58 protein-coding genes (1 of these 58 running past the window's edge) are annotated in these 57,671 nt (G+C 44.6%); 14 read left to right on the plus strand and 44 right to left on the minus strand.

What is annotated here, in order from left to right; genetic code table 11:
* The 13 genes from spoVE to SFC25_RS12575 form a co-directional block, all read right to left on the minus strand.
* On the minus strand, positions 1-1,097 hold a 1,097-nt coding region (spoVE, locus tag SFC25_RS12515; RefSeq protein WP_411215602.1), incomplete at its 3' end, for a stage V sporulation protein E.
* 71 nt (positions 1,098-1,168) lie between these two features.
* On the minus strand, positions 1,169-2,521 hold the full coding sequence (gene murD / locus SFC25_RS12520; protein WP_411215603.1) for a UDP-N-acetylmuramoyl-L-alanine--D-glutamate ligase: 1,353 nt from the start codon (positions 2,519-2,521) through the stop codon (positions 1,169-1,171).
* Positions 2,521-3,501 (minus strand): phospho-N-acetylmuramoyl-pentapeptide-transferase, encoded by a 981-nt coding sequence (gene mraY / locus SFC25_RS12525; RefSeq protein WP_411215604.1) that lies wholly within the window; start codon positions 3,499-3,501, stop codon positions 2,521-2,523. Before mraY ends, murD begins: the two co-directional genes overlap by 1 nt.
* A gap of 79 nt (positions 3,502-3,580) precedes the next feature.
* Entirely contained in the window at positions 3,581-4,939 is a 1,359-nt protein-coding gene (locus SFC25_RS12530) for a UDP-N-acetylmuramoyl-tripeptide--D-alanyl-D-alanine ligase (protein WP_411215605.1), read from the minus strand.
* A complete protein-coding gene (locus tag SFC25_RS12535) occupies positions 4,936-6,411 on the minus strand; it encodes a UDP-N-acetylmuramoyl-L-alanyl-D-glutamate--2,6-diaminopimelate ligase (RefSeq protein WP_411215606.1) in 1,476 nt (491 codons plus the stop codon). The genes SFC25_RS12530 and SFC25_RS12535 overlap by 4 nt, the downstream gene beginning before the upstream one ends.
* 121 nt (positions 6,412-6,532) lie before the next feature.
* Positions 6,533-8,467, minus strand: a complete 1,935-nt coding sequence (locus SFC25_RS12540; protein WP_411215607.1) for a stage V sporulation protein D — start codon at positions 8,465-8,467, stop codon at positions 6,533-6,535.
* A gap of 83 nt (positions 8,468-8,550) precedes the next feature.
* Entirely contained in the window at positions 8,551-10,686 is a 2,136-nt protein-coding gene (locus SFC25_RS12545) for a penicillin-binding protein (RefSeq protein WP_411215608.1), read from the minus strand.
* A gap of 16 nt (positions 10,687-10,702) precedes the next feature.
* Positions 10,703-11,083 carry a cell division protein FtsL gene (gene ftsL, locus SFC25_RS12550; RefSeq protein WP_411215609.1) on the minus strand — a complete coding sequence of 127 codons (381 nt, stop codon included), beginning with the start codon at positions 11,081-11,083 and terminating at the stop codon, positions 10,703-10,705.
* An 18-nt stretch (positions 11,084-11,101) separates the two neighbouring features.
* Positions 11,102-12,061: a 16S rRNA (cytosine(1402)-N(4))-methyltransferase RsmH gene (gene rsmH / locus SFC25_RS12555; RefSeq protein ID WP_411215610.1), complete on the minus strand. Its 960-nt coding sequence runs from the start codon at positions 12,059-12,061 to the stop codon at positions 11,102-11,104.
* Between the two features lie 23 nt (positions 12,062-12,084).
* The gene (gene mraZ, locus SFC25_RS12560; protein WP_038559932.1) at positions 12,085-12,516 is read right to left on the minus strand and encodes a division/cell wall cluster transcriptional repressor MraZ; all 432 of its coding nucleotides are present in this window, start codon (positions 12,514-12,516) and stop codon (positions 12,085-12,087) included.
* Between the two features lie 166 nt (positions 12,517-12,682).
* Positions 12,683-14,308, minus strand: coding sequence for a bacillithiol biosynthesis cysteine-adding enzyme BshC (gene bshC, locus SFC25_RS12565; RefSeq protein WP_411215611.1), 1,626 nt, complete (start codon positions 14,306-14,308; stop codon positions 12,683-12,685).
* A 33-nt stretch (positions 14,309-14,341) separates the two neighbouring features.
* Positions 14,342-14,725, minus strand: a complete 384-nt coding sequence (locus SFC25_RS12570; RefSeq protein WP_411215612.1) for a DUF3397 domain-containing protein — start codon at positions 14,723-14,725, stop codon at positions 14,342-14,344.
* A complete protein-coding gene (locus SFC25_RS12575) occupies positions 14,722-15,603 on the minus strand; it encodes a 2-dehydropantoate 2-reductase (RefSeq protein ID WP_411215613.1) in 882 nt (293 codons plus the stop codon). Before SFC25_RS12575 ends, SFC25_RS12570 begins: the two co-directional genes overlap by 4 nt.
* Positions 15,604-15,763: 160 nt before the next feature.
* Here SFC25_RS12575 and SFC25_RS12580 point away from each other — a divergent pair, with 160 nt between their 5' ends.
* Positions 15,764-16,213, plus strand: a complete 450-nt coding sequence (locus tag SFC25_RS12580; RefSeq protein ID WP_411215614.1) for a GNAT family N-acetyltransferase — start codon at positions 15,764-15,766, stop codon at positions 16,211-16,213.
* A gap of 22 nt (positions 16,214-16,235) precedes the next feature.
* Here SFC25_RS12580 and SFC25_RS12585 read toward each other — a convergent pair whose 3' ends face one another.
* From SFC25_RS12585 to SFC25_RS12595, 3 genes are all read right to left on the minus strand, one after another.
* Complete coding sequence (locus SFC25_RS12585) at positions 16,236-16,712, minus strand: RsfA family transcriptional regulator (protein WP_411215615.1); 477 nt, start codon at positions 16,710-16,712, stop codon at positions 16,236-16,238.
* 128 nt (positions 16,713-16,840) lie between these two features.
* Positions 16,841-17,014, minus strand: coding sequence for a 50S ribosomal protein L32 (rpmF, locus tag SFC25_RS12590; RefSeq protein ID WP_077309792.1), 174 nt, complete (start codon positions 17,012-17,014; stop codon positions 16,841-16,843).
* 31 nt (positions 17,015-17,045) lie between these two features.
* Positions 17,046-17,561 carry a YceD family protein gene (locus SFC25_RS12595; RefSeq protein ID WP_411215616.1) on the minus strand — a complete coding sequence of 172 codons (516 nt, stop codon included), beginning with the start codon at positions 17,559-17,561 and terminating at the stop codon, positions 17,046-17,048.
* Positions 17,562-18,024: 463 nt separating this feature from the next.
* Between SFC25_RS12595 and SFC25_RS12600 the strand changes: the two genes are divergently transcribed.
* Entirely contained in the window at positions 18,025-19,209 is a 1,185-nt protein-coding gene (locus tag SFC25_RS12600; RefSeq protein WP_411215617.1) for a nucleotidyltransferase, read from the plus strand.
* A 33-nt stretch (positions 19,210-19,242) separates the two neighbouring features.
* Here SFC25_RS12600 and SFC25_RS12605 read toward each other — a convergent pair whose 3' ends face one another.
* Entirely contained in the window at positions 19,243-20,265 is a 1,023-nt protein-coding gene (locus SFC25_RS12605; protein WP_411215618.1) for a SepM family pheromone-processing serine protease, read from the minus strand.
* 175 nt (positions 20,266-20,440) lie between these two features.
* Here SFC25_RS12605 and ylbJ point away from each other — a divergent pair, with 175 nt between their 5' ends.
* Complete coding sequence (ylbJ, locus tag SFC25_RS12610) at positions 20,441-21,625, plus strand: sporulation integral membrane protein YlbJ (RefSeq protein WP_411215864.1); 1,185 nt, start codon at positions 20,441-20,443, stop codon at positions 21,623-21,625.
* Here ylbJ and coaD read toward each other — a convergent pair.
* The 9 genes from coaD to cyoE all read right to left on the minus strand — a co-directional run bounded on the left by coaD (position 21,622) and on the right by cyoE (position 27,180).
* Entirely contained in the window at positions 21,622-22,098 is a 477-nt protein-coding gene (gene coaD, locus SFC25_RS12615; RefSeq protein ID WP_411215619.1) for a pantetheine-phosphate adenylyltransferase, read from the minus strand. The genes ylbJ and coaD overlap by 4 nt on opposite strands.
* Complete coding sequence (gene rsmD / locus SFC25_RS12620) at positions 22,095-22,679, minus strand: 16S rRNA (guanine(966)-N(2))-methyltransferase RsmD (RefSeq protein ID WP_411215620.1); 585 nt, start codon at positions 22,677-22,679, stop codon at positions 22,095-22,097. Before rsmD ends, coaD begins: the two co-directional genes overlap by 4 nt.
* Before the next feature lie 196 nt (positions 22,680-22,875).
* Positions 22,876-23,151, minus strand: coding sequence for a YlbG family protein (locus tag SFC25_RS12625; protein WP_411215621.1), 276 nt, complete (start codon positions 23,149-23,151; stop codon positions 22,876-22,878).
* 102 nt (positions 23,152-23,253) lie between these two features.
* Complete coding sequence (locus SFC25_RS12630) at positions 23,254-23,691, minus strand: YlbF/YmcA family competence regulator (protein WP_411215622.1); 438 nt, start codon at positions 23,689-23,691, stop codon at positions 23,254-23,256.
* A gap of 50 nt (positions 23,692-23,741) precedes the next feature.
* A complete protein-coding gene (locus SFC25_RS12635) occupies positions 23,742-23,975 on the minus strand; it encodes a YlbE-like family protein (protein WP_411215623.1) in 234 nt (77 codons plus the stop codon).
* A gap of 15 nt (positions 23,976-23,990) precedes the next feature.
* Positions 23,991-24,416: a YlbD family protein gene (ylbD, locus tag SFC25_RS12640; RefSeq protein ID WP_411215624.1), complete on the minus strand. Its 426-nt coding sequence runs from the start codon at positions 24,414-24,416 to the stop codon at positions 23,991-23,993.
* 99 nt (positions 24,417-24,515) lie between these two features.
* Positions 24,516-25,541: a CAP domain-containing protein gene (locus SFC25_RS12645; protein WP_411215625.1), complete on the minus strand. Its 1,026-nt coding sequence runs from the start codon at positions 25,539-25,541 to the stop codon at positions 24,516-24,518.
* An 80-nt stretch (positions 25,542-25,621) separates the two neighbouring features.
* Complete coding sequence (locus SFC25_RS12650; RefSeq protein ID WP_411215626.1) at positions 25,622-26,143, minus strand: GNAT family N-acetyltransferase; 522 nt, start codon at positions 26,141-26,143, stop codon at positions 25,622-25,624.
* A gap of 101 nt (positions 26,144-26,244) precedes the next feature.
* Positions 26,245-27,180, minus strand: coding sequence for a heme o synthase (cyoE, locus tag SFC25_RS12655; RefSeq protein WP_411215627.1), 936 nt, complete (start codon positions 27,178-27,180; stop codon positions 26,245-26,247).
* 265 nt (positions 27,181-27,445) lie between these two features.
* Here cyoE and SFC25_RS12660 point away from each other — a divergent pair, with 265 nt between their 5' ends.
* Positions 27,446-28,354, plus strand: a complete 909-nt coding sequence (locus tag SFC25_RS12660; protein ID WP_411215628.1) for a COX15/CtaA family protein — start codon at positions 27,446-27,448, stop codon at positions 28,352-28,354.
* A 38-nt stretch (positions 28,355-28,392) separates the two neighbouring features.
* Here the strand turns inward: SFC25_RS12660 and pyc are convergent, their stop codons facing one another.
* The 3 genes from pyc to SFC25_RS12675 form a co-directional block, all read right to left on the minus strand.
* Positions 28,393-31,836, minus strand: coding sequence for a pyruvate carboxylase (gene pyc / locus SFC25_RS12665; RefSeq protein WP_411215629.1), 3,444 nt, complete (start codon positions 31,834-31,836; stop codon positions 28,393-28,395).
* Positions 31,824-33,068: a putative lipid II flippase FtsW gene (gene ftsW, locus SFC25_RS12670; RefSeq protein WP_411215630.1), complete on the minus strand. Its 1,245-nt coding sequence runs from the start codon at positions 33,066-33,068 to the stop codon at positions 31,824-31,826. The genes pyc and ftsW overlap by 13 nt, the downstream gene beginning before the upstream one ends.
* Before the next feature lie 147 nt (positions 33,069-33,215).
* Positions 33,216-33,506, minus strand: coding sequence for an Fpa/YlaN family protein (locus tag SFC25_RS12675; RefSeq protein ID WP_038559874.1), 291 nt, complete (start codon positions 33,504-33,506; stop codon positions 33,216-33,218).
* 163 nt (positions 33,507-33,669) lie between these two features.
* Between SFC25_RS12675 and SFC25_RS12680 the strand changes: the two genes are divergently transcribed.
* The 3 genes from SFC25_RS12680 (at position 33,670) to SFC25_RS12690 (ending at position 34,637) form a co-directional block, all read left to right on the plus strand.
* Positions 33,670-34,134, plus strand: coding sequence for a hypothetical protein (locus SFC25_RS12680; RefSeq protein ID WP_411215631.1), 465 nt, complete (start codon positions 33,670-33,672; stop codon positions 34,132-34,134).
* A 118-nt stretch (positions 34,135-34,252) separates the two neighbouring features.
* Complete coding sequence (locus SFC25_RS12685; RefSeq protein WP_411215632.1) at positions 34,253-34,456, plus strand: YlaI family protein; 204 nt, start codon at positions 34,253-34,255, stop codon at positions 34,454-34,456.
* 16 nt (positions 34,457-34,472) lie between these two features.
* The gene (locus tag SFC25_RS12690) at positions 34,473-34,637 is read left to right on the plus strand and encodes a DUF5325 family protein (RefSeq protein WP_164072046.1); all 165 of its coding nucleotides are present in this window, start codon (positions 34,473-34,475) and stop codon (positions 34,635-34,637) included.
* Positions 34,638-34,662: 25 nt separating this feature from the next.
* Here the strand turns inward: SFC25_RS12690 and SFC25_RS12695 are convergent, their stop codons facing one another.
* Positions 34,663-35,466 carry an inositol monophosphatase family protein gene (locus SFC25_RS12695; protein WP_411215633.1) on the minus strand — a complete coding sequence of 268 codons (804 nt, stop codon included), beginning with the start codon at positions 35,464-35,466 and terminating at the stop codon, positions 34,663-34,665.
* Between the two features lie 39 nt (positions 35,467-35,505).
* Positions 35,506-35,694 (minus strand): hypothetical protein, encoded by a 189-nt coding sequence (locus SFC25_RS12700; RefSeq protein WP_411215634.1) that lies wholly within the window; start codon positions 35,692-35,694, stop codon positions 35,506-35,508.
* Between the two features lie 142 nt (positions 35,695-35,836).
* Between SFC25_RS12700 and SFC25_RS12705 the strand changes: the two genes are divergently transcribed.
* Positions 35,837-36,460 (plus strand): YktB family protein, encoded by a 624-nt coding sequence (locus SFC25_RS12705; RefSeq protein ID WP_411215635.1) that lies wholly within the window; start codon positions 35,837-35,839, stop codon positions 36,458-36,460.
* 38 nt (positions 36,461-36,498) lie between these two features.
* On the opposite strand, the gene SFC25_RS12710 is transcribed toward SFC25_RS12705, so the two are convergent.
* A complete protein-coding gene (locus SFC25_RS12710; RefSeq protein WP_411215636.1) occupies positions 36,499-36,768 on the minus strand; it encodes a UPF0223 family protein in 270 nt (89 codons plus the stop codon).
* Positions 36,769-36,893: 125 nt separating this feature from the next.
* Between SFC25_RS12710 and SFC25_RS12715 the strand changes: the two genes are divergently transcribed.
* Positions 36,894-38,366, plus strand: coding sequence for an aminotransferase class I/II-fold pyridoxal phosphate-dependent enzyme (locus SFC25_RS12715; RefSeq protein WP_411215637.1), 1,473 nt, complete (start codon positions 36,894-36,896; stop codon positions 38,364-38,366).
* A 26-nt stretch (positions 38,367-38,392) separates the two neighbouring features.
* Here SFC25_RS12715 and SFC25_RS12720 read toward each other — a convergent pair whose 3' ends face one another.
* Positions 38,393-39,220 (minus strand): polysaccharide deacetylase family protein, encoded by an 828-nt coding sequence (locus tag SFC25_RS12720; RefSeq protein WP_411215638.1) that lies wholly within the window; start codon positions 39,218-39,220, stop codon positions 38,393-38,395.
* A gap of 208 nt (positions 39,221-39,428) precedes the next feature.
* Here SFC25_RS12720 and SFC25_RS12725 point away from each other — a divergent pair, with 208 nt between their 5' ends.
* A complete protein-coding gene (locus tag SFC25_RS12725) occupies positions 39,429-40,997 on the plus strand; it encodes a glycine betaine uptake BCCT transporter (RefSeq protein ID WP_411215639.1) in 1,569 nt (522 codons plus the stop codon).
* A 75-nt stretch (positions 40,998-41,072) separates the two neighbouring features.
* Positions 41,073-42,104, plus strand: coding sequence for a C45 family autoproteolytic acyltransferase/hydrolase (locus SFC25_RS12730; RefSeq protein WP_411215640.1), 1,032 nt, complete (start codon positions 41,073-41,075; stop codon positions 42,102-42,104).
* Positions 42,105-42,115: 11 nt separating this feature from the next.
* On the opposite strand, the gene lpdA is transcribed toward SFC25_RS12730, so the two are convergent.
* The 5 genes from lpdA to SFC25_RS12755 form a co-directional block, all read right to left on the minus strand.
* Positions 42,116-43,525 carry a dihydrolipoyl dehydrogenase gene (gene lpdA, locus SFC25_RS12735; RefSeq protein ID WP_374075694.1) on the minus strand — a complete coding sequence of 470 codons (1,410 nt, stop codon included), beginning with the start codon at positions 43,523-43,525 and terminating at the stop codon, positions 42,116-42,118.
* A 3-nt stretch (positions 43,526-43,528) separates the two neighbouring features.
* Entirely contained in the window at positions 43,529-44,833 is a 1,305-nt protein-coding gene (locus SFC25_RS12740; RefSeq protein WP_095222985.1) for a dihydrolipoamide acetyltransferase family protein, read from the minus strand.
* Between the two features lie 24 nt (positions 44,834-44,857).
* Positions 44,858-45,835 (minus strand): alpha-ketoacid dehydrogenase subunit beta, encoded by a 978-nt coding sequence (locus SFC25_RS12745; protein ID WP_095222984.1) that lies wholly within the window; start codon positions 45,833-45,835, stop codon positions 44,858-44,860.
* Positions 45,836-45,838: 3 nt separating this feature from the next.
* Positions 45,839-46,882, minus strand: coding sequence for a pyruvate dehydrogenase (acetyl-transferring) E1 component subunit alpha (gene pdhA / locus SFC25_RS12750; protein WP_411215865.1), 1,044 nt, complete (start codon positions 46,880-46,882; stop codon positions 45,839-45,841).
* Between the two features lie 403 nt (positions 46,883-47,285).
* Positions 47,286-47,939: a YkyA family protein gene (locus tag SFC25_RS12755; RefSeq protein WP_411215641.1), complete on the minus strand. Its 654-nt coding sequence runs from the start codon at positions 47,937-47,939 to the stop codon at positions 47,286-47,288.
* A gap of 179 nt (positions 47,940-48,118) precedes the next feature.
* On the opposite strand from SFC25_RS12755, the gene def reads away from it, so the two are divergent.
* Positions 48,119-48,673 carry a peptide deformylase gene (def, locus tag SFC25_RS12760; RefSeq protein WP_411215642.1) on the plus strand — a complete coding sequence of 185 codons (555 nt, stop codon included), beginning with the start codon at positions 48,119-48,121 and terminating at the stop codon, positions 48,671-48,673.
* Between the two features lie 34 nt (positions 48,674-48,707).
* On the opposite strand, the gene SFC25_RS12765 is transcribed toward def, so the two are convergent.
* Entirely contained in the window at positions 48,708-49,481 is a 774-nt protein-coding gene (locus tag SFC25_RS12765) for a Cof-type HAD-IIB family hydrolase (RefSeq protein WP_411215643.1), read from the minus strand.
* Between the two features lie 461 nt (positions 49,482-49,942).
* Here SFC25_RS12765 and SFC25_RS12770 point away from each other — a divergent pair, with 461 nt between their 5' ends.
* Together SFC25_RS12770 and rnjA are read left to right on the plus strand one after the other, a co-directional pair.
* Positions 49,943-50,155 carry a DNA-dependent RNA polymerase subunit epsilon gene (locus SFC25_RS12770; RefSeq protein WP_367543185.1) on the plus strand — a complete coding sequence of 71 codons (213 nt, stop codon included), beginning with the start codon at positions 49,943-49,945 and terminating at the stop codon, positions 50,153-50,155.
* Positions 50,152-51,819, plus strand: coding sequence for a ribonuclease J1 (gene rnjA, locus SFC25_RS12775; protein ID WP_411215644.1), 1,668 nt, complete (start codon positions 50,152-50,154; stop codon positions 51,817-51,819). The genes SFC25_RS12770 and rnjA overlap by 4 nt, the downstream gene beginning before the upstream one ends.
* A 32-nt stretch (positions 51,820-51,851) precedes the next feature.
* Here the strand turns inward: rnjA and SFC25_RS12780 are convergent, their stop codons facing one another.
* The 5 genes from SFC25_RS12780 to SFC25_RS12800 form a co-directional block, all read right to left on the minus strand.
* Complete coding sequence (locus tag SFC25_RS12780) at positions 51,852-53,576, minus strand: pyruvate oxidase (RefSeq protein ID WP_411215645.1); 1,725 nt, start codon at positions 53,574-53,576, stop codon at positions 51,852-51,854.
* A gap of 95 nt (positions 53,577-53,671) precedes the next feature.
* Positions 53,672-54,334: a potassium channel family protein gene (locus SFC25_RS12785; RefSeq protein ID WP_411215646.1), complete on the minus strand. Its 663-nt coding sequence runs from the start codon at positions 54,332-54,334 to the stop codon at positions 53,672-53,674.
* 60 nt (positions 54,335-54,394) lie between these two features.
* On the minus strand, positions 54,395-55,408 hold the full coding sequence (locus SFC25_RS12790) for a cytochrome d ubiquinol oxidase subunit II (protein WP_411215647.1): 1,014 nt from the start codon (positions 55,406-55,408) through the stop codon (positions 54,395-54,397).
* Positions 55,405-56,760 carry a cytochrome ubiquinol oxidase subunit I gene (locus tag SFC25_RS12795; RefSeq protein WP_411215648.1) on the minus strand — a complete coding sequence of 452 codons (1,356 nt, stop codon included), beginning with the start codon at positions 56,758-56,760 and terminating at the stop codon, positions 55,405-55,407. Before SFC25_RS12795 ends, SFC25_RS12790 begins: the two co-directional genes overlap by 4 nt.
* A gap of 107 nt (positions 56,761-56,867) precedes the next feature.
* Positions 56,868-57,671: the 3' portion of an ABC transporter ATP-binding protein gene (locus tag SFC25_RS12800; RefSeq protein ID WP_411215649.1), read on the minus strand. It continues 1,014 nt past the right edge of the window; the window shows 804 of its 1,818 coding nt (coding positions 1,015-1,818); its start codon lies off the right edge, out of view; its stop codon occupies positions 56,868-56,870.

Below are 57,671 nucleotides of genomic sequence, written 5' to 3' on the forward strand. Positions count from 1 at the left end.
TTGCTATATCTGCTCACATTCAAGAGGATACCGACAGAGCTCAGCGTTAGTGTAAGTGAAGATCCACCATAGCTGAGAAAAGGCAGCGTAATACCCGTAACTGGAATCAAGCCAATTACAACACTGATATTGATCATACATTGAATAGCAATCATGCCTGTGATACCCAATGCCAGCAGACTGCTGAAGCCATCAGGGGCTCGAAGTGCAACTTGTATGCCTCGCCATAAAAACAGCAAGAAAAGAAGCATGACACCGGCACCGCCTATAAAACCGAGCTCCTCTGAAAGAATGGCAAAGATGAAATCTGTCTGCGGCTCTGGCAAATAAAAGAATTTTTGCAGACTGTTTCCCAAACCCAATCCCATTAATCCACCAGGGCCGATGGCATAAAGAGATTGAATGATCTGGAACCCTTCCCCTAACGGATCCTCCCATGGATCCAAAAAAGCAGTGATGCGCTGTATACGATATGGCGCTGACAGGATAAGCGCTGCGAAAGCACCTAATCCTAAAATGCCGAGACCGACGAAATGAGAGATTCTGGCTCCGCTTACCAAAATCATCACCATACATGTGAGTACAAGCACCACACCTGTACCAAGATCCGGCTGGAGCATGATCATACCGAATGCGGTAAAAACAAGTAAGAGCGAAGGCAGGAACCCTTGCTTCAAGGAGGTTATATATTTTTGCTTGGCCGAGAGATAGACAGCTAAATATATAATCAAACCCAGCTTCGTGAATTCAGAAGGCTGGATACTGAACGCCCCTACCCCGATCCAGCTCCTCGCACCACCGCGGACCAAACCGACACCGGGGATCAAGACGGCAATGAGCAGGATAAAACAAATCAACAGTAAAACCTTCGCATATTTCCGCCAAATCTCATAATGCAGCCTGGAAATGACCAGCATAGCTCCTAAGCCAACACCGGCGAACAATAGCTGCCGCTTGGCAAAAAAGAAGCTATCATCAAATTTATATTCCGCCCACACTGCAGAAGCACTATACACCATGATGATACCGATTGTCAGCAGGCCTCCGATGGAAAAGAGCAATAGCCAGTCCGTCTTCGGAAGATTAGATTTACGCAAAGAAAAACCCCATTTCCTTGTATTGGAATTGGGGGTCCGCATGCAGCGAAGCGGCTGAGCAGGACAAGCCCCTACTCTAATGTATGCACCGCTTCAACAAACATGTCTCCTCTTTCTTCAAATGTCCGGTACTGATCCCAGCTTGCACATGCTGGAGACAGAAGAATCACATCGCCGCTTTCAGAGATGCGATGTGCGATTTCAGCTGCCTCTTTGACATCCTTCGCATGTTCGATAAGTTCGATTCCAGCCATATAGGCAGTCTCCCGCAATTTTTCAGCTGTTTCACCGAACACGATCAATGCTTTCACATGTTCCATGAATGGGACAAGCGTTTCAAACGTATTACCGCGATCCAACCCTCCTGCAAGCAGGATAGTCGGCTGATCAAACGATGATAATGCTTTGGACGTTGCCAATATATTGGTAGCCTTTGAATCGTTATAGAATGCACGGCCATTGATATGCTTAATATACTGCAATCGATGTTCAACACCTGAGAAAGTCTTCAATACTTGCTGAATGCCTTCATTAGTCGCTCCAGCTAGTTTAGCGGCTGCTAATGCTGCGAGAATATTCTCCAGCTGGTGGCCTCCGACAAGCAGGATATCTTTCATTGCAGCTATCGGTTCATCCTTGAAGTATACATGTGTATCATCGTACCACGCACCATTTTCCAGTTTTCTAGAACCAGAAAAAGGAACAAGCGTTGCTTTTGCAGCTTTGACGATTTCACGCAGCCGCTCATCTTCTGCATTGTAAACAAGATAATCAGTTGCATCTTGATTACGGAAAATATTGGCTTTTGCTTGTTCATAGTTCTCTAGAGAATGATGATAATCCAAATGGGCCTCGAAAATATTCAGCATAACGCTGATATTCGGACGGAACTGATCTATCCCTTGGAGCTGGAAAGATGAAAGCTCCAAAACAAGCCGGTCATCTTCTGTTGTCCTGTCGGCAACTTCCGATGCGGCTGTACCGATATTACCTGCTACGTACGTACTGACCTCGCTTTCTTTCAACATCTCATAAGCAAGTGTTGTCGTCGTCGTTTTACCGTTCGAGCCAGTTATGCCAATCAAAGTACCCTTATGAAGCAAACCAGCAAGTTCTACTTCCGTCAGAACCGGAATCTTTCTTTCCATTGCTGTTTGTACGATCACATTTTCATATCGAATCCCTGGGTTCTTGATCAAAACATCGATATCTTCCAGTAGTTCTACTTCTTGTACGCCAAGCTTCACTTGAGCACCTTTTTGCTCCAGAATTTGAACCAACTCTTCTTGATTGGCTGCGTTCAAGTCACTTACCCGCACATTGCGTCCATGGGCGAGCAATGTGCTGGCAGCAGCAAATCCACTCTTGGCCAAGCCTAGCACAAGCACGTTCTGATATGGGAATTTGGTTTCAAAATCACTCATCATAATCCCACCTTCATGTAAACACCGATGACAGCGAATAATAGTCCTACTGCCCAGAATGTCGTTACCACACGCCATTCCGACCAACCGGAAAGTTCATAGTGATGGTGAAGCGGGCTCATCTTGAATACCCGTTTACCAGTCGTTTTGAAGGAAATAACCTGGATCATTACAGAAAGTGTCTCAATAACGAACACACCGCCGATAACAATAAGCAGAATCTCCATTTTCGTCAGGATGGCAACAGCTGCGATAGCACCGCCAAGTCCCAGTGATCCAGTGTCTCCCATAAATACCTTCGCTGGATGCGCATTGAATACTAGGAATCCCAGCAATGCTCCAACTACAGCCAAAGCGAATACAGTGATTTGTGTTTGTTGGACATCATAGTAAGCCACCACGGCAAAAGCTCCGAATGCGATCGCAGCAGTACCTGCCAAAAGACCGTCCAGCCCGTCAGTCAAGTTGACAGCATTGGATGCGCCGACAAGCATGACAAGAATCAAGAAGAAATAACCCCATCCGAGGTCCCACTGAATCGATGTTCCCGGAATCTGTATGTACGTACCGAAATCATTGTATCGAAGCAGTGCATAAAAAATGATTGCAATAACGATCTGGCCAATCATTTTCTGCTTGGATGTTAATCCAAGATTCCGTTTCATTGCCACTTTGATGTAATCATCCAGGAATCCGAGCAAGCCGTATCCGATCAATACGAATAATAGCAGCCACGTTTCCAGGCTAAAATGGATGTTGCCTATTGCATGCATGATCCATGTTGATACGACAATGCTGATCATGATCATCACGCCGCCCATCGTCGGTGTACCCGACTTTTTCATATGGGATTTTGGTCCTTCCTCACGAATACTCTGACCGAATTTCAACCTTCGCAGAAATGGTATGATTATTGGAGAAATAAGGACGGTGACGATGAATGCTACTGCAATTGTCACAAGTAATAGTGCCACGTTCATTGATGTTTTCCTCCTTTAAAAAAGCACCCGTCCAGTGTATTACTGGCGCCAGTGGCGCCACGTTTCGGTTTACCAGCTATTAATTTTCTTCCATAACAGCGATTGTGTCAAGTATGGATTCCAGCTTCATACCGCGTGATGCTTTCAGAAGGACGATTGTATCCTGCTCTAGCAATGGCAGCAGTGCTTCTGCCAAGGAATCCTTGTCGCGGAAGTGGATGGCTGTGATTGGTGTATCTTTCAGTGCATCTGTAATTTCATCCGAATCATTACCAACGGTAAACACATGCGTCGTATCCGTAGTGATAACCTCTGCAATCTCTCGATGATAGCGTTTGGAGTCGGCCCCAATTTCATAAATGTCGCCAAGTACAAGGATGCGTTTGGCAAACGGCAGCCCCTGTACTGTCCCAATGGCTGCTTTCATTGAAGTTGGAGAAGCGTTATATGCATCATTGATGATCTTACTCCCATTCTTACCAGCAACCTGTTCCATACGCATTCCAGTCATTGACGGAGCATCCAATGCATGCTGGATAAGCTGCTGACTGACACCAAGCTCTTTTCCTAGCACGATTGCATATCCTGCATTCCGTACATTATGCGCACCAAGCAAAGAAAATGTATAATTTTCACCGTTCACAGAAAAAGCAGTTGCCGCATCAAGTGCCTGCTCGATTTTGAGCAGCTGCTTATTATGCCCTTCAAAGCCGCATGTGATCGTAGTTTCTTTTTCATGTTGGAATGTAAGCAGAGGCTCATCCCCATCAATAATCAGTACGCCATCTTCAGCAAGGCCAGCTGTAATCTCACTCTTTGCCTTGGCAATGCCTTCTCTTGAACCAAGGAATTCGATATGGGATTCCCCAATATTCGTGATGATGGCATAATCAGGCTGCGCAATATGCGACAACAGTTCGATTTCACCGAAATTGCTCATGCCCATCTCTAAAACAAGTACTTCACAGGAAGGCTGCATAGATAGCACAGTGAGGGGCAATCCAATATGGTTATTAAGATTCCCTTTGGTTGCCAGCACCTCATATTTCTCTTTCAAAACACTAGTAACTATATCTTTCGTAGTTGTTTTACCGTTTGAACCGGTGATACCGACAACAATCGGATCAACCGCATCGCGATGTGCTTTAGCAAGCTTCTGTAGTGCTTCCAGCGTATCATCCACCAGAAACAGCACAATACTAGAAGCAGCTTCGGGAATCGGTAATGATTTATCCCACAAAGAAGCAACCGCCCCCAGTGAAACTGCCTGTTCTATAAAAGCATGTGCATCGAACCGTTCTCCCCTAATTGGGACAAACAAACTATTTGGCGCTTCTTTTCTGCTATCGGTATTCACTTCTACAATGGCGAATTCCTGCTGTTTTGTTGCATCAGGGAATACATCATATAGGAAATCACTTGAAAATAGCATGGTCATTCTCCTAATCCTGCTCTTTGGATGGCTTGCGCTGCAACAAGACGATCATCAAAATCAAGCACCTGATTTCCTACGATCTGATACGTCTCATGCCCTTTACCCGCGATCAAGACAATATCATCATTTCCGGAAAGCTCAATGGCACGCTGAATTGCTTCTGCCCGGTCTGGAACGACAACATACTGGTCGGATTCCAATCCTCTTACCATATCCTCCAGGATAGCATTCGGATCCTCTGAACGCGGATTATCCGCAGTGAAAATGGATGTATCGGAATATTGGACAGCTTTTCCTGCCATAAGCGGTCGTTTTGTCTTGTCGCGGTCGCCACCGCAGCCTACTACAGTTATTATATTGCCCTTCACGAACGATTTTATCGTTGTCAGGACATTCTCCAATGAATCCGGTGTATGTGCATAGTCCACAATTACGCCAAACGGCTGTCCAGCCATGACAGGTTCGAACCGGCCAGCTACACCGGTCGTCTTTTGCAATGTGCTGCAGATCGTTTCAAAAGGGATACCGCTGCAAATAGCTGCTCCCACAGCCGCAAGCATATTATAAACATTGAATTTACCCATCAGCTTGCTTGTGATTTTTGCTTCGCCCTTCGGTGTTTGAAGCACAAAAGTCGTACCATTGGACGCAAGCTGTATATCCTTGGCCATGATGTCAGCTTCGTTATCGATCCCATACGTGCAAATTGGCTGTGCAGTCGATCTAATCAATGCATCTGCGTAACGATCATCTGTATTGATAACCGCGTACTTCGGATGCTCTGGATCAAAAGTATTACCTAGCTGCGAAAATAAAAGACTTTTTGCATGGAAATAATCTTCAAAGCTTTCATGATAATCAAGATGATCCTGTGAGAGATTCGTAAATACAGCAATATCAAAATCAGTGCCGTGCGCTCTTCCCCTGTCCAATGCATGGGAAGATACCTCGATGACAGCCGTATCGACTCCTTCATCTACCATCTTCCGGAAACCTTTTTGCAGGAACAGTGCATCCGGTGTCGTGTTTTTCACCGGGAATGTCTCATCTTTGATTTTCATTTGGATTGTACCAATCACACCAGTAGCTTCCTTGTTGGAACGGAAAATACTTTCCAGCAAATACGTCATGCTCGTCTTGCCGTTGGTACCAGTAATTCCGATTACCCGCATCTCTTTTGATGGGTGATCGTAGAAAGTATTGGCTAATGGAGCCAAAGCGCGAAGTGTGTCTTTTACCAGAATGACTGGAATGGATACATCAACCGGGCGTTCGGCTAAAATAGCCGCCGCTCCTTGCTCCTCAGCCTGTCTGGCAAACGTATGTCCGTCGACTACTGCTCCATCTATACAAATGAATAGATTGCCAGATTTAATTTCCCGGGAATCGATTGTCAATCCGGTAATGTCGATTTGTTCATGGGCCGCCTGCTGTTCATAAAAAGGCAGTGCGGATAAAAGTACTGCTAGTTTCAAAGCTGCCACGTCCTTCATTTATCCTTACAAAATGCAAAGTAATATTATTTTAATTAATTGAGGCGTAAAAACCTTTCCCCATTATACCAGAATTTATGTCTGCAGGAATGGTTCATCCGATTTATTCAGGAGGGTTTTCGGATAAATACAGGCGGACAGTGGATCCTGCTTCCATCTTTGTTCCAGCTTTTGGTTCTTGATCGATGATATACTCACCTTTTCCGCTCAATTCCAGGTTCAGTGTCGTGTAGTATTCTGTCAGTTCCCGTTTTTTCATACCGACAAAATCAGGTGCTTCTGCCGGCGGCTCTTCGGGCCAGCTGTATGATTTTTCCAGTCCGTCCGTCTGTGGTTCTACTCCCATTGAACGAAGACTGTCCTCCAGGATGGTACCTACAATCGGCGCAGCTACTTTACCACCGAATTGGATGGTATTCTTCGGATTATCTATGGCAAGGTAAACGACGATCTCCGGATCATTGGCAGGTGCGAACCCGATGAAGGAAAGAATATAGTTGTTTTCCATATAGGTTCCGTTTGCTCCCACTTTCTGGGCTGTTCCTGTTTTACCGCCAATCCGAAATCCTTCGCGGTAAGCTCCTCGACCTGTTCCTTTAGCTACAACGTTTTCTAAGGCGTTACGCACCTGTTCTGATGTATCCTCCGACACTACCCGTCGTTTCATGACTGTCTCTGTGGCTGTCTCTGTGTCTCCGGTAACTGGATCCTTCCACGACTTGGCTATATGCGGCTGATATAAGTACCCTCCGTTGATAGCAGCTGATACACCCATTACTTGCTGGATTGGCGTTACAGAAACACCTTGTCCGAAAGCAGTGGTGGCTGTCTCCACTTGCCCGATTTTCGTCGGATCAAATAAAATACCTTTACCTTCCCCCTGCAAATCGATACCAGTTTTCTCACCGAATCCGAAATCCTTAATATAAGAGAATAGACGATCTGTTCCGAGTTTCTGTCCAAGTGAAACAAACCCTGGGTTACAAGAATTCTGCACTACTTCTAAATATGTCTGGTCCCCATGGCCCCCGCGCTTCCAGCAATGCAGTGTGGCGCCATCCACTTTTATCGCACCGCTATCATGGAAATGATCGTTTTCCAGGTCTACCACCTTTTCCTCCAATGCAGCAGCGAGTGTAATGATCTTGAATGTACTACCTGGCTCATAGGAACTCCAGATCGGCAGATTTCTGTTGTACGTATCTGGGTCGGCTTCGTTGTAATTTTCCGGCTCGAAAGACGGTCTCGACGACATTCCGAGGATTTCACCTGTATCAGGATCTACAGCTAATGCTATCGCTCCATCCGGATTGTATTTTGCTTCTGCATTATCCAGTTCCCGCTCTATGATCGTTTGGATATCAGAATCAATGGTCAGCTGAAGGTCCATTCCATCCGTTGGCGGTGTATAGACATCCGCCATATCTTCCAAACGATGCCCTTTTGCATCAGAGAAAAACGACAGACTTCCCGACTCTCCGCTCAGTTCTTCGTCATAGTAAGCCTCCAGCCCCATTAAGCCCTGATTGTCAATTCCGCTGAAGCCGAGTACATGGGACAGATAGTCCCCGTTTGGATAGTGCCGTTTCGAATCTTTGGCAATATAAACACCTTCCATGTTCAATGCCTGAATGGCTTCTGCTTGCTCTTCTGAAATTTTTCGTCCTTCTGGGTGAATTCTTTCAATGGACGCTTTCTTCGTCACATGCTGCAAGGCCTTGTCCTTTTCCATTCCAAGGATCTCAGCGAGCTTTTCTGCTGTTTTGTCAGGATCCTTGATTTGTCGCGGTACGACCATCACAGTTGGTGCAGAGACATTCTCTGCCAGCACCTCACCATTACGGTCGAGTATCTTTCCTCTTTCCGGCTCGAATGTGATATTCCTGCTCCAGGAATCCTCAGCCTTGTCCACCAAGTCCTTGCCTAGGACGAACTGGACATATGCCAATCGGATTCCGATAACCAGGAACACGATAAACGCCAAAATAAAAACAGTGACCAACCGCTTGCGCATCGTAACATTGGATACTCTCTTCACACAAATCTCTCCCTCGTATACAAAGGTAGGCTTGTATCCATGTTATGACCGTTGGCAAGCGGATAGACCACTGTCCGGTTTTCTTATGTCGAGAATTCGACAGCAAGATAGTCGTTCTTATTCAATTTCGTTCCCTTTTTGATGCTTTGTGTCTTGACGTAGCCGCTGTTGAGTGTTTCAACATCCAGCTGGAGCAGTTCTCCCAATTCAAGCACTTCACGCATGGACCATCCTTTTATATCAGGCATCGTTGGTTCATCTGTAACAACGATTGCTCGTTCGCCTTCCAGAACGGATTGGCCGCTTTCCACACTCGTTTTGGCGACGTTATCTCCCTCACCGATAACAACTACATCCATGCCGGTATCTTCCAAGGCGTTCTTTGTTGCACGAGTAGACATACCTTCAATATCTGGTACTCGTTTTTCGGATACTTCATTTTTATCGTCGGCTTGATCCGGACTGATGTCCATATAATGCAGCGCATTTTCCATCACATTTTTGAAGATGAAAGCAGATGGTTCACTGCCAGTTTCCGTCGCACTCAATTCTGGCTGCAGCACGGAGACATACATGATCAGTTCCGGATCATCAGCAGGCGCCATACCAAGGAAGGAGAATAGATAATTATTCTTACCCTGCATATAGCCGCCACCGTTTGGATTTGGGATTTGTGCAGTACCCGTTTTACCAGCCACACTATAATCATCCAATTTATACGGTTTACCAGTACCATGTTCAGATGTTACGACTGATTCAAGTATTTTCAAAGTCTCATCTGCTGTTTCTTTTGATATTGGCTCCGCTTGAACCTCTGTCTTTTTCTGCTCGACTACTTTCTTTGTGTCTGGATTGACGATTTTATCGATAATATGTGGTGTCACCATCTTGCCATCGTTGGCAATGGCACTTGCTGCAGTGACCATTTGTATCGGTGTTGCAGTCGTCCCCTGCCCATAGGCTGTACTGATTCGCTCGGCTTCGTAGTTATACAAAATTGTACCAGCTATCTCACCCGGCAAATCAATGCCAGACTTTTGATCAAAATGGAATTTCTTAAGATACTCCAGGAATTTATCTTCACCGATTTTATTAGCCACCAGATTCGCAACCGCCACGTTGGAAGATCGCTGAATTCCTTCTAAGTAGCTGATAGAACCCCAAGATTTATTATAGTCCCCAATCGTCGTATCTTTGTCGACCTTATAGGTTCCGGATTTATATTCCTCATCCGGATTCCATTTCCCCTCTTCAATCGCAGACGCGACAGTGAACATCTTCATGGTCGATCCTGGTTCCATCGGATTGGAAATGGAGTCATTGTACCAGTTTTCCACATTCTCCGGGTCGTTCGGATCATAGCTCGGCCGGTTGCTCATTGCTACAATTTCACCGGTTTTTGGATTCATGACAACTGCACTGATTTTCTTCGGACTCCACTTTTCATCTACTTGTGTAAGAGTATCCTCCAGTAAAGTCTGTATCTTTTGATCAATGGTCAGGTAAACGTTATCACCATCTTGGGCAGCCTGAACTTCTTCATTCGGATTCAGCAGCTTATATCCATAACCATCTTGTTCATATGAGATATTCCCATTTTTACCCGCCAGCTGATCATTCAGCTGCTGTTCAATTCCTGTCAAGCCAGCAATTACGCCATCTTGTCGCTGTGCCAGTCCAATTACTTGCGAAGCAAAGGTACCATTCGGATAAAAGCGCTCTGCTTCTTCTGTGAACTGAATCCCCGGCAAGTCGAGGTCTTCGATCTTTTTCTTCTGATCCTGCGATAATCCGCTTCCGGCGGAACCGAATTCCACCTGGAACTTGTCCCCGTCGATTCCATCTTGAAGACGTTTTTTCAAATCGTTCACGTCTGCCCCGATGACTTCAGCAATCTCTTCTGCTGTCTTATCCACATCTGTCACATGGATCGGATGGTCCTTATCCGCGGAATATTTTTCACTAACAATCGCATAAATAGAATAAGTTGGCTGATCGTACGCCAACTCCATTCCATTGCGATCCAGTATCTTCCCTCTCGTTGCTTCGAGCGTATACGAGTCGGTCCGCTTACCTTCCGCGAATTCTTTTAAATTGACCCCGGCAACTTCACCGGATGCCTGGATGAACAAGAAACGTCCAGCTAAGACAAGAAAGAGCAAGGCAAAGACGGATAGCAGAAACATCGCCATTCTTTGTGATGTCTTGTTCTTTTTCATATTGACAGTACCTTTCTTATTCAGAGACTTTGTTTGCCTCTTTTACTTTTGCGCTTTGTACTTTCAAACCCGCATCACGTGCGATATCGATGATGCGTTCCGGTTTGCTCAATTCTTTTACTTCATAAGTCAGATCTTTGTTTGCGACCTGCTGGTGGCTGATTTCGGAATCAAGTGCTTCCAAGTCACGATTAACGTTATACGTGGAAGCTGCGAAGGTGACGAAATAAGCTGCTGCAGCCAAGATAACCAAGCTGAATACAGCATATAGAACCTTCTCTCCCGGCGTAATCCACGTTTTCTTATGAACTTTTACTTTTACCTGTCGTTTCGGCTGCTGCTGCGGTCTTTGTGCCGGACTGCTCTGCTGCCAGCTTCTTGCACGTTCTGCGCTCAAGCTTATTCCTCCCCTGTATTAGAATTCGAATTTGGAACTCCACGGTTTTATTTTCTCTGCAACGCGGAGTTTTGCGGAACGGGATCTTCTGTTATCTTCCAGTTCCTCATCACTTGCCAATATCGGCTTTCTCGTAATAAGAGCAAACGGTGCCTTGCTGTCTTCCGGCAAAATTGGGATATTGCGCGGAACCGGCAGCGGTGTGCTCCAAGATTTGAATGCCTGCTTACACATTCTGTCCTCCAGCGAGTGGAAGGTAATGACTGACACTCTTCCCCCAACTGCAACTATCTCTGCTGTCTGCTGCAGCGCGTCCCGAAATGCTTGCAGTTCATCATTCACTGCAATCCGGATCGCCTGGAAAATCCTTTTGGCCGGATGGCCGCCTTTTCTTCTTGCAGGTGCAGGAATCGCTTCCTTGATCACTTCCACAAGTTCAAATGTTGTTTCAATCGGTTTCGTTTCTCGTCTATTCTCTATTTTTCTCGCAACCTGCTTGGAAAAATTCTCTTCTCCGTATTGGAAGAATATCCGTACAAGCTGCTCGTAAGACCACGTATTAACCACCTCGTAGGCAGAAAGCGCCTGATGCTGGTTCATGCGCATATCCAGCGGCGCATCGTGCTGATAACTGAATCCTCTTTCTGCCTGATCAAGCTGCGGAGAGGATACGCCCAGGTCGAATACTACCCCATCGACTTCCGTGACGCCTCTTTCCTCAAGTTCGCTTTTCAAGTGTCGGAAATTCGCCTGGATATATTCGATCCGATCGCCATATTGCGCGAGTCTCGCCGATGTGGCCTCGATGGCTTGCTTGTCCTGGTCGAACGCATACAGTTTACCTTTATCAGACAACTGCTTCAAAATCACTTCGGAGTGACCTCCTCCGCCTAGGGTGCAATCCACATATGTACCTTCTGGCTTCACAGCGAGCCCTTCAATCGTCTCTCTGTTCAGCACACTATAATGTTCAAACAAGTTATACATCCTTTCGGCTACCATCAAATATCGAAATCAAGCATATTTTCAGCGATTTCAGCAAAAGATTCCTCAGATTCATCAAAATAGGAATTCCATTCGCTCTCCGCCCAGAATTCGATCCGTCCAGACACACCAATGATGGCAACGTCCTTCTCAAGCTTCGCATATTTCCTGAGCGGTGCAGGGATATTGATTCTCCCTTGCTTATCAAGCTCACATTCGACTGCTCCTGAAAAGAAGAAGCGAGTGAATGCACGGGCATCCTTCTTGGTCAATGGCAGCTTTTTTAGTTTTTCTTCTAGGAGTCTCCATTCCTCCATAGGGTATCCAAACAAACATTGGTCCAATCCCCGGGTCAGTACGAAACGTTCTCCCAAGTCTTCACGGAACTTGGCAGGTACGATAATACGTCCTTTTGTATCGACCGTATGCTGGAATTCCCCCATGAACATAGACTCCGCCCCCACTTTCCATTTTCATAGTACCACATCGCCCCACATTTCACCACCTCAATATTCACACTTTTTAATAGCATTTTCTCCCTTGCCTAGCGCTTTTTCGGAGTTTTGTGCACAAAAAAACGTGCCTGGTCGTCGACCAGACACGCTTTGTGTTTCATTATAACGTTACGATATGGTGGGGCGTTGTGAAATCATAGCTTTTCTGCGCTAATTCGTGCCAAATCTCCAGTCCGTGCATATTCCAAATAGAGAATAGGCTCCATGTCCGCTCCTGCAGCCCATTTTCCGGGTGAAGTGCGCATTGGATATGGTCAAAATGGGATAACGCCACTCTATGCTGTTCTTTTATCCTAGCTTCCATTCGCTTTACCAGAAAATCAATATCTTCCTCCAAATGACGAAGATTCTTTTCTGCCAGGCTGCCGAGATCATCAGCAATTGATGCGGCACTGTGCCGCAGCGGTGCGTGTAAATCAGCCATTGCACGCTTCACTTGCTCAGATAAAACAGCGATCGGCGGCTGCTGCTGTGCAGCAAGATAATGGATTTTCTCCGCTTCTACACCAGATGCGATAGCTTTCTCCGGGCGCAGGTGATAACGGCTGAGCAGCTTCTCGGTCTTACTGTCAAGCATCGTGAAAGACAGACGCGGCATGACCGGCGGCATGTTAAAGCCAACTGCCTCAAAGCCTGGTTTCAGATTCGCCCAATAGGCGATTTCTCCAGGACCGGCAATGAAAGCAAGTACCGGAAGGAGGTAGTCCTGCATGAGCGGGCGGGTGACAACGTTATTACTGAGTCTTTCCGGCGCTGTTTCCGCTATAAGTAACAGCTCTTCTTCTGTAAAGACTGCTTCATCAGCTTTACCTCGCCACTTGCCCTCACTGTCACGTATAAGGAGCGTTCTTTCACCGTCGATATAGCAGAACAGGTTGGCATCCTCTGGTTCCGCACCCAACACGTCGGTATAGCCCATCTGCTGAAGCTCCTGAGATGCTCCATAAACACCTTGACTTATCTGCTGCTGCTTGTCGATCAGCTCCCGGAAAAATGGCCGCTCCACTTGTCTTAGTGCTGGATCACCAGAATCCACAAGCACCAATCCTGTATCTTTGTACAAGAAATGAATGAATTTCGCGAAGAAGTCAACAAAAGTTTCGGATTGATCCAATATATTGCCAACCGTCGAATGAATATCCTTTGTGTACGCTGTTTCTGGCAGGGCAGCAATCACTTCCTGCAAGAAATCGTGCATCAATCCGTTATCAAGCACTACATCAGAAGCTGCTATCTTTTCAGCCAAATGCTGCTTCCATTTGAATTTCTTCAGCTTGCTGCCCTTTGGAAGGTAAATATGGTTAATTTCCTCCACGTCATGATCCTCACCGGCTATCCAGAAAACCGGAATGACCGTCGCACCTAGTTTTTTGCTTTGCTCGGAAGCAAGGGAAATGATGGAAGTAATCTTATGCAATGTCAATAAGGGACCGGTGAAAAGGCCTGCCTGTTGACCGCCTACAACAGCCACCGTCTTAGCATCAGCCAATTTATCGATATTATGGATCGTTGCTTGATCCGCTCCCCACTCTCTATTACATTTGTGGAGAAGTTCAACTAGCGCCTCCCTCGGGAATTTACGAGCTTCAAGCTCCTCCAGTCTAGTTGCATAGCTTTCTTGGCGGAATGGGGATAAATTGAATTTCCCCATGATAGAAGGAAGCTCTGCCCGATAATCGGCTACCAATTTGTTCGGACTTTCCAGTCTCATTGGTTGTATTACCATATTAAGTACTCCTTTATAAACATCTGATATGTATTACTGTCTGATAAATGTAACGATAACACCTGCTACGAGCAGCAGGATGTATAGCGGACCGAACAAGAGGAAGCAGATGCGCAGGAAAATGCGCCATACATGCTTAAAGACGATCTCTCCGCGGTACTTATAATGCAAAAGCACCACCATAATGAACAATACCGCAAGGAAACCTATCATATAACCGATCACTGTATGCTGTAAAATGATTTGCAACATAATCATAACAGAAAAGATATAGAATACGGCAGTAGTTTGCACGCTATGGAGAAAAGCATTCCGTCTTTTATGGATGATACGTCTGGCAATCAAATAATAAATCCAAGTAGCAAGCGGCGGTACGGTTATTGCTGCCGCTAAAAGGTAAGCAATTAAGTGCGTCATAGATTAGTCCTCTCCTGCTGTTTCGTAAGTCCAAGTATACTATAGTAGACAAAATCCGTATAAGGAACGGCTTGTTTGGCATGTTTGCGGACGTATCCGGATATGGATTCAATTTCAGTCTGCCTGCCAGCTTGAATATCTCTGTACATAGAGGATAGATTAGCTTTTGTGGCTTGTATGATTCTGCGAACATTTGCCCATTGCTGTTCCACCTCTAAACCGAGCGCATCTGCTGCTTCCTCGCATAACAGCAAAGCTAACTTTTCAAAGGCTGGGCGTTCCAGCAGCTTGCCATTCTCCACCTGATAAATGGCAGTCAACGGATTGATCACAGCATTTGCAATCAATTTTGTTCCTAACATCACATGCCAATCCTGCTCCAATAAAAACGGGAAATCTGGTTTATGCAGCTGTTTCACAAGTACTCCAGCGTAATTGCCAGCCAGGTCAGCCAGGCGAATCACAGCTTGCCCTGTATGCGCTACGGTATGGGAATCTATCCGTATAGCACCATGTTCTACCGATCCGACGATAATCGGATAATCAAAATCTGCTTTCTGCAAAAAGTCCGTATGATCCATACCATTTTGGAGGAAAACGGCTGGAGCTTTAGCATACGGCTTCAACTTTTCCCAAATTTGGTGCAAATCATATTGTTTCACACAGAATATCCATACATCGGCTTGTTTTAAAGCCTGCCATTCAGCCGAAGGCAGCGTATCCACCGTAATCACTTCGTCCCCTACATGCAGACCATTCCCTGCAATCATTTCGGACTGGTCGCGTGTTCTTGTCATCAGCCGCACATCATGATACCTGCCGAGTTTGGCGGCTATAAGCAACCCGATCGCCCCTCCGCCGATCACATTGATTTTCATATCCGTTCCCCCAATCGTCCTTTACCTAATTGTTTATTTTAGCAAAAGAACTGACAGTATGGATATAAGAAATATAACGCTTGAATTTGTAACCGTTTTCATATATATTGAAAACATAAGTCACACAGCGAAATTTTTTAATACGGAGAGGGGAATCTGTATGACATTTGCTAAAGTGGAAAAATTGCCGGTGAATTATAAAACAGCTGAGGATTTTGAACGCTTTGCCGCACAGGGTAACGCAGAGCTTTCGATGCTGGATGAGTTCCAGCTCAGCCTTATTGAGAGTGACGATGACACACTTTTTTATGGAATTTACATGGATAATGAGCTTGCAGCAAGAATGGCGCTCACCTTTGTAAACGAACAGCGTGACAATACTTTCTATCCGCCAAAGGGATATGTGGAAATTTCCAAACTGGAAGTGCTGCCTGCATACCAAGGAAATGGACTTGGTTCATCTCTTGTGGAGTTCGTGCAGTCCTTTGCCAAACCAGTTCGAACGAAAGCAAGGGTACATTCGGAAGCTTTCTGGACTAGGCTGAATTTCAAGGACAGCAGTAAAAAGGAAGACAGCTTGTCTGTGATGACGTGGCAGCCGACAAAATGAAAAAAGCCCAACTGGGCTTTTTTTAATTTGTCTCAGCTTCCTCGATTACCCAACGGCAAAGTTTCTCCATTTCTATGCAAGCGTCCTGATACCGTTTAAGCTGATCCTTCAGCTTAGCATTCTCTTCTTTCAATGTCCGAAGCTCTTCCTGCGGTTCGTTTCTCGGCACTTGAAAATTCTGTTTCACTTTTTCAAGTAAGTCAATAGCTGCTTCCAAGCTGATGGATTCTTTATCATCCCTCACCGGAGCTGCTTCTTTATCTGACACTGGAAGCTGTTGTTTCCGCTGCTGTTTTGCGATTTCGATATCCGTTTGGTAATACTGACGGAGTGATGCATTCCAACGAAATCCACATGCCGCCGCAGTACGGTTGAGCTTTACCGCCACATCACGGAAGGCATCCAGCTGCGTCTTTCCTTCCTGGATAAAATCCAATACTGTATTTGCCAATAAGACATCCTCTTTATCCGACCATGCATCTTGTCTCGTACTCTTCAAAACGCTTCCCCCCTCTTCTATTCTGCTATCAATGTATGCGAGAGGGAAAAATGCTAGACTAGAAAACGGACGATAGAATATAAAAAAACATCTATCGGCACTATGCCGACAGATGTCGTCTTTCTTTCTTACGCTTCAACCACTGCTTTTCCATCATAATGTCCGCAAGATCTGCAAACGTGGTGTGGTTTTGCAAGTTCTCCACAGTTAGAGCATTCTACCATTCCAGGTACATGCAATTTTTTGTGTGTACGGCGTTGGTTTTTTACTTTTTTAGAAGTTCTTCTTTTAGGTACTGCCACGGTCCTACACCTCCTTCAATCGTTACAATGCTTATTCGTCGTCCTTTTTCAAGAGAGCTTGCAGTTTCTCGAGCCTCGGGTCGATCTTGTCCTGCTGTGCTTCCTCACTGGCAAGCTGCCAGCCTTCTCCTTGTTTCGTGGCATTATCCAATGCCTCCGGATCGTCGGAGAAAACACGGAAAGGAACATCCAATAGGATATTTTCCTCTATATACGGTTTCAAGTCAAGCAGTTCTCCCTCAATAGGATGAATCTCTGACTCGTCATCCGCGCTTGCATATGGAGACAAAGTAAACAGTTCAGTCGCTTCAACATGGAATTCATACGGTACATCTACCAGCGTACGCGCACATGGAAGAATCATCTTACCATCCACAGCAAACTTGACAGTTATATCGTTTCCATGCGATGTCGCCTGACCGCTGACCTTCACCGGATCAATCCGACGAATATCATTTTTGCCCTGGATGTCTGATACATCCACTTGCTCTGTAAATTCGAAAGGTTCAAGACCTTTAGCTTTAAGCTTTTGAACCGGAATTTTCACGTTAATTCACCTCATGGCAACAAAAGTAATTGTAAAAAAAAACAGAAGCTTTGTCAATATATTTTCTTTACACCAAGGCAATAATTAGCCTATATTCTTAGTAAAGAACATTAAAGCTATTGTAACACGTACGAAAAGCAGAGAAAACCGTTTAGGAGCGGAGAAGGAAGTGAGAAAGCCCAGAGTGAGTGTTCTCCCCCGCACAGGGATTTATCGCTTCCGGCGCAGCTCCTGGTTTTCGGAACTAGACACCACCCGAAAAGCGAAAGAAACCGTTTAGGAGCGGAGAAGGAAGTGAGAAAGCCCAGAGTGGGTGTTCTCCCCCGCGCAGGGATTTATCGCTTCCGGCGCAGCTCCTGGTTTTCGGAACTAGACACCACCCGAAAAGCGAAAGAACCGTTTAGAGACTGCATGATATTACATAAATCTTTTCTCCTATAAAAAAATAGAAAGGAGCATTCATATGGAAGCATGCGGCCTCATCGTCGAATATAACCCTTTACATAACGGTCATGTTTATCATATACAGCAAGCTCAAAAATTAACCGGCAGCGATTGCACGATTGCTGTAATGAGCGGGAATTTCACACAGCGTGGTGAACCGGCGATTATGGACAAGTTCAGCCGTACAAAAGCGGCCCTTTCTGCCGGTGTTGATCTAGTTGTCGAATTGCCATTCCTTTTTGCGGTACAGCATGCTGATTTGTTTGCCAAAGGTGCTGTTTCCATCCTTGAAGCACTCAAGGTAGAACATCTTGTATTTGGATCTGAGAACGGCTCTATTGCATCTTTCCATCAAGCTCTAAAGGAACGGGAAAAAAACCAATCAGCATTTGAGACGGTTTTGAAACAGCAACTGGAAAATGGCTTTTCCTACCCTGAAGCGAATCGAGCAGCATATGAGTTAGCAGGAATCAATTCCACACTTGATCTCAGCAGCCCAAATAATATTTTAGGATTTGCATATCTTCGAGCAGCCAAGGCCCTTGATTCGCCAATAAAGGTCGATACAATCCGTCGTATTCAAGCCGGGTATCATGAACAGTCTATTACCGGTCCTATTGCCAGTGCCACATCCATCCGCTCTGCTTGGCAGGATGAGAAGTCTCGAGAAGTAAAAGCAGCTGTGCCAGAAAAGACGTTCGAATTATTGGGAACGGAGGAACTACACAGCTGGGAAAGTTATTTTCCGCTTTTGCGCTACCTTATCTTAACGCGACCTGCCGAAGCACTGCATCAGATTCATGGAATGGATGAGGGGTTGGAGTACCGTTTCAAGAAATACATCAACCAGTCATTGAATTTTCAGCAGTTTCTCTCCCTGATCAAAACGAAACGCTATACTTGGACAAGACTGCAGCGCGTGTGTGTACATTTACTTTCAAATACTCAAAAGCATTTGATACACGAATATTTAGGTGCAGCAGTCCCTTATATCCGTATTCTAGGCATGACGAAAAATGGACAGGCATTTCTCTCCTCAAGGAAAAAACAGCTTGACATTCCGTTATATACTCAATTGAAGGACGGCATGCATCCTGTTGCCGATATCGAATTGCAAGCAACGGATGCGTATTACAGTATTTTACCACCTGAAGTAGCTGCTGCTTCACGCAGACAAGAGATATCCCCCCCTATATTTGTATGATAAAAGGATGCATCTAAGCGATGCATCCTTTTATCATTTTGCTGGCATTTCTTCTAAGTAATTCTTCGCATCATCAAAAGTATCGACTGGCACAACCTTCATATCTGTATCGATATCTTCGGCTGTTTGTTTCGCCACTTGATAATTCGAATCTTCGGATTCTTGTTCATTTGGAGCAAAGAAAATATCGCAGCCTTCTTTATCTGCGGCTACAACCTTCTTGTCGATTCCGCCGATACGGCCGACATTTCCTTCATAATCCACTTCGCCGGTTCCGCATATCTGAAGGCCTTTCGTCAGATCTTCTTCTTCCAGCTGATCATAAATTTCCAAGCTGAACATAAGACCCGCACTCGGTCCGCCGATTTGTCCGCTCGAGAAAGTCACTTCCGGATCCTCCGTCACGTCACGATCGGTTACGAGTGTAATTCCGATACCAGGTATCTGGGTATCAGGCAGAGCTTGCAGCTTTAATTTTTTTTCAAGCTGTTTGTCATCTCGGTCTATTTTCAGGGTAATCGTATCACCCACGTGTTTGGACGTGACATAATTCGTCAGATCTGTCGCTTCCTTCACTGGCTGTTCATCTACAGAAGTGATGTGATCGCCCTGCTTGAGCTGGCCATCTGCTGGCATTTCTTTGACGACTGATACAACATATACACCTTTGTAATCGATTTGCAGGTCTGCACCAGCTGCCTCATAGGCAACGACAGTAGAAGCTTCTTGGGAGCTTTCCATCTGCATCAGCTGTGCTTGTGTATATTCTTCCTCGGAAACACCCTCAGGAATGACATCTTCAAGTTTTTCAATTTGATGATAGGGCAAGATTTTAGCCATCACATATTGGAATGGTGTTGCTTGTCCGCCACGCACGGTGACGAGATGCATGTCACCTTCACTCTTCTCACTGCCATCTACAGAAACAATTGGATCAAGAGCATCTGCTGCACCCGGCTTGTATACATAATATGGCATTCTGTAAATTCCGGAAAAACAGAAGACGATGATCAGGAGCAGAATAACGAACAAAATATATCGTGTGTTCTGTTTCATCTACAAGTTCCCCTTCTGTGCCCGCTTTCTCTACTTATTCAGAAGAAGAAGCATATTTCCCTTTTGAGCACGCGTATAGTTAAGATAGCCTGTACAATCCAGGCTGAATTTAAGTTTACTACTTCGAATTCAAGAAGTACAGCTGTCATAAATCGGAGGGATCTTTGTGCAAAAAATGAAATCGGTTATGCTGGCAGGAGCTGCACTGCTGCTGGCAGTCAGCTTGATTATGTATCCGGACCCATCATTGCAGGCCAGCATACGTGGATTGAATATGTGGTGGGAAGTCGTCTTTCCATCCCTCCTGCCTTTCTTTATCACCGCAGAACTTCTGATTGCTTTTGGGATGGTCCGTTTTATAGGCGTTTTTTGTGAGCCGATCATGCGGCCTTTGTTCAATGTACCGGGCGTTGGGAGTTTTGTACTCGCAATGGGAATGGCCAGCGGATATCCATCAGGCGCAAAACTGACAAGCCGGCTGCGTCAGGAAAAACAGCTGACAAAGATTGAAGCAGAGCGGCTTGTTTCCTTCACAAATGCCAGCAACCCTTTATTCATCGTTGGTGTTATTGCGGTAAGCTTTTTTGGAGAAGCAGAGCTTGGCATCCTGCTAGCTGTGGCGCATTACGGGGGGAATATACTAGTCGGTATCTGCATGCGCTTTTATGGCCGCTCCGAACCTCGCTCATCCTACGTACGGGAAAAGGGACTGGTCTCACGGGCATTTCGGGAATTGCATGAAACACGTATGGCTGATAAAAGACCCTTCGGTAAGATCTTTGGAGATGCGGTCATAAATTCCATTCAGACATTACTTATGATCGGCGGATTCATTATCATGTTTTCCGTTTTTAATAAGCTATTATTTATTTTGGGCATCACAGACTCCCTGGCCTATGGGTTAAAACTGCTTACCAGTATATTCGGAGTCCCAGACGAATTAGTTGTTCCAATGTTTTCAGGTTTATTCGAAATTACTATGGGCGGCCAAATGATCGCTCAAGCATCAGGATCCAACTTTTTCTTTCCTGTTATAGTCGTCAGCTTCATCCTTGCATTCAATGGTTTTTCGGTTCAAGCACAAGTCGCAAGTATTCTCGCCGAGACAGATATCAGGTTTGCTCCGTACTTTTTTGCCCGTTTACTCCACGGGTTCATTGCGGCTGGACTAGCTGCTATTCTTTATGGAACGCTTTACGCCAGACACCAAGAAACAAGTATCCTGACGTTCTTACAAGAAAAAACAGCCCCTGACACTTCCGTGGAGCTGCTTCGTTTTCTTTCGTCATTTGGTCCTGCTTTCACACTCACCACGCTTGCAGTTGGTACATTGATCCTGCTGAAACGCCGATTACATTAATATTTATGTCTGATGGCTTCTTGTACCGGAGGCGGCACGAGCTTACTGATGTCAGCCCCAAAGCTTGCTGCCTCCTTCACGATACTGGAGCTCAAGAAACTATAAGCTGAATCAGCTGTTATGAAAATAGTCTCCAATCCTGGCTCTAGATGACGATTGATACCACTGATCTGCATCTCGTTTTCAAAATCACTTACAGCCCGCAAACCGCGGACCAGAACCTTCACATCATGCTGTTTGGCAAAATCAACGGTGAGACCTTCCGCTTTAAGAACAGATACGTTGGAAATATGTCTTACCGACTGCCGCAAAAGCTCCATACGCTCTTCTTCATTGAACAACGGCTTTTTCTTGCTGTTCACTGCTACAGCCACAATTACTTTATCAAATATTGCTGCTGCCCTTTGGATGATATCCACATGACCATTTGTGACTGGATCGAACGAACCTGGATACATAGCTATCGTCATCATTCATCCTCCTGGGCAGCTTGATAGATGGTAATAGCGGTAGTATTCCCATACACATCCTGTTTTACAGCTTGCAATCCAGCGATGAATGCCGGCAATTCCTTCTTCGCATCATGTTCACAGACGATTCGTCCGTTTGCTCCCAATATACCTGCTTCACTGATTTGTTCCAGAAGGCCTTCGTATGACATTTTTTGATAAGGCGGATCCAAAAAAATCAAATCAAACTGCTTCTCTCTTTTTGCAACTGCCTTCAGTGCACGCAGCGCATCATTCCGGTATACTTCCGAATGTTCCGTCAGCCTGAGCGTAGTCAGGTTTTGTTTGATTGTCTCGACAGCCTTGCCTTGCTTATCCACAAAGATACAGTGCGTCATTCCTCTGCTTAAAGCTTCTATGCCAAGTCCTCCGCTTCCCGCGAACAAATCCAGACATTCTCCGCCTTCGAAAAACGGACCCAGTACCGAAAACAGGCTTTCTTTTACTTTATCAGTAGTCGGTCTTGTCAATTGATTGGGGACAGGTTTCAAAGCCCTGCCTTTATGCTCTCCAGCGATTACTCGCATTACATTCCACTCCTTCAAAAAACGATGTATATTCCCGCCGAAGCCGGTCCATACTGTACTATTGAAGCGGCTATCACGCTAATAGCTGCTTCATGAACACGGAGAAGACTTACGTTTCCCCATAAGCTCTTCCTCCGGTTTCTCCTCTCCCTTTGCCTGTTTGTTTTCATTGGAAACAAAAGGCGCCTGCAGGGCTTTTCCCTGCAGGCTTTTTTTATATGCCAATCTTATAATCGTATTCTTTCGCTTTATCTTGTTTTGCATTCTCGAAATCAGTACGGATGAAAGGACGGTAAGATAATGCCGTCTTAGAGACGAATGGCAGTCTATTCAATGCTGCTTCCTTCTCTTCCGCTTCCTCCAGGTTCACGTATATCATCGCATATTTAAGCTTTTTGGATACGAAAACCAAGTGTCCGTGCCGTTTCAGCTGCTTAATATTCTTCATATGCTGGAACCATACGACGATTCCTTGCCGTTTTGTCAACATAAATGATGTTCCTCGCTTTACAGCTTTTTTCTTAGTGTAGCAAAGCAAGCCCACTTGGAGCAACACAAAAAAACCGGCAAGCCGAAGCTTACCGGAATATTGTCAGGACGCACACCCGCAGGCGCCGCCGCTCCCACAGCCGCAGCCAGAGTCTTTTAACGCCGCTCCTGCCCGAGGAGCTTTGACATTCTCGCTCACAGTTGATGCGAGTTTGGCACTTATATCATCAAGCAGTTTTTGCAGATTACGCTCTGCTATTTTAAATGCCGCAACGTTGGCATCCATATCCATCTCACGCTTCTTGCTGCGGATTTCCTTCATGATGAAGCTGTAATCAGGGTGGTATCTGCCGAATCGCTGCACTTCTTCATACTGTTCCTTAATAGCCGTGAATGCGTCGATTTTAGCTTTCGTCTCGCTATTCTGGTAGAGTGCAGATTGTGCGGAGCTATATGCCGCCATCACTTCCGACTCACGGATCATCATACCCAATTGCTCGGACTTCTCCAGAAGCTCGACGAATTCCATAGTTGCAAACATAGAACCACCTCCCCTATTATCATACCAAATAATAGGGAAATGAAAAGTGTTTAATCCCGCATTGCCCTTGCCATCTGAATCAGCATGTTCACCATGCTGAGCTGATCCCCAAACTGTCCGATACGCTGCGGGACAGTTTTGCCGTAAAAATAATTCGCTTGTTTTTCCAAATCTGCGAATGTTCCGGGGTCACGTGCCAGTGTACGGTACCATACCGGATGAAGTCTGACGAAACGGAGCAGTTCTTCCCGGTGCTGCAGCCTTTGATAGATTTCCTGCCGCATCACTCTACCTCCTTTTTAGTCCTTATGAAAAAATGTCGGAGTTTTCTTCTTTGAAGGAAGCTGTTGTTTTACACCTTGATATTGTCCGATTAATTGCTTAATATTTTCGAGCGCCCCATTTAAATGATGGATATGACCCTGCAGTTTTTGCAAATCTAACTGATTCGCCATTCCCATCACCTTGTTGAACATGTCATTTCCAGTCTCTTCTGATTCCTTTTCCGTTTGCTCAGCTTCTTTTTCTGTTTCTGCTTCTGCCTTTGCCTGCTGTCCATCTTTATATGCCTGCCAGCTTGGATCCTCCTCGCCCATCAGCACCCACTTTTCATAGTATGGCTGCCACTCTGCCCGATTCTGCCTAACCTCCTGAATCAGCTTGGGATGCTGCTGGACGAATTCTTTGAATGCTTGAATAGATGGATGCAAATTCGTTTCTGACATTACATTCATCTCCTAACCAGATAAATACCCTCTCTGACCAATGTATGAAGGACTTGGGGAAATGACACAGAAAAACGGGATTCCTCAATGGAAATCCCGTTATTGTAAAAGAAAGTTCTGTGTGTAGTAGTAACGATATACGCCTACCCCAAGTTCTTCATATGTTGCGTCAAGCATCGTCTTGCGATGGCCTTCACTGTTCAGCCAGCCAATCATTGCTGCAGGAGCATCTGTATAACCTGCTGCGATGTTTTCACCTGCACTTTGGAATCTGACCTGGCCGTCTGCCAGCCGATCTCCAAGCTCCTCACCACTTGGCGTCACATGGGAGAAATACTGCTGTTTTTGCATATCTTCACTATGACCTAGCGCTACAGCCGCTACCTGGTCATTCCACTCCAATGGCGCGACATCAAATTGCGAACGCATCACATTGGTTATTTCAATGATTTGCTGTTCCATTCCGTCCTGCACCTGCTGCCATTCTTCATTTGACAGCTGTGGCTGCTCAGGTAGTTGTCCTGTATATGTCACATCATATGGCCGCTCCATAACGAGCTGTTCATCAGTCAACACACGGACCGCCGTCAGTTCGTCCTCAAAGGTATCAAAATAAAACTGGGCGAACAAACCATCACCAATCTGTGCAAGCGGCTGTATCTGCCGATCCTTCTCTTTCAGCTTGAATGTATACCGATTGCTGTCATATCGGAAAGACACTTCTTCTTGAAGAGGATAGTCTTTTTCCACTTCCTCCCGGCTTTCACCAAGCTGCGCTTTTGCAAGGGATGCTTCACCGGCAGCAAAGGCAGCAATGACTCTACCGTCCTTTACACCGTACTGTGCATATGCATCACCTTTATCATATATGTACCATTTGTATCCGTAAGAAGACTGATCGATACGATCAGGTTCGCCTTGATCTTCTTCTAAAGTTTCAGGGGCTTGATTGATCCACCGTTCTATATCTCCATTCGGCTTCTGAGCAGCTTCGGCCTTTGGTGTTTGTTCTGCATCTTCTGACTTTGTATCCTGGGCAGGAGCCAGATAATCATCCTTGTTCCAAAAGAACAGCACACCTGCTCCCACTACGAGTAACAATAATACAATTCGTAAGCTTTTCATGCATCCTGCCCCCTTTCCATAAGTTGCACCTATTATAATACAAAATTCAATCAGGAGATAGTCGACTCCTTCGACAAGCTTCACATACCATCTGCGGGAAGCAGCTGACCATATGTCCTGAACTGAATCAATCCTCCAACTTGACCAAGCTTCTTGAAGCCGCATCTTGTCAGGACTTCTTGCTTTTCCTCCTCCTCTGGCTTACAGAATGCATGGATTGTTTCGATACCGTGCTTCAGCAGCCAATCGCAAATGCTGATAATCGCTTCATCTTCATATTTTTTCCCTTGCATTTCCTCGCGAATATCAAAATACAACTCAGCTTGAGAAGCATCGTGAGAAGGTTGTTTTATAAAGATGTCCCCTACCATATCCTTTTGATATTTTGTATGTAAGATCCACGGTCCAAAACCGAAGCTTGTCTGTCCAGTTTCAAATTCCTCCAAATAAAGGGGCAGTTCTGCCTTCAGGGCATTGGTCGGCCAATCCGTCACATACGAAATTTCCTGCTCATAAAAGAAGGTAACCGGAAATCGAACGAGCTGCTTTCCCATCTCCAGTGTTATAGCTTTCATTGTTAATCGCGGTGTTTCCATATCCATATACTTTCCCTCTCTCCGATGCACATTTATGGTTCTTATTCCCGATACTTCCTACTATATAAACACAAAAAAAGACACCTCCATAGTGGAGATGTCTTTTATTAGAAGATTGCAGGAGTTGTGAATACCACAAGTGCGATAAAGAAAATCATTAAGTAATTCAGGCTGTAAACGAACATCCAAGTAGCCCACTTCAAATCATTCTTCATAAAGAATCCAGCAATACCGATAGCAAGCCAGCCAACGTTCAACACACTGGCGATGATAACAAATATTGTACCTAGTGAAGTTAAATAAAATGGAAGCGGAAGTAAACATGCTGTATAAACGACTATCTGGCGCTTCGTAATTCCAAAGCCGTATACAGAAGGCAGCATCGGGATATTGGCAGCCTTATAATCATCTGCTTTTTTCATAGCAAGTGCTAAGAAATGCGGAGTCTGCCAGATAAACATGATAGCGAAAACGATCCATGCCTCTGTGCTCAATCCGCCGTCGATAGCCGCGTAACCGATTAGCGGAGGAACCGCACCGGAGAAACTTCCGATTGCTGTATTGATTGTATAGCGGCGTTTAGACCACATTGTATAAAGCACAACATAAGCAAACCAGCCGAAAATACCGATCGCTGCCGCTTGCCAAGTTGTCAGGAATAAAAATCCTACGCCCAGGACTGTAAATCCGATTCCCATAGTAAGTACCACAGAAAGCGGAATCGTACCTGTTACAGTCGGACGTTTTTTCGTCCGCTTCATCACATGGTCAATATCACGATCGTAATAGTTGTTGATTACACATCCGCCGGCAATGACCAATCCGCTGCCGAGCATCATGTAAATGAAAGTTGGGATATGGTCGACGAATTGTTGGTTCGTCATATAAAGGGCGAGCCAGAAACCGCCGAAAGCAGTCAATAGATTTGAATTTATAATACCAGTTTTTATAAGCGCCTTGAAGTCTGTCCAAAGACTAGTAGTAGAATCGGCCTGTTCAGCACCGTTCAATACTTGTGAAGAAGTTGTTTCAATCTTTTCCACACCAGCACATCCTTTCTGCTTGGTTAAACATAATTCTTGTATTCTATCACACTTTTAACATTGTAACACGTCCAGCTGCGTCAAATAAAACGGTTTTTGACAATTTGCTGAACTAATAGCTTATCTGCTCACATCATTCACTACAGCTGTTAAGCACAGGTCATAAAATTGACAAGAAATTTGTCCTTCTTTAAATTGATTTCATGTTACGATAGGCTTAATGTTTTGTCTTATCTATAAGTTTGTATATAAGAGGTGTTTATTCGTGAAATTATTGAAAACCTTATCTGTGATCAGCACCATAGGTATGCTGTTCATCCTGCTTGGCGGTGCCCTAGTAACCAAGACAGGTTCAGCGGATGGCTGCGGACAAAGCTGGCCGTTATGTGAAGGAGCATTAACCAATATCACTCCTGAACTTATCATAGAAGTTGCCCACCGATTTGTTTCTTCCACAATGGGGATCGTCATTCTATTGCTGGCTATACTCGCTTGGCGTAAAATCGGTCATATTCGGGAAGTTAAGTTTCTGTCCATCATGGCAGTAGCCTTTCTTGTCATACAGGCATTGATTGGTGCAGCAGCTGTTGTTTGGCAGCAGTCTGACACTGTATTGGCTTTGCATTTCGGGATCTCGCTTATCTCATTCGCTTCTGTTCTTCTGCTGACGCTAATCGTCTTCGAAGTGGACAAGAAGTTTGATGCCCGTGCGCTTGTCATCCGTAAAGGGATGCGAATCCAATTTTATCTTCATACAATTTTCATTTATATGGTTGTATATACCGGAGCACTTGTACGTCACATGAATGCAAGCCTTGTATGTGGAGATTTCCCACTATGCTCCAACGCTGATCCTAGTCTCTTTGGATTGAGTACGGCACAAATGGTACAAATGCTCCACCGTGGTGCAGCAATGCTCGCTCTTGTCTGGTCTTTCATTATCATGATTCAAGTGATTCGTCGATACAAAGACCACGCAGTAATGTCCAAAGGCTGGGTCATCAGCTTTTGTCTATTGGCATCTCAGGCAGTAGTAGGTGCGCTTGTCGTCTTTACAGCAATGAATTTATTTGTTGCACTGATGCATTCCTTGATTATCAGTGTTTACTTCGGAATCATGACATACTATATCATGCTGTCCTTCCGAAGTGCGAAATACGAAAAAGGGCAATAAAAAAGAGGTCCGCTGCTTTAACAGCAGCGGACCTTTTTTTATTCGAATTCTACAAGCAAATCTCCAACCTGAATCGGTTCTCCATCTTTTACATATACGTCTTTGATTTTCCCATCAAATGGCGCTTGTACAGTTGTTTCCATCTTCATCGCTTCTGTAATAAGAAGCTGCTGTCCTTTTTGTACTTGCTCTCCGCCAGTGACGAGTGATCTGATAACTGTTCCAGGCATTGTCGCACCAATATGCTTCTTATTCTGTTTATCAGCTTTTGGCGTCGTCTTAACTGTTGCCTGTACCTGTTCATCGCGGACCAGCACCTCTCGAGGCTGCCCGTTAAATTCGAAGTAAATCGTCCGCATTGCATCCGGACCTGCTTCACCAATTGCGACAAGCTTTACGATCAGGGTCTTTCCTGGTTCGATTTCCACTTCGATTTCTTCATCCAGCTTCATACCGTAGAAGAACGTTGGAGTTGTCAATACAGACAAGTCACCGTACGCTTCTTTGAAAGCTGCGTAAGTTTCAAACACTTTCGGATACAAGGAGTAAGCAGTAACGTCCTGTTCTGTAATGTCAGCTTCCACTTTTTCATCCAATTCATTTCGCAGCTCATCAAAATCGACAGGCGGCAACAATTTGCCCGGTCGTTCGGTGATTACCTCCCGATCCTTTACAATGACCTTCTGCAATTCTTTCGGGAAGCCGCCATAAGGCTGCCCAAGATACCCTTGTGCGAATTCGATAACAGAATCAGGGAAGTCGAGCGCTGCGCCTCTCTCGATGACACTTGTTTCATCCAAGTCGTTTTGAACCATGAATAATGCCATGTCACCTACTACCTTGGAGGATGGTGTAACCTTGATTACATCGCCGAAAAGGTCGTTTACCCTTCTGTACATGACCTTCACTTCATCCCAGCGATCACCTAGTCCAACTGCATTAGCCTGCTGCAGCAAGTTGCTGTATTGTCCGCCTGGCATTTCATGCAGATATACTTCAGCATGCGGAGCCTTCATACCGCTTTCGAAATCACTGTAGCGAGTGCGGACATCTTCCCAATATGATCCCAGCTCATCATAGTTTTCAACATTGATGGACGGTCTGCGCTCCATCCCCTGCATCGCGTGGTAGAAGGAGCTTGCGCTCGGCTGGGAAGTAAGACCAGCCATAGAGCCTGCCGCAACATCGACAACATCAACACCTGCTTCTACAGCCTTCACATATGTCAAAACTCCGTTACCGCTTGTATCATGCGTATGCAAATGAATCGGAATTGATACGGTATCCTTCAAAGCACTGACAAGGTCATAAGCAGCCTGCGGTTTAAGCAGTCCTGCCATGTCTTTTATTCCGATGATATGAGCACCTGCTGCTTCAAGCTCTTTCGCCATCTTCGTATAATATGAAAGATCATATTTCGTCCGGCTCGGATCCAGGATATCCCCGCTGTAGCAAAGCGCAGCTTCTGCCACTTTATTTTGGTTGCGGACAGCCTCAATAGCTGGCTTCATGTTCTCAATCCAGTTCAAGCTATCGAAGATACGGTACACATCAATGCCGGCTTCGGCACTTTCTTTGACGAATTTTTCAACTACGTTGTCCGGATAGTTTTTGTACCCGACAGCATTGCTTGCACGAAGCAGCATTTGGAATAGCACGTTAGGCATTTTTTCACGCAGTTTAGCCAAGCGCTCCCACGGGTCTTCCTTCAGGAATCGATAAGCTACGTCGAAGGTAGCACCACCCCACATCTCGACAGAAAATAGGTTCGGCAATAGTTTGGCAGTTGGCTCAGCTATTGTTAAAAGATCCTTCGTTCTTACACGTGTAGCAAGCAATGATTGGTGAGCATCCCGGAAAGTTGTATCCGTCAGCAACACTTCTTCCTGCTGTTTCAGCCAGTCAGCCAGTCCCTCCGGACCGTGCGCATCAAGAATCTGTTTTGATCCATTCTGATAATCAAGCTCTTTTGCAAGCTTCGGAACTCTCGGATACGGAAAATCAGGTTTTTCAACCTTGCCGCTGCCATCAAATCCGTTAACAGTTGTGTACCCGATATACTGGAGCATTTTCGTTCCTCTATCCTGACGTTTCGGGAAGACAAACAGCTCCGGAGTTTCGTCAATAAAGCTAGTTGTATAATCTGCAGATAAAAACTTGTCATGCAAAATGACGTTTTCCAGGAAAGGAATGTTCGTCTTGATGCCTCGGATACGGAACTCTCGAAGGTTCCTTTCCATTTTGTAAGCAGCCTGTTTATAATCTGCTGCCCACGTTGATACCTTTACTAGCAAGGAATCATAGTAGGAGCTAATCACAGAGCCCTGGAACGCATTTCCGCCATCCAGACGAACACCAAATCCGCCGCTGGAACGATAAGCCATGATTTTTCCGGTATCCGGCATAAAGTTGTTAAGCGGATCCTCCGTTGTCACACGTGCTTGGATCGCATAGCCGTTTGTTTTGATCTCAGATTGTGCCGGGATATGTAGACGTTCATCCGAAAGGCTGTAACCTTGAGCCAGCAAAAGCTGTGTTTGAACGATATCCACACCTGTAACCAATTCAGTAATCGTATGCTCCACTTGAACGCGAGGATTAACCTCAATGAAATAGAACTTGTTATCCGCTACAAGAAATTCAACTGTTCCTGCATTCAAATAGGAAACATTCTTCATTAATTTAACAGCAGCATCACAAATAGCAATCCGAAGCGATTCCGGCAGACCGACACTTGGAGCTACTTCTATAACTTTTTGATGCCTTCTTTGTATGGAACAGTCGCGTTCGTACAAATGAATTATATTGCCGGCGCTATCTCCCAGGATCTGTACCTCGATGTGTTTTGGATTCTCAATAAGCTTCTCCACATACACTTCATCACTGCCAAACGCAGCTTTCGCTTCTGATTTCGCTCGCTCATAAGCCTCAGCGAGTTCATCTGCCGAGCGCACGACACGCATGCCGCGTCCGCCGCCTCCCAATGAAGCTTTGATGATGATCGGATAATCGTGTGAAGCAGCGAAAGCTTCCACTTCATCCAGGTTTTGAACTGGTCCGTCACTTCCTGGAATGACTGGTATTTCAGCTAGTAACGCCTGCTGTCTCGCCTTCACTTTATCCCCGAACATATCCAGCTGTTCGCTGCGCGGACCAATGAAGATGATCCCTTCTTCTTCACAGCGTCTGGCAAAGTGGATATTCTCAGAAAGGAATCCGTAGCCTGGATGAATAGCATCTGCACCGGAAGTTTTTGCAATTTCAAGAATATTCTCGATATCAAGATAGGCATCAATCGGCTTTTTCCCCTCGCCGACTAAATATGCCTCATCCGCTTTGAAGCGGTGACTGGAGGATTTATCCTCTTTTGAATAGATCGCGACCGTATGTATCCCAAGCTCGACACAAGCTCGGAATACACGTATCGCAATTTCCCCTCTATTTGCTACTAGAACTTTGTTGATTCCCCTTAGTTCGTCCATCGTTCTCCTCCTCTAGTCTTTTCCCTGGTTTGTGTAGTAGTACTAGTGGTGCGGATCCTCTGTCGATTGGAGGGACGTCTTCCCCGCTTGTCCTGCGTGAAGGTGCTTTCTGACACTATCAGCTCTTGCGAACGTACATGCTTGGCAATATTATTCAATATACCCATAGAAGCGAATAGAATCATCAAGGATGTACCGCCATAACTGACAAATGGCAGCGTAACACCAGTGATTGGCAATAGACCGGTGATTGCGCCCAGATTAATGAAGGTCTGGATTCCCACCATCGACGAAATGCCTATTGCCAATAAAGAACCGAAGCTGTCACGGCATTGTCTAGCGATATATAATCCGCGCAGCACGATGATCGCGAGCATCGCCAATACAGCAGCAACCCCGATAAATCCAAGCTCCTCCGCTATGACAGCCATGATAAAGTCTGTGTGCGGCTCCGGCAAATAACCGAGCTTTTGGATGCCTTGTCCCAATCCATCGCCGAAAATACCGCCATTTCCGATGGCAAGATAGGATTGAACAAGCTGAAATCCGCCATCCTGGACATTCTCATCACTGAATGGCTGATAAGCTCCAGTGAAGCGTGAGATACGTTCTTCGTTGATCATATGCGGCAATACAGCGAGTATAAGTCCGACACCTGCAGCAATCAATAGACTCAAATGCCTTAAACGTATACCGGCACTGATTATGATCGAACATGAAATCAGGAATACGATAGAAGCCGAACCAACATCCGGCTGGATCACTATCAAGCCAAGAATAAGCCCTAATGCAATAAGCGGCGGCAAAACACCTTTGGAGAAACTATCAAGATACTTCTGTTTTTTTGCATAGACTGCAGAAAGGTAAATTATCATGGCTACTTTGGCCAGTTCCGCCGGCTGCAAACTGAAAAATCCGAGGTCAAACCATGAACGCGATCCGTTTGCTTTTGGTGTGAATAAGACGAGAATCAGCAAGACAACAACTACCAGTAAAATTGGCTTAACCCATTTTTGGAACTTTTGATATGGTACAAAACAGAAAAATGCATAAACTGGCAAAGCTAAAGTAATCCACATCAACGATCTGACAAAAAAGAACGTTGGTGAAGCATCATATTTGACTACTGCCACCGTATAGCTCGCACTGTAAATCATCACTGCTCCGAAAACAGTCAGCAGAAGCGGAGTAAATAGCAAAGTAAAATCGAAATTACGCAATCTTTTTTTCATTTTAAAGCTCCCATAGTATGTATTTTACGATCGATACAAATCGCCAGATTCATAGAATAATAAAAAAACCCCGCCGAATTAAAGGGCAATGGGGTTTCATCTTTCGTATGGGATGCCCGTACAAGCAATTGCAGGCGGCCGTAAGCTTTAAGGACGCATAGACCGCTGCGCTGCCTCATGCAGCACATTCAACTGCCTTTCCAAGTTTTCAAGAAGCTCTTTTCCATCTTCTTCTTTCACGAGATTCAATCGAATTGCAAAATCTATCTCACGTGACAAACCAAACATTTGTGTATCGAGTACTTCTTCATAAAGCGGACATTGCGGCATTGTCAAATTGTCCATCTGTACTTTGATTAATTTAAGTATTTTATCAGCATCCGCCAAAAGAAGGGCATATGCTTTCTCTTGATTACTAACGGTGATCTCAGATATCAATATTATCCCTCCGTTAAACAGACTTCTTCTATACAATTCTAGCGGTAGTCCTGCTAAATTGCAAGACACGTCCTGGTAATATTTTTGTCGAATCGTTGTCAATTGTCACATTCTTTATGTTAAGCTGTATTTGTAGATACTCTGGAAAAGGAAGTGTCGTTATATGGTAATCACCCTGACTGGGAAAGTGGATTTTTCGCTCACACTTGATCCGTCCGTGTGGATTTTTGATGATCGCAAAATCCTTTTTGAAAACGCTTTTAAAGAAGTCGAGTCTGTTCCTGCTTCGGAAGAAAAACATTGGGATCGCTCTGTTTATCAGCAAAAGATGAAGCCGCCTATCAACAAGAGCCTGACAAAGGCCGAGAGAAAAATGGCGCTTGAAAACAGTTATGTCATGCCCATCTCCGATTTTCTCAAAACAGCCTGTATACAAGAAGATGCCTCGCATGCTGTGTTTCTGACAGACTCTGGGGAAGAGGTCGTTCCCTTAGATGAACTTAAGGCAAGCATGTTCCTATTTGCGGTAGATGGACGCAGCATCAAGGAAACAGGACCTGCCCACTGCTATCTGCCCAGCAGGAAAGAGGATCCAATTAAAGCAATCCGTCAAATAAAGATCTGCTGAATCGCTGTTTAGAATCTACTATAAGCGGATATGACTGATAGAGACTTTTTGTGAGATACACACAATAGCATATCGTATGGTAAACTGAAAAAGTATTATACTCTCCTGAGGTGATAGCATGCGTGTAAAATGTGTACTTTGCGATAAAGTCGAAGAAATAGATGATGGAAGTCCGCATGCGAAGAAACTGCGGAATCGGCGTAATACCATGCATATATGCAATGATTGCTCAGACCGTATCTCATTGCGGACGAAGGAACGCAAAGCCACCGGGAATTTCAATTTATACCGGGAAAAGAAGACAGATGAACCTTTAATTTAATAAATGAGGTGAGACGATGTCAAAGGGATTAGCTTTACTGACTGCAATATTGGTGATTGCTTGCTTCGTAGCAGCAGGCGTGACGATCAGCTATCAAAACTATGGCTTAATGACAGTCGCGATCATCGCCGGTTTCTTCATTATGGGTGCCGGTATCTTCGCTAAACGAAAAGGACAGTAAAAAAGACGGGCTAACCCGTCTTTTTTTATTTCAATTCGATGTAATCCTTGATCAATTCCTCGTGAATGCTGCTATTGGCTGCAACTACTGTCGTCTTATTCAGGAAATCGACAGGCTCACCTGTTGCATCTGTCAGTTTTCCCCCTACTTCCTGCAGAAGTACAAAACCGCCCGCATAATCCCATGGCTGCAGACTGAAAGTCAGGTACGCATCCGTAATTCCTTCAGCCAGGAAAGCTAGCTCCAAGGCTGCTGATCCATATGCACGTGTACCCATTGCACGATAAACGAGCTGCTGCAGCTTTTCTTCATTCACCCGGCGGTTCGGGCAGAGCCAGAAATGGTTCAGCTCGATAATGGATTGATCAAGTGTCTTTTCTGGAAGCTTTGGAAGCTGGAAATCATCCTTGAATGCTCCTTCACCACGCTTTGCATGATAAAGTGTATCCTCCATCACATTATAAATTATCCCGATTTCCGCAATGCCGTCATGTATAATCCCTACTGAAATAGCGAAATTGGTTTTCTGATGGACAAAATTCATCGTGCCGTCTATCGGATCGATTATCCAAACTGTGCCCTTCGTTTCAGAAACCGCTTCTCCAATACCTTCCTCCCCCAACACTTTGTGTGATGGGTAGTTCTCACGTATCTTCTCCAAGAAGAATGTTTCAACGGCTTTATCCATCTTTGTTACAAGATCCTTCGGGTTTGACTTTGTCATGATCTCCAATGGTTCATCCATTTTCTCTTTGATAAGCCGCCCCGCTTCCAGCACCCACTGTTGTGCTTGCTTATGCAATGTATGCTTCATTGATTGCTCCATCATGTGGTCCCCCATTCTTTCCACTAGCTTATCACAAATGGTTCACGATTCGAACCGATTCAATTGCTCACTCAGTACTCGAAGCTTCGCTTTTGTTTCCTTAACAGCTTTGTCATCTTCCTCCTGCATGGCATCATGCAAAGTAACTAGATAATAATCGATTTCAAGACGTATAGCAGGCACCTTTTCCTGGGCTTCCCTTTTTCGTAAAGCCTCCATTACATCACGCATCTTCATCTCCTCCTATCTATTTATACCATCTATCAAGTTGTTTCTTTTTACCACTGCTGTGCGGTTTGTAAACCTTTCCTCGCTTGCATTTTACCTATTGGACGGGTATGATGAAGGGAGATTTCTGCAAGGAGTGACACAGATGACAGCATTATTCACTAAAGAAGATTTCGATGTTTTTACAATAGATGGTTTAGATGAAAGAATGGAAGTGCTGCGCAGCAGACTTTCTCCAAAATTGGAGATGCTTGCAACAGAACTGGCTCCATACGCTGAGCATGTGACAGACAATGATATGTATGTCCATGTAGCAAAGCATGCGCGGCGTACAAAAAATGCACCGAACGATACTTGGTCCGCCCTTGCTTCGAGCAAACGCGGATATAAAAAGCTGCCTCATTTTCAGATTGGCTTATGGGGTACACATGTCTTCGTCCAGTTTGCACTTATTTATGAAAGTCCATTAAAGGAAACAGTCGGCCACAAAATGACAGAAGCAAAAAAACAGATTCTAGAGTCCATTCCTTCTCATTACGTCTGGTCCATGGATCACATGAAACCTGATGCTTCTCCCATTTCTGATGAGCTATACGACAAAATCGCTGATCGACTGCAGCATGTAAAAAAAGCTGAACTAGTATGCGGAGTTCATCTGCAGCCAGATGATCCCGCACTTGCTTCTAAGGAAGCTTTCCTTAAAGTATGCCAGGATGTCTTAAAACATACAGCTATACTTTATGAACAGGCTGCTTATGAGCCTGTATAATATAAAAAGATCCCCCTCTTAATAAGAAGGGGATCTTTTTACATCTTAATTTTTTCACCTGGAGATGCAGCCTTTGCTTTTTGAACTGCTCTATAGCTGGAATACCCGGAATCTTTTTGAAACTTTGCATCCAGCTGTTTTTCTTCTGATTTAGAAGGTACAATCTGCTTGAATCGTTCATACGCGAGCATCAGATCTTCCCGCACAATTCCATCTTCATATGTACGTTCCACTAATGAGAAGAAATTTACCACATCAATGATCTCAGCTTTCGTCCATGTTTCATCTATTGGATAGCTGTAATTCATTCTATCCCTCCTTTTCCCTGGATAATAGTGTAACACGAAAATAACTTTCCATGCGATGCTAGTAATCCTGATGTAGTTTTGCTATAATTCTTTTGTTTTTAACATGTAAAGAGGTGTCAGCTAAGATGTTTTCACAAGAAAATGCACCACTGTTCGACGGTGTGCGCAAGCATGCTGCGAACAAACCATTACAGTTTCATATACCAGGACATAAAACCGGCAAAGGAATGGATAAGGAATTCTCAGAATTTATAGGAGAGAATGCTCTTTCCATCGATTTGATAAATATAGAACCTCTGGACGACTTGCATCACCCTCACGGGATGATCCAAGAAGCTCAGCAGCTTGCTGCAAAAGCCTTCGGAGCAGACTATACGTTCTTTTCTGTCCAAGGAACAAGTACGCCGATCATGGCAATGGTCATGAGCGTATGCAAACCTGGAGATAAAATCATTGTACCGCGGAATGTCCATAAATCCGTGACCAGTGCGCTTATCTTCTCCGGAGCGATACCTGTTTTCGTGCATCCTCAGCTGGATCACAAACTCGGTATCTCACACGGAATCACACCGGAAGCTGTCGAAAAAGCACTGGAAGCGAATCCGGATGCTAAAGCTGTACTCGTCATAAATCCGACTTACTTTGGTGTGGCTGCCGATTTAGCACGTATCGTTGACATATCCCACCGTCATGAAGTCCCTGTTCTCGTCGACGAAGCTCATGGTGTTCATATTCACTTTCACGATGACATGCCAGTTTCAGCAATGGCAGCAGGCGCAGACCTTGCGGCAACCAGTGTGCACAAGCTTGGAGGATCTCTCACACAAAGCTCTATCCTGAATCTGCGTGAGGGATTGGTGCGTCATGAACAGGTTCAGACGGTTCTGTCCATGCTCACATCTACAAGTACGTCATATATCCTGCTCGCTTCATTGGATGCAGCCCGCCGCCAGCTCGCTACGACAGGCCAGGATATGAACTCACGAGCCATTCAGCTGGCAAATGACGCACGACAAAGTATTAACGACATCGATGGACTCTATTGCGCTGGTAAGGAAATTCTCGGTTCAGAGGCTGCTTTTGCGATGGATCCGACCAAGCTGCTTGTGTCTGTAAAACAGCTTGGTATATCCGGAAGCGAAGCCGAACGCTGGCTGCGAAAAGAGAAAAATATCGAGGTTGAACTTTCCGACTTGTATAACTTGCTGTTTCTGATTACACCTGCTGATACAGTTATCGAGGTTCAGCAGCTTATAGATGCATTGGCAGATTTGGCAGACCTTCATCAAGCAGAAATATCAGCTACCGAAATCGAAGTATCTATACCTGAGATACCTGTCTTATCCTTAAGTCCACGTGATGCTTTTTATGCTGATACAGAAGCAATCCCACTTGAAGAAGCAGAAGGCCGTATCAGTGCTGAATCTATCATGGTTTATCCCCCTGGAATTCCGATTTTCATCCCTGGTGAAATCATCAGCGCTGATAATATCAGTTATATTAAACGAAACTTGGAAGCTGGTTTGCCTGTCCAGGGTTTGATGGACGAATCGATCGAGTATATACGCGTAATCAAAGAGCACCATGCCTTCCAATAAAAAAACTCCCCATGTGGGGAGTTTTTTTATATAGGCCGCTCAATCGTTTCTGGATCGACAAGCTCATAGCCCTTATCTCTCAAGCCCGAAACAATGTCTGGAACTGCTGCGGCTGTCCATTCCCGGTCATGCATGAGAAGATTGGCCCCATTACCTAGCAGTTCTGTGTTAACCATGATATCTGCTAAAGCGTCACTATTTTGGTACTGGCTTTCCCAATCATACCCATATGTCCAATTCATCACCGTCATTCCTTCATCTTCTGCGAGCTGCCTGCTGTAATCCGTATTCTCCCCAAACGGAGCCCGGAAGAATTCTGGCTTCTCCCCAATGATTTCTTCCACCTGTTCGTTCACTTTGAGAATTTCTTCTTTTGCTTCTTCTTCAGTCAAATCGTTCATATTCGCATGACTGTATGTATGGTTACCGATCGCAAAGCCCATATCATGAATTTTTTTCAATGTTTCTTTTTCTTCATCCGTTGTCAAAAAGTGACCATTTACGAAAAAGATTGCCGGTGCATCAGCTTCCTTTAATGATTCAGCTATTTCAAGCGCATGCTTGTCCGGAGCATCATCAAAAGTCAGAAGTGCTACCTGCGCTTCGGCATCGTCGATCGGAATGATGGAAGACACTTCCGAGACTTTATATTGCGGTTCCTGCTGTTCCTCTGCTTTCTGCTGTTCTGCGTCTTGCTCCTGATCATCTTGCTTTGTTTGATTCTGTTCAGAAGACGCGCTCTCTGTACTCTCCGTATTATTCGACTCAGTACTCGTTTGCTCTGAACTGGCACAACCAGTGATCAACACGCTGGATAAGCCGATAAGCATGGGAAATACTAAGAATCTCTTCACTGCAAAAACCTCCAAATTGTTAGTACTGCCATTATAGAGGAAATATTTGGACTTGTAATGCAAGAAGGTCATTATTTGTCGAGATTAGGAGAAATGTACCGGTAAAGGTTTACTAATTTACCATAACGGGTAGGAACTTCTAGGAGACATTGTTATACTATTCACTTACGCACTATTATACGAGCTTTAAAGCAGAAAGGAATTTCTTATGAAGAAAACAACAAGTGTATTTTGGTGGGGAATCGGAATTGTGGTAGCTTTCCTAATTTGGGGCAGCATTCCGGAATCTGTACTTCCCAATGGAAATACAGCAAATGTAACTAATACCATTCAAACCTTCCTTATTGATCAGTTTGGCTGGTTCTACTTGATTGCTACTACAATTTTCCTCGGTTTCGCATTTTTCCTCATGTTCTCCAAATACGGGAAAATCACATTAGGCAAACCTGATGACAAACCAGAGTACAGCTACATATCTTGGTTTGCTATGCTATTTAGTGCAGGTATGGGTATTGGCTTGGTATTCTGGGGAGCTTCCGAACCACTCAACCATTTCAATAATCCTCCGACGATCGTAGACGATGCACAGACTGCTGAAGCCGGTACAACTGCCCTTTCTTATAGCTTCTTCCACTGGGGACTGCATCCTTGGGCCACTTATGCAATACTTGCGTTGGCAATTGCTTATTTCACCTTCCGCAAACAATCCAAAGGTGGCGTAATTAGTGCCATTTTGGAACCAATCTTCGGTGAACGCGTTTATGGTCCGCTCGGTAAAGTAATCGATATTATAGCAGTATTTGCTACTATATTTGGAGTAGCCACTTCACTCGGCTTAGGTGCCATTCAAATTAGCGGTGGTATATCTTACCTATTTGAAGGTATAGAACCAACTTTCGGAACTGAATTGCTTATTATCGTAATAGTTACTGTTCTATTCTTAGGATCAGCACTGACGGGCTTGGATAGAGGAATTAAGATTCTGAGTAATGCTAACATAGTGTTTGCAGTTCTTCTTATGCTTGCTGTACTGTTTATCGGCCCTACTAATTTTATTCTCAGTTCCTTTGTTACATCATTGGGACAATATGTCCAGCACCTCCCAGAGTGGAGTTTGCGCCTGACACCTTATGAGCAGGATAATTCTTGGATAGGAGATTGGACACTATTCTATTGGGCATGGTGGATTGCATGGGCTCCATTCGTTGCAACCTTCATCGCCAGAGTATCAAGAGGTCGGACTATAAGAGAGTTTGTTACTGGGGTTCTGCTTGTTCCAACAATATTTGGAGCAATTTGGTTTGCTGTATTCGGCGCGACAGGAATTCATATGGAATACTTCCAGAATATCGATATATTCGGTGACATCTCAGCGCTTGGAGAAGAAGTAGGATTGTTCGCAATGCTATCACAGCTTCCAGGAGGATTAGTTCTTTCCGTTCTGGCATTGCTGCTTATTGCCACATTCTTTATCACTTCTGCAGACTCAGCTACTTTCGTATTAGGTATGCAGACAACAAATGGTGACTTGAACCCTTCCAAGACAGTTAAATTGATTTGGGGCTTAATTCAGTCCGCAACAGCTGCGATTTTGCTATGGGTTGGTGGTGCAGACGGACTGGGTGCACTTCAGACGGCTTCCATCATTGCAGCCTTCCCATTTGCCATTATACTGATCTTGGTAGTTGTATCCTTAATCATCACCCTTAAAAAGGAAGCAAAACGACTGAATTTAGATAATAAAACAGAATCAAAAGTGAAAAAGACAGGAGATTAATTCTCCTGTCTTTTTCTTTTTTGCAGGACTTCCATAAAATTTTATCGAAGGATATTCTGTAAAAGAGGTGATGTTATGGAACAAATTCAAGCGTCTATCATCCAAGCAAGAGGAGGTGCATATAACATAGGAAAGAAAACAGCTGATGTTTATGCTGATAATCCTATTCTCCAGCATTTCAGCCAGCTTTCTTATCAAAAAAATGATTATGAAGAAATAAAAGCTTTGTTTTCGGATTATGCTCCCCATTTAATAGATGAACTGCAGGGTTTGGCAGATGGCTTGAATATGACGCTGCAGGAAGCAGCTGTACAATTCAGTGGTTATAATATGCCAAGACCCCATGCTCTTGGCTGTTCCGCTTATGTGGATCAGTACCACTACGTGCGCAATTATGATTTTAGTCCTACCCTTTACGATCATTGCCTTAGCTTTATAGCGCCAAACGAGGCTTATGGATCAATTGGATATAACCTTCAGCTAATAGGCCGACACGATGGAGTAAACGAAAAAGGGTTGGCGATAGGCCTTCACTTTGTCAGTAATGCAGGATACCGAAAAGGCTTGTCTGCCTGGACTGTTATTAGGATTGCACTTGATACATGTGAAACGACTCAGGAAGTAATTGACTTATTCAAAGAACTGCCCCATGCAGCTTGCTATAATTTCTCAGTTGGGGATGCCAAAGGGGAACATGCTGTCATAGAAGTCACTCCTGAGAAAATTTGTGTCCGTTCTTCCACAACAGGCTTGAATTGTGTTAACCACTTTCTGCACGGCGAATTAGAAGTTTTTAATCGACAAGATATGACGAGTTCCGCTAAACGAGATACATTCCTTCTCCATACAGATACGTCCACAATGACACAGGAACAATTATTTGATTTATTTTCTGATGCTGCTTCTCCCCTCTTCTTTGATGATTATGATAAACTGTTCGGTACTTTACACAGCTTCGCTTATTCTTTTCAAACCAAACAATTGATAACAGCCCTAGCGCGAGGTAATCGGGTAGAGCTAAATATAGAGGATTGGTTTGCAGGCAGGGATTTAAGCATCGATACATTATATGGAGAAATAAAAAAAGAGCCTATCCCCGAGGGATAGGCTCTCTTATATTATTTTACGATATGGATTGGTGTACCGATTGCAACTTCAGCAGCTTCCATAGTGATCTCACCAAGAGATGGGTGAGCATGGATTGTAAGTGCAATATCTTCAGCTGTAATTCCAGATTCAACAGCAAGGCCAAGCTCAGCAATCATATCGCTCGCATTTGGACCAGCGATTTGAGCGCCAAGGATAACACCGTCTTCTTCACGAGTGATTAGTTTCATGAAACCATCACTGTCGTTAAGAGATAGCGCACGACCATTTGCAGCAAATGGGAATTTAGAAGCTTTTACTTTGTAGCCAGCATCTTTAGCCGACTGTTCTGTATGACCTACAGAAGCAAGTTCAGGCTCAGAGAAGACTACCATCGGAATACCATTGTAATCGATAGCAGATGGTTTGCCGCTGATTGCTTCCGCAGCAATCTTACCTTCGTAAGAAGCTTTGTGTGCAAGTGGCGGGCCTTCTACGATATCACCGATTGCATAAATGTTTTCGATGTTTGTACGGCATTGCTCATCGATTTCGATAAGTCCGCGGTCAGTCATCTTGATACCTACTCCTTCCAAACCAAGTTCGGAAGTATTAGGGCGACGACCAACTGTAACAAGTACATAATCAGCATCGATAGTTTCTTCTTTACCTTTTGCTTCATACGTTACTTTTACGCCGTCAGCTGTTTCTTCAACGCCTTTAGCCATTGCTTCTGTAACGATGTTAACGCCTTTTTTCTTAAGTCTGCGGGAAACAAGGGAAGTCATTTGTTTCTCGAAGCCGCCAAGGATGTCTTTCAATCCTTCAAGGACAGTAACTTCTGTACCGAAGTTAGCATAAGCAGTACCAAGCTCGATTCCTACGTAACCGCCGCCGATAACAACAAGTTTCTTAGGAATTTCTTTCAGGTTAAGTGCACCAGTTGAATCTAGTACGCGATCAGAGTATTTGAAGCTTGGAAGCTCGATCGGTGTAGAACCAGTTGCAATGATACAGTTGTTGAAAGTGTAAGTCTGAGAGCTCTTCTCATCCATTACTTTAACAGTGTTTTTGTCTACGAAGTAAACTTCACCGCTTACAACGTCTACTTTGTTGCCTTTCAATAGACTGCCAACACCGGAAGTAAGCTTGTTTACAACACTAGCTTTCCAATCCTGTACTTTGGAGAAGTCTACTTTTGCACCTTCAGTAGAGATACCAAGATCTGCATCACCATGAGCGTATTCCGCTTTGTGGCCCGCTTGGATCAATGCTTTGGAAGGAATACAGCCGACGTTCAAACAAACACCGCCAAGGTTTCCTTTTTCTACTACTGTTACTTTTTGACCTTCTTGTGCAGCGCGGATGGCAGCTACATAGCCGCCAGGTCCCGCACCTACCACAAGAGTATCTAATTCGATTGGGAAGTCTCCTACTACCATTTCTTATCCCTCCATCATGATTAGTTGTGGATCAGCCAATAGACGTTTCAAGTGGTTCATTGCTGTTTGAGCAGTTGCACCATCAACGATTCTATGGTCGAAGCTTAGAGAAAGTGCAAGCACTGGAGCTGCAACGATCTCGCCGTCTTTAACGATTGCTTTTTCAGCAATACGTCCAACACCTAGGATAGCTGCTTCAGGGTAGTTGATTACCGGAGTGAACCACTGACCGCCTGCAGAACCGATGTTAGAGATAGTGCTGGAAGCACCTTTCATTTCATTCGGAGCAAGTTTTCCATCACGCGCTTTAACAGCAAGCTCGTTGATTTCCTGGGAAATAGTAAAGATGGATTTGCGATCCGCATTTTTCACAACTGGTACAAGAAGACCTTTTTCAGTGTCAGCTGCAATACCGATGTTGTAATAATGTTTTGTAACGATCTCGTCTGTCGCATCGTCGATGGAAGAGTTCAAGATCGGGAAGTTTTTCAATACAGAAACAAGCGCTTTGGCAACGTATGGAAGATACGTTAGCTTGATTTCTTTTTCAGCTGCAACAGCTTTGAATTTCTTACGATGAGCAACAAGCTCAGTTACATCTACTTCATCCATCAGTGTAACGTGAGGAGCTGTAGTTTTAGAAGTAACCATCGCCTTAGCGATTGCACGACGGATACCGCTCATTTTCTCTCTGGATTCAGGGTATTCATCACCAGAAACAACTGGAGCAGATTGTTTTTGTTCAGCAGCAGGCTCTTGAGCAGCTTCAGCTTGTGGTGCAGCTTTCGCAGCGCCGCCGTTTTTGAAGCTGTCGATATCTTCAGCTAGTACACGGCCGCCTTTACCAGAACCAGATACTTGTTTGATGTCTACGCCTTGCTCACGAGCATATTTGCGTACAGAAGGCATTGCGATGATTAGATCGCCAGATGGAGCTTCGCCAGCTTCAGCTTTAGGGCCTTCTTCTTTGATCTTTTCAACAGTTTCGTTGGATTCCGTACCATTAGCTTGGATGGAAGTCTGTTCCTGCTCAGCTGGAGCCGGAGCATCTCCGCCAGCAGCATCGCCAGCTTCGCCATCGAATGTGATAAGTGTATCACCAACGATTGCTACTTCACCTTCGCCTACAGAGATCTTGCTTACTGTACCCTCGTAAGGAGATGGGATTTCAACTACTGCTTTATCGTTTTGGACTTCGCAAAGTACGTCGTCCTCTGCTACTGTGTCGCCTTCTTTGACGAACCATTTTACGATTTCACCTTCGTGAATACCTTCACCGATATCCGGCATTTTGAATTCGAAAGCCAAAATAATTACCTCCTGATTCTGCTTTTAGAAATTGATTACTTCGTTCGCTTTTTCAACGATGTCGTTATGGTTTGGAAGCCATACTTCTTCTGCTTGTGAGAAAGCAAATACAGTATCCGGTGCTGCAACACGCATAACTGGTGCTTCAAGATGAAGGATAGCGCGCTCTTGGATCTCAGAGATCAAGTGAGCAGCGATACCAGCTTGACGCTGTGCTTCCTGCACAACTACAACACGGCCAGTTTTCTTAACAGATGCAAGAACTGTATCAAGATCGATCGGGCTTACAGTACGCAAGTCGATTACTTCAGCAGATACATTGTTTTTCTCAAGTTCTTCTGCAGCTTTCAAAGAAGCTTGAACCATTGCGCCATAAGCGATCAATGTTACATCAGTACCTTCACGTTTAACAGCAGCTTTACCGATTTCAACTGTGTATTCCTCTTCAGGAACCTCTTCACGGAATGAACGGTAAAGTTTCATGTGCTCAAGGTAGATAACTGGATCGTTATCGCGGATCGCAGAGATCAAAAGACCTTTTGCATCATAAGGGTTGGATGGGATAACAACTTTAAGACCAGGCTGTTGTGCCATAAGTCCTTCAAGGGAATCCGCGTGCAGTTCAGGAGTATGCACACCGCCGCCGAATGGCGCACGGATTGTAACAGGAGCGTTTTGCGTGCCGCCGGAACGGTAGCGCAAACGAGCCAATTGTCCGCTGATTGCATCCATAACTTCGTATACGAAGCCAAAGAACTGGATTTCAGGTACTGGACGGAAGCCTTCGATCGCAAGACCTACAGCCATACCGCCGATTGCAGATTCTGCAAGTGGTGTATCGAATACGCGGTCCTCGCCGAATTCAGCTTGCAGACCTTCAGTAGCACGGAATACGCCGCCGTTTTTACCAACGTCTTCCCCGAAGACCATAACGTTTTCGTCATTCTTCAGTTCCGTACGGAGAGCATCAGTGATTGCTTGGATCATTGTCATTTGTGCCATGACTTACTTCGACTCCTTTTCTTTGTACACTTCCAATTGTTCTTCAAGGTTAGAAGGAAGTACTTCGTACATGTTGTTGATCAAGTCGGATACTTTCATTTTCGGATAGTTATCCGCATCTTTGATCGCAGCTTTGATTTCTTCTTTCGCTTGATCGATCACTTTGTTTTCTTCTTCTTCTGACCATAGGCCTTTTGCTTCCAAGTACTTGCGGAAACGTACCAATGGATCTTGTCTTTCCCACTCAGTATCCATTTCTTCTGTACGGTAGCGAGTTGGGTCATCACCAGCCATTGTGTGCGGGCCGTAACGGTAAGTAAGTGTTTCGATCAAAGTAGGACCTTCACCGTTGATCGCACGCTCACGAGCTTGTTTTGTAGCCGCATATACAGCAAGTACGTCCATGCCATCTACTTGGATTCCAGGAATACCAACTGCAACTGCTTTTTGTGCCAACGTTTTTGCTTTCGTCTGTTTCTCACGAGGAACAGAGATAGCAAAGTGGTTGTTTTGTACAACGAAGATAGCAGGTGCATCATAAACAGCTGCAAAGTTCATACCTTCGTAGAAGTCTCCCTCAGAAGTACCGCCGTCACCTGTGTAAGTGATCGCAACGGATTTCTTGCCGCGGCGTTTCATACCTAACGCAACACCAGCTGCTTGTGTGTACTGAGCACCGATGATGATCTGCGGGCTAAGCGCGTTCACACCTTCAGGGAATTGGTTACCATGGAAGTGACCACGGGAAAATAGGAATGCCTGGTAAAGCGGAAGACCGTGCCAGATAAGCTGTGGTACATCACGGTATCCAGGTAGGATGAAGTCCTCTTTCTCCAATGCAAAGTGCGTTCCAAGCTGGGACGCTTCCTGACCTGCTGTAGGAGCGTAGAATCCTAATCTACCTTGTCTATTCAATGCGATGGAGCGCTGATCAAGAATGCGCGTGTATACCATTCTGTGCATTAATTCCTTCAATTCTTCATCTGACAAATCCGGCAAAGCTTCTTCGTTTACAACTTCGCCATCTTCGTTAAGGATTTGAAACATTTCAAACTGCTCTTCAATACCTTCTAGCGTACGTTTCAAAGCTAGTCACCTATCCTTCCTAGAACTATATTTACTGTAATAGCCTTTCCAAAAACACTGGAAGTACCACAATAGTTTACTGTACCCGCTGCATCCCCTCTTTTAACCGGTTACAACTGAAGTACACAAAACTGTTACATAAATCATGATAACAAATAGTGATACAATTCATGTCCTGTTATAGTTTAGCTTATCTTGCCGGAAAACGTCAACAACTTAGATTAGATATTGCCAATAATTTATGAAAACGGTATTAAAGAAATCTTCACAATTCTCCAATTCCCATCTGTACTACACAATATTTTAACACTGTATCAGTACAATTAAAAAAACCCTCTTCTCACACTGAGAAAAGGGTTATTACTTATCCGTTCTCTACATTCAGACCTGCGGCTTCATAGAACTGCTGTTTTTGTTCATTGAATGCTTCTGTCTGTGTATTGAACTCTTCATTAGCTGATTTGATTTTTTCATAACCGGCATTGATCTTTTCGATCTGACTTGTTAATTCATCCTGCGTAATATCATCTTGCTGGAACATTTCATATAAGGCGTTATCTTCTTCCAACGCTTTTGCATATGCTTCATGAAGCTGGTCATATGCACTGTAACGCTTCTCCATCGTATCGTAAAGTGTTTGGGCCTTCTGCTTTGCATCATCGCTTTCCAGCTCATTGATGATAGGATCCACTTCTTTGAACTCAGCTTCTGCCTCATCCAAGCTTTCTTTTTCTTTCGCAAGCGCATCTTTACGCTGCCCGATCAAGTCGATCGCTTCCTGGGATTTACTTTTTATTTGATCCAGTTCATCCGTACCCAGCTGTAAAATCTCATTGTATAAGTCCTGTTCTTTCTTTTCCAAATCTGTCAAAGACTCTTGCTGTTCGACATATCCTGATTCAAGGGACACAGTTTCTTCCAAATGATTATAAACTTGTTCCTCTGGCGATGCATTGTTACATGCAGTGAGTCCCACAGCGCTCCCCATCAGGAGTATGCCTAATCCTAGCTTGCGCAAAACGTATCCTCCTCTGCCATGTTTCCCACAGCTTCTATGTATTCTCCTACATTGTATACTAAACAGAAAATTCGTTAAAGAAATACGATAAACGAATCTCTAAACCGATTCTGGTGTCAGCGGGACATTCTTGTGATACACTATAGAACGGAAAAGTAACAGCGCAAGGAGTGATCAGCATGATTACCATGGAAGATATTATCCGCGAAGGCAATCCGATTCTTGAACAAGTTGCACAAGACGTGGAACTGCCTGCATCGGAAGAAGATAAACAGACATTGACAGATATGCTTGAATACTTGAAAAACAGCCAAGATGAGGATATTGCGACAAAATATGACCTTCGCCCCGGCGTAGGTCTTGCTGCACCGCAAATCGGCATTTCCAAACGTATGATAGCCGTCTATTTCGAAGATCCTAACGGCACCTTCTATGAATACGGTCTTTTTAATCCGAAAATCGTCAGTCATTCTGTCGAAAGTACGTATTTGATGAGCGGAGAAGGCTGCCTGTCGGTTGACCGCGAAGTTCCAGGTTATGTACCTCGCTATTCCCGGATTACAGTCAAGGCTGTCACATTGGAAGGCAAAGAGGTCAAACTTCGCTTGAAGGGCTATGCAGCCGTTGTCTTCCAGCATGAAATCGATCATTTAAACGGAACGATGTTCTATGATCGTATCAATAAAGAGGATCCTTTCGCACAACCGGATAACTCCAAACCGATTGAATTATAAAAAATGCGCACTCTTTAAGAGTGCGCATTTTTTTTTATATCAACCCAGCCTCTTTCAGACCAAGCGCAAGGCCGTCTTCATCCACATGAACAGTTTGGATGTCTGCCAGTTCCTTCAATTCCGGTACAGCATTTCCCATCACAATTCCCGTACCTGCGAATTCGATCATCTCCAAATCATTCAGTCCATCTCCGCATGCATAGCTTGATTCCGCAGAAAGACCGGCTGCTTCCAGCAGTTTCATGACCCCGATCTTCTTGGAACCATCTCCAGGCAGGACGTCGCTGGAGAGCGGATGCCATCGGATGAATCGAACATGCTCATGGTGAGCCGCATAATCTTCCAGTTCATGCTCTTCACAAAACAGGAGTGCTTGATAAATCGGCTCATGGTGGAAATAGTCTTTATCAATTTCCGGATATGTAAAACCAAGAGATGCCAGACTGTCGCGCACAAAGTTATTGTCAGTTTCCGATGCTTTCATGATGGTATCCCCCATAAACACCATTGCGTGCTCTTTCTGGGACGCTTCATTATATAAATGCAGCAGATACTCACGTTTAATCGGATTGCGATGGATGACTTCCCCTTCGAAGACGACGTACTGACCGTTATAGCTTACAAATGAGGTAATACCAAGCTCTTTTCGGATATCTTCAAACATGAATGGAGCCCGCCCCGTCGCAATTGCAACATAATGACCATTATCCTTCAGTGCCTGGACAGCTTCTTTTGTTGCCTCGGGGATTTCACCCTTTGTGTTCAAAATAGTGCCATCGATATCCAGGAATACGATTCTTTTGTCCATAGTACATCCTCCTCCTAGTCTTCCTGCCCTTGCATCTTTCTTCTCTACTTCTTATAATCGAGTATAAGTTATGCAGGTTCGTCGAAAAATATCTTTACATGAATCCCAAGAGAAAACAACCATCCCTTCCTTTTATCGGCAGTTTTTTTGAAAGTATGCTGTGTTTTTGTTTTCATCTTAGCGTTTTCATACTATACTGTTAAGTAAGAGGGATTGGACGGGTAAACGTTTTTTCTTGCTTTTCTGCGAAACGAAAGGAGTTGCTTCGTGTGCTCAAGCGTTTGAAGGAAAAGTTAAAGAAACGGTGGAAAGATTTATTTGGCCAAAAACGACGAGTGCCTACTACGTGCGGACAAGATCTAACTGAATAGCAATACGTCAGCAATTCGGTATTATAAAGACTTGCTCCGTTCGTTATGGATATAAAGCAATTGTCAACCATAAGAATAGGAGAGATAAATATGGTATTCAAAGTATTTTATCAGGAAAACCCTTCCGAGATTCCTGTACGTGAACGCTCTAAAAGCTTGTACATGGAAGCGGAAAGTATAAGACAGGTACGTAACACACTAGCAGATCGTGACATCAACATCGAGTTCATCCAGCCGCTCGATGAAGCACATCTTGCATATGAGAAGCAATCCGAAGACTTCAAATTGGAGCAAGCGAAATGAAATTCGTAAAAAATGACCAAACAGCTGTTTTTGCCATTGGCGGACTCGGAGAAATCGGCAAAAACATGTATGGGGTCCAATTCCAGGATGAAATCATCATTATCGATGCAGGAATCAAGTTCCCTGAGGACGAGCTTCTTGGTATCGACTACGTTATTCCGGATTTCACTTACATCGTACAAAATCAGGATAAAGTCAAAGGCTTGTTCATCACACATGGTCACGAAGACCACATCGGCGGCGTACCTTACCTCTTGAAAGAAGTGAACATTCCGATTTATGCAGGGAAACTTGCGATGGGGATGATCAAAAATAAATTGGATGAGCATGGTCTATTGCGTAATGCCAAGCTTAACATTTACGGAGAAGATGACATCATTAAGTTCAGAAAGACTTCTGTCAGCTTCTTCCGTACAACACACAGTATCCCGGAATCGTTCGGTGTAGTCGTCAAGACCCCTCCAGGCAACATCGTGCATACCGGTGACTTCAAATTTGATTTCACTCCGGTCGGACAGCCAGCTGACATAGCAAAAATGGCTGAAATCGGCAAAGAAGGCGTACTTTGCTTACTATCCGACTCAACTAACAGTGAAGTACCAGGGTTCACGATGTCCGAACGCGTTGTCGGTGAAAGTATCAGCGATATTTTCAGACGCGTTGACGGCCGCTTGATATTTGCTACTTTCGCATCCAACATTCACCGGTTGCAGCAAGTAATCGATTCAGCTGTGAAAACAGGACGTAAAGTAGCCATCTTCGGAAGAAGTATGGAAACAAATATCAACCTGGGTATCGAACTTGGATTCATCAATGCACCAAAGGAAACATTCATTGATTCGCATCAGATCAATCGCCTTCCAGCGAATGAAGTTGTTATTCTATGTACTGGTTCTCAAGGTGAACCAATGGCTGCACTTTCCCGTATCGCTAATGGAACACATCGCCAGATTCAGATTCAGCCTGGTGATTCGGTTGTCTTCTCGTCTTCACCGATTCCGGGTAACGCGATTAGTGTAAGCCGTATTATCAACATGCTGTATCGCGCAGGAGCGGACGTTATTCATGGAGCATTAAACAACATCCATACTTCCGGTCACGGCAGTCAAGAAGAACAGAAGCTGATGCTCCGTTTGATGAATCCGAAATACTTCATGCCAATCCACGGGGAATACCGTATGCTTGTAGAGCATATGAAACTTGGTAAGCTTACTGGTATCAGCGAAGAGAATTCATTCATCATGGATAACGGGGATGTCCTCGCATTAGGTAAAGATAGTGCTGCCATTGCAGGCAAGATTCCATCTGGTTCTATCTATGTGGACGGCAGCGGTATTGGGGATATCGGTAATATCGTATTACGTGATCGCCGCATCCTTTCCGAAGAAGGACTTGTCATTGTTGTTGTAAGCATCAATATGAAAGAATTCCGCATTGCTTCAGGTCCGGATATCATTTCCCGCGGTTTCGTATACATGCGTGAATCAGAAGACCTTATCAACGAGGCACAAAAAATCGTTTCTGCCCATCTGAATAAAGTGATGGAAAGAAAAACAACACAGTGGTCTGAAATCAAAAATGAAATTACAGATACAATCGCGCCGTTCTTGTTCGAAAAAACAAAACGCCGTCCTATGGTACTTCCAATCATCATGGAAGTATGATAAAAAGCCTGAGCTTATCGCTCAGGCTTTTCTTATTTCAATAAACGTTTGACTGACTCCTTCATATTCGGGAGCTCTATTTTCCCGGTAGAGAAGAACTCTTTGATTAGATATTCTGTATACTTCACAGCCTGCTGATAGGATATCTTCCCTGGCAGAGGCGCCATATCCTCAATCACTACATCAATTATCGCAGGCTTATCAGAGAGGAATGCTTGCTTGATGCTTGTTTCCAAGTCTTCGAATTTTTCAACCCGGTAGCCCTCTCCTCCGCAGGATTGAGCGAATTGAGCAAAATTCATTTCTCCCATATCAATTCCATAGTTGGATGAACCAATCGTCGCCTGTTCAAATTTGATCAAGCCAAGCTGACTGTTATTCAGGACAATCACTTTCACTGGCAGATCGTATTTTACCGCGGTGACAAAGTCCTGCATATTCATACTAAAGCCGCCGTCACCGCATATGGCTATTGCTTGCTTTTCTGGATATGCCATCTTCGCTGCAATTGCACCCGGAAGTCCGCAGCCCATCGTAGCAAGTCGCCCCGATACAATGAAATCCTGTTGTGTCAATGGCAGATATCGTGTAGTCCAAACAGTTACATTTCCTACATCGGATGAAATGACAGCATCTTTTTCCATATTCTTTTCTAACGCATAAATAATTTGTGGAGGCTGAATTGGCGATTCTTCTCTTTTCTTTTGCATTTGAAGCTGTGTATGCCATTCTTTCATCTTGTCTTGATATTTTTCGATGTAATCCATTTCAAACTTTTCCTCTGTGACTCTTGTCAGTTCCTCCAATACTTCTTTGGCATCCCCCGGTAAACCAACTTCCACAGGATAAATACTTCCGATAGCGCTCGCTTTGTTATCAATTTGAATTGCTGGCAAGTTATCCGGCAGGAACGAACGATAAGGGAAGCTGGTACCGACAAGCAGCAGCAAATCTGCTTCATTAATGGCCTCATAGGAAGGAGTTGTTCCGATCTGTCCATGCTGCCCCAAGCAATAGCTGTGATGGTCAGGTATGATACCTTTAGCAAGGAGGCTTAAAATAATCGGCGATTTTATATGCTCAGCAAATGTCAGGAGCTCCGTACGGGCATGCTTCGCCCCTTTTCCTGCTAAGATAATTGGTTTTTTCGCTTGATTGATCAGCTTTACTGCTTCCTCAAGATCCTGCTTAGCAGGAGCAATTCTTGGCTTGGCGTAATTAGCTGACGTTTTACCCGGCTTTTCTGGATGCTTCTCAGCGAACAGATCATCTGAAACCACAAGCACGCTGACACCTGAATTGGCATATGCTTCCCGGATGGCTTGATTCAAAAGATCTGGAAGTTGTTCGAATGATTCCGCTCTTTCATTGAATACAGCCACGTCTTCAAACATTTGCTCCAGTTTAACTTCCTGGAAAGCACCGGTTCCCAGCTCATTGCTAGGTACTTGTCCAACTATGGCAAGAACAGGTGCTTTATCTTCCCGCGCATCATATAAACCGTTCAGCAAGTGCACTGCCCCTGGTCCTGCAATCGATAGACAGACACCGAGCTTACCGGTAAGCTTCGCATAGGCAGCAGCAGCAAGGGCACCTGCTTCTTCATGACGAACTTGAATGAATTTCAGTTCCTCCTCTTTCTTATGTAAATCACTGATGAATTCATTTACCGAATCGCCGGGTATCCCGTAAATGTGGTCTACACCCCAATCGACTAACTGATCAGCAAGTACTGCTCCGGTTCTTCTTTCAAACATAATAACATCTCCCGTTTCAAATTTTTCCTCCTAATGTATGTAACCTTTTTTGTACATAAAAAAACCCAAACAGCCGAACTGTTTGGGTTCTGTTATCAATCTTCCGCCAAGGAGCGCTCAAAGCGTGCCAAGTCCCGGTCTGCCCCGATGACAATCAAAACGTCCTCAGAATCGAGTTCTGCATCCGGGGAAGGGCTCACATTTATCTCATTAGCTTGTTTGATGGCAACTACGTTACACCCATAGGCAGCCCGGATATCAAGCTCTATCAAGGATCTGCCAGCCATCTTCTTACCGGCACGCACCTCCACGATGCTATGCTCGTCACTAAGTTCCAAGTAATCGAGGATATTATTACTGATAATCTTATGGGCAATCCTTCTCCCCATATCACGCTCCGGATGGACGACGTGATCGGCGCCTATTTTACTCAATACTTTTTCATGGTAATCATTTTGGGCTTTGACAGTTATTTTCTTGATGCCGAGTTCCTTCAGCATAAGTGTTGTCAGGATACTTGCTTGGATATTCTCACCGATTGCTACAATCACGTGCTCAATATTGCGGATTCCCAGCTCTTTTAATACCTGTTCATCCGTTGTATCCGCGATAACAGCATGAGAAGCGATATTACGGAATTCATTTACTTTATCCTCTTCGATATCAATCGCCAGCACATTGAATCCTTCCCGGCTCAATTCCATACAGATGCTGCCACCGAAGCGGCCTAATCCAATAACTGCAAATTCTCTCTTCATAGTACTTCCTCCACTATTCCATAAACTAATCCTAGTCTATCACAAACAGTCAAGGTTGTATTATTTCTTTCCTTTTACATACTCTGCATCAAACAGGAACATACGCATGACGAGAATCAGTGAAGGAATCAGCATGAGCAAGCCTCCTCCGAAAGCAAGCAGAAGAGCCGTGCCCATTTCCGGAAGTGTAGCGTCAGCTGCAACTTGGATTTGATCATACAGAATATATGGCATATGACCGATGCCATAGCCTAAAAGAGCAAAGAAGAATTGCAGCATCACACAAATGAATGAGAGGCCATAGTTTCTTTCTTTGTAAATGAAATAGACTGCAACTAGGAAAAATAGAACCGATAAGCCGAACATCCACCATAAATCGAGCATGTTATTATAATGCTCCGGATTTTGTCTGCTGATTGCGATGAACGCCGTTAGACTGGCAATAATCTGCGGTGCAGACCAGAAAAGGGCATATGAACGCAATATTTTCCGTGCTGGTTCATCGCCTGCTTTATTCGCATAATAAGTCAGGAAGTTGGCGCTGATATACAGTACAGAGACGATGGCCAGGAATACGACCGCCCATGAGAATGGGTTTGTAAGCAGTTCTGTATAGCGCAAATGGATACTGCCACCCTCCTCGCGTAAAAAGCCTCCTTCTGATATCGTCAATCCTGTTGAGATGGCAGCTGGTATCAGTAAACCGCTGGCCCCATAAAGAAATGTGTACAGCAAGCTGCTGCGTGAGCCGTAATTCTCAAAGGCATAAAACGAACCTCTTATACCAATCAAGACGAGAATGATCGATCCTGGTATAAGCATGGCAGATCCGTAATAATATCCAGCATCCGGAAAGAAGCCAGCCAATCCGTAATAGAAGAAGATAAAGAACACGTTCGTAATCTCCCAGACAGGAGATAGATAGCGGGCAATCAGACGGTTTAAGATATGGTCTTTCTTTGTCTGCTTGGCATAGTAAGCAAAGAAGCCGGCCCCAAAATCAATCGATGCGATGATCAGATAGGCAAACAGGAAAAACCATAAGGCTGAAAGCCCAAGTACTTCATAGCTCATCGCTGATCACCTCCAAATAACGTATCTGGAAACCGTTGTTCCCATTCTTTCTGAATTGGATTTTTCTTATAAAGTCGGACCAATATCAGTGTGACGAATGTTCCTAGCAGTACGTATAAAACAAGGAACATGGCAAACGCATAATGCACATAAGGCGATGATACGGCCCCTTCTGCAACTCGCAAGTACCCGCGCATGATCCAAGGCTGCCGCCCGACCTCTGCATAAATCCAACCGAACTCCAGGGCAAGCAAAGCAAATGGAGCATTCACTACAATGGCCCGCAAAACCCACTTATTGTACTGATCTCTCTTCTTCCAGAACATGAACAAAAGGAAAAGCATGCTGATCATAATGCTGTATGCTCCTAGAGTGACCATTAAATCAAACATATAATGGATCCACAAAGGAGGTATCAGATCTGCATCCACTCTGTCCAAGCCTATGACCTCACTGTTGAAATCACCAAAAGACAAGAAGCTCAGAATCTTCGGCAGATGGATCGCACCTTTGATTTCATTGTCTTCTGTCAACCTTCCAAATAGGATCAGGTCTGCGCCCTTCTCCGTTTCAAAGTGCCATTCAGCTGCTGCCAGCTTTTCGGGCTGATAAGTGGCTAGAAACTTAGCGGATGTATCCCCAGCAATGGCAGTGAATATAGAAAACACCAAAGTTACAATCATCGTCAGCTTTAAAGCTTTCTTATAATATTTGTTATTGCCGTATTTCAAGATGAAGAATGCTGTGATGGCAGCAAGAATCGCAGCGCTGGTCATATACGAAGAAGTCAGCACATGAAACACCTTAGATGGTGTTGCCGGATTCCAGATTGCTTTCAGCGGCTCGACCGACATGATCGTCCTGCCTTCGAGCGTAAATCCCTGCGGCGTATTCATGAAGGCATTCACACTAGTGATGAACACTGCACTCATACCGCCGCCGATGATGACTGGCAGTGAAAGATACCAATGCGTATATCGTCCTTTGAAACGGTCCCACGTGTAAATATAAGCACCAAGAAAAATAGCTTCAAAGAAGAATGCAAAAGTTTCCATAAATAAAGGCAGACTGATGACATGGCCTGCTATTTGCATGAATGTCGGCCACAGAAGAAACAGCTGCAAACCAATTGCCGTACCAGTAACTACTCCGACAGCTACAATAATGACAAATCCCCTCGTCCATCGTCTTGCGAGCAAAATATAACTCGGATCTCGCTTCCGGATACCGACATATTCGGCAGCACTGATCAATAATGGAACACCAACACCGATTGTCGCGAAGATAATATGGAAGACGAGCGTCATTGAAGTAAGCATACGGGCTAAAATGACACTATCATATGCGAACAATGTGAATCCCCTGCTTTCTGTAATGGTTATCGCTCCTCTTGTTATGCCCAGAGAAATGAAATTTACCCAAAAGAAAGAGCGTATCTCCGGGGAGATACGCTCTTTATTTAATTTTCATCTGATTGGAATTGGGTTTTAACCAATTCGTAATACTTGCCTCTCGCATTCATCAATTTTTCATGATTGCCTTGTTCCAAAATACGACCTTGTTCCAGGACAATGATGTTATCTGCTTCCCTTATTGTAGAAAGTCGATGGGCAATCATAATAGCTGTTCGCCCTTGCAGCAAGGTTTTCAAAGCATGCTGTATTTTCAGCTCCGTTTCCGTATCAATGCTGGCTGTTGCTTCATCAAGGATGATGATGCGCGGATCAGCAAGCATCGTGCGAGCAAAAGACAGAAGCTGCCTTTCTCCTGCTGACAGAATGTTGCCCCGTTCCTCCACTTCCGTTTCGTATCCATCCGCCAACCGCTGGATAAAGTCATCCGCACCTACAATACGCGCCGCTTCCTTCACTTGACCGTCCGTTGCCCCTGGGTTACCAAAGCGGATATTTTCCATGATCGTGCCGGAAAAGACGAATGTATCCTGCAAGACCACACTGATTTGCAGTCTAACATCTTGCAGCCTCACATCTCGTAAATCCTCACCGTCTATTTTCACAGCCCCTGCAGTAGGATCATAAAATCTGCTGATCAAATTAGCGATAGTCGATTTTCCGGAACCTGTATGACCGACCAGCGCAACCGTCTGCCCCGCTTCCATATGCAAATCGATTTCATGAAGTGCAATTCGATCAGAGTTGTAAGCAAACACAACCTTTTCGAAACGTATATCTCCTCTTATGTTCGGAAAAGGCTTTGCATCCTTCCGGCTTTCCACATTCGGTTCTTCGTCCAGAAACTCGAA

Source organism: Terribacillus saccharophilus (assembly GCF_046592595.1).
GTDB lineage: Bacteria > Bacillota > Bacilli > Bacillales > Amphibacillaceae > Terribacillus > Terribacillus saccharophilus_C.

Bases quoted from the DNA above. Each gene is read 5' to 3' on its own strand.
- murD (WP_411215603.1), bottom strand. From the start codon at position 2,521: ATGAGTGATTTTGAAACCAAATTCCCATATCAGAACGTGCTTGTGCTA.
- mraY (WP_411215604.1), bottom strand. From the start codon at position 3,501: ATGAACGTGGCACTATTACTTGTGACAATTGCAGTAGCATTCATCGTC.
- SFC25_RS12530 (WP_411215605.1), bottom strand. From the start codon at position 4,939: ATGACCATGCTATTTTCAAGTGATTTCCTATATGATGTATTCCCTGAT.
- SFC25_RS12545 (WP_411215608.1), bottom strand. From the start codon at position 10,686: ATGAAAAAGAACAAGACATCACAAAGAATGGCGATGTTTCTGCTATCC.
- mraZ (WP_038559932.1), bottom strand. From the start codon at position 12,516: ATGTTCATGGGGGAATTCCAGCATACGGTCGATACAAAAGGACGTATT.
- bshC (WP_411215611.1), bottom strand. From the start codon at position 14,308: ATGGTAATACAACCAATGAGACTGGAAAGTCCGAACAAATTGGTAGCC.
- SFC25_RS12570 (WP_411215612.1), bottom strand. From the start codon at position 14,725: ATGACGCACTTAATTGCTTACCTTTTAGCGGCAGCAATAACCGTACCG.
- SFC25_RS12575 (WP_411215613.1), bottom strand. From the start codon at position 15,603: ATGAAAATCAATGTGATCGGCGGAGGGGCGATCGGGTTGCTTATAGCC.
- SFC25_RS12580 (WP_411215614.1), top strand. From the start codon at position 15,764: ATGACATTTGCTAAAGTGGAAAAATTGCCGGTGAATTATAAAACAGCT.
- SFC25_RS12600 (WP_411215617.1), top strand. From the start codon at position 18,025: ATGGAAGCATGCGGCCTCATCGTCGAATATAACCCTTTACATAACGGT.
- SFC25_RS12605 (WP_411215618.1), bottom strand. From the start codon at position 20,265: ATGAAACAGAACACACGATATATTTTGTTCGTTATTCTGCTCCTGATC.
- ylbJ (WP_411215864.1), top strand. From the start codon at position 20,441: ATGAAATCGGTTATGCTGGCAGGAGCTGCACTGCTGCTGGCAGTCAGC.
- coaD (WP_411215619.1), bottom strand. From the start codon at position 22,098: ATGATGACGATAGCTATGTATCCAGGTTCGTTCGATCCAGTCACAAAT.
- SFC25_RS12625 (WP_411215621.1), bottom strand. From the start codon at position 23,151: ATGTTGACAAAACGGCAAGGAATCGTCGTATGGTTCCAGCATATGAAG.
- SFC25_RS12630 (WP_411215622.1), bottom strand. From the start codon at position 23,691: ATGTTTGCAACTATGGAATTCGTCGAGCTTCTGGAGAAGTCCGAGCAA.
- SFC25_RS12635 (WP_411215623.1), bottom strand. From the start codon at position 23,975: ATGCGGCAGGAAATCTATCAAAGGCTGCAGCACCGGGAAGAACTGCTC.
- ylbD (WP_411215624.1), bottom strand. From the start codon at position 24,416: ATGTCAGAAACGAATTTGCATCCATCTATTCAAGCATTCAAAGAATTC.
- SFC25_RS12645 (WP_411215625.1), bottom strand. From the start codon at position 25,541: ATGAAAAGCTTACGAATTGTATTATTGTTACTCGTAGTGGGAGCAGGT.
- SFC25_RS12650 (WP_411215626.1), bottom strand. From the start codon at position 26,143: ATGGATATGGAAACACCGCGATTAACAATGAAAGCTATAACACTGGAG.
- pyc (WP_411215629.1), bottom strand. From the start codon at position 31,836: ATGGACGAACTAAGGGGAATCAACAAAGTTCTAGTAGCAAATAGAGGG.
- ftsW (WP_411215630.1), bottom strand. From the start codon at position 33,068: ATGAAAAAAAGATTGCGTAATTTCGATTTTACTTTGCTATTTACTCCG.
- SFC25_RS12680 (WP_411215631.1), top strand. From the start codon at position 33,670: ATGGTAATCACCCTGACTGGGAAAGTGGATTTTTCGCTCACACTTGAT.
- SFC25_RS12685 (WP_411215632.1), top strand. From the start codon at position 34,253: ATGCGTGTAAAATGTGTACTTTGCGATAAAGTCGAAGAAATAGATGAT.
- SFC25_RS12690 (WP_164072046.1), top strand. From the start codon at position 34,473: ATGTCAAAGGGATTAGCTTTACTGACTGCAATATTGGTGATTGCTTGC.
- SFC25_RS12695 (WP_411215633.1), bottom strand. From the start codon at position 35,466: ATGATGGAGCAATCAATGAAGCATACATTGCATAAGCAAGCACAACAG.
- SFC25_RS12700 (WP_411215634.1), bottom strand. From the start codon at position 35,694: ATGCGTGATGTAATGGAGGCTTTACGAAAAAGGGAAGCCCAGGAAAAG.
- SFC25_RS12705 (WP_411215635.1), top strand. From the start codon at position 35,837: ATGACAGCATTATTCACTAAAGAAGATTTCGATGTTTTTACAATAGAT.
- SFC25_RS12710 (WP_411215636.1), bottom strand. From the start codon at position 36,768: ATGAATTACAGCTATCCAATAGATGAAACATGGACGAAAGCTGAGATC.
- SFC25_RS12715 (WP_411215637.1), top strand. From the start codon at position 36,894: ATGTTTTCACAAGAAAATGCACCACTGTTCGACGGTGTGCGCAAGCAT.
- SFC25_RS12725 (WP_411215639.1), top strand. From the start codon at position 39,429: ATGAAGAAAACAACAAGTGTATTTTGGTGGGGAATCGGAATTGTGGTA.
- SFC25_RS12730 (WP_411215640.1), top strand. From the start codon at position 41,073: ATGGAACAAATTCAAGCGTCTATCATCCAAGCAAGAGGAGGTGCATAT.
- lpdA (WP_374075694.1), bottom strand. From the start codon at position 43,525: ATGGTAGTAGGAGACTTCCCAATCGAATTAGATACTCTTGTGGTAGGT.
- SFC25_RS12745 (WP_095222984.1), bottom strand. From the start codon at position 45,835: ATGGCACAAATGACAATGATCCAAGCAATCACTGATGCTCTCCGTACG.
- pdhA (WP_411215865.1), bottom strand. From the start codon at position 46,882: ATGTTTCAAATCCTTAACGAAGATGGCGAAGTTGTAAACGAAGAAGCT.
- def (WP_411215642.1), top strand. From the start codon at position 48,119: ATGATTACCATGGAAGATATTATCCGCGAAGGCAATCCGATTCTTGAA.
- SFC25_RS12765 (WP_411215643.1), bottom strand. From the start codon at position 49,481: ATGGACAAAAGAATCGTATTCCTGGATATCGATGGCACTATTTTGAAC.
- SFC25_RS12770 (WP_367543185.1), top strand. From the start codon at position 49,943: ATGGTATTCAAAGTATTTTATCAGGAAAACCCTTCCGAGATTCCTGTA.
- rnjA (WP_411215644.1), top strand. From the start codon at position 50,152: ATGAAATTCGTAAAAAATGACCAAACAGCTGTTTTTGCCATTGGCGGA.
- SFC25_RS12780 (WP_411215645.1), bottom strand. From the start codon at position 53,576: ATGTTTGAAAGAAGAACCGGAGCAGTACTTGCTGATCAGTTAGTCGAT.
- SFC25_RS12785 (WP_411215646.1), bottom strand. From the start codon at position 54,334: ATGAAGAGAGAATTTGCAGTTATTGGATTAGGCCGCTTCGGTGGCAGC.
- SFC25_RS12790 (WP_411215647.1), bottom strand. From the start codon at position 55,408: ATGAGCTATGAAGTACTTGGGCTTTCAGCCTTATGGTTTTTCCTGTTT.